Genomic DNA, 57,671 nt, shown 5'->3' with positions numbered 1-57,671 from the left:
GTACTCATTTATAAAATTGAAATAAATCAGCTTTTCCACCGCTTCTGTAACAGCAGGAACATTTCTATGATTCATATAGCACCTCAATAATTGTTTTATAAGGCATATAATAACTTATAGCAAACAAAATTACAATAATTGTTTGCTATTATTTTTTTATTCAATATAAAAGTTAGATAGTATTGACATTTTCGTTCGGACGTTTATTATATTAAATATAAAGCGCTTTCTTTTAATGGTAATATAATGATAATAAAGGAGTTAATTATGGAAAAAAAATACATTTTGAATAGACTTTTAACCGCTTTATTAGTAGTCATAGTATCTGTATTCATAAATTTCTTTGTAATCCGCTTGGCTCCTGGTGATCCAATCACAATCTTAGCAGGCACAGAAAATCCTAATCCTGAAATGATTGCCGCTTTAAAGTCCCAATATGGTCTTGATCAGCCAATCTTAAAGCAATTTCTTTTATTTCTAGGAAATTTACTCAAGGGTGATTTAGGTTTTTCATATGTATCTAATTTACCTGTTATCGAAATTATTGGTCAACGAGTATTTCCCACTTTAATATTAAGCATGGTCTCTTTAATCATATCTATTATTTTAGGAATCTATCTTGGTCTAAAATGTGGATCTAATAAAGGGTCATTGCTAGATAAGATATTTACTCCTTTAACTTATGTGTTTGATTCTATGCCTAGTTTCTGGTTGGGTATGATGATGATTTTGATTTTCGCTTCATTATTAGGTTGGTTACCAACATCTGGTATGTATAATCTGAGAATGAGAGGAGACGGATTCGATAAATTCATTGATTTATGCAAGCACCTGATATTACCTGTATCTACCCTAGTATTGATTACTTTTCCGTATTTTTTTAGAATTACAAGAACTTCTGTAATTCAGACTATGAATGAGGATTTCATTGACACTTTCATTGCAACTGGTATGAATCGTAAAAAAATATTTAGGCGATATGTACTGAAAAATTCAATGCTTCCAACGGTGACTGCTATAGGGATGAGTTTTGCATTCGTGTTATCTGGCTCTACCTTAATTGAAACTGTTTTCTCATGGCCAGGAATGGGACGCTTGTTATTAACCTCTATACAGGGTAGAGATTATCAGGTTCTAACAGGAATTTATTTGATAGTTTCTATATCAGTGGCACTAATGATGTTATTTATGGATATTGTATATATGATAATAGACCCTAGAATTTCTTATGAGTAGGTGTGAATATGTTTAGTAGAATTGCAAAAGAAAAGGGTTTTTGTATAGGTTTGGTTTTGATGATCTTTCTAATTATTATTGCTCTCTTTGCAAATTTTCTGGCACCATATGCTCCAAAACAGCTAACAGATGATTTATTAGTTGCTCCAGGAAATCAAGGGCATTATTTTGGAACAGATTCTTTAGGGGGAGACGTATTTTCGAACATCATTTATGGAACTCGAACTTCACTAACAATTGGGTTGGTCGCATCTTTAATTTCTGCTGTAATTGGGGTTGCAGTAGGCGCCGTAGCTGGTTATTTTGGGGGGGAATGGGATCGAGTTATTAGTGAATTCATTAATATCTTCGTGATGACACCAGCATTCTTTCTTATCTTAATAATCGTAGCATTCTTTGGATCTTCAATGACAAATGTCATGATAGTCATCGGGTTTACATCTTGGGTTGGAAATGCAAGAATTATGCGTGCTCAGGCTATGTCAATAAAGGAGAGAACTTTTGTTAAGTCAGCTTACATATTAGGTGAAAAGCATCGCAATATTTTATTGTCGCATATCATCCCTAATGCGATCTATCCCATCATTGCCAATACTATAATGAATATTTCAGGAGCGATCTTATTAGAAGCTAGCTTATCATTTTTAGGTTTAGGTGATCCCAATGTGGTTTCGTGGGGTCAAATGATTTCTCAAGGAAGTGCATATATGCCTAGGTCATGGTGGGTCTCAACATTTCCAGGAATTGCTATCGTAATTACTGTATTGAGTCTTCAGTTAATTGGAGATGGAATTAATAAGATTTTAACTCCAAAGACACCTAAGGGTTAATAGATAGACAAGATGTATGGAGGATTCTATGAGTTATTTTCAAGTAAGAGATTTAAACATTTATTATCGTACAAATAATGGATTATTTCATGCTGTTAAAAATATGAATTTTACAATTGATAAGAAGGATTCAGTGGGAATAGTTGGGGAATCTGGGTCAGGAAAATCTACTTTTGCATTATCTGTTCTACAGCTGCTTCCCAAAAGATCCGCTAAGATTACGGGGCAAATTTTATATAATAATCAAAATTTATTAGAGTGTAACCAAAGAGAGATCAATAAGATACGTTGGAATCAAATAGCATTTGTGTTTCAAAAGTCAATGTCAGCACTAAGTCCCACACATAAGATCGGGCAACAAATGAAAGATATATATACAGTACACAATAAGAAGAAAAAAGTATCTGAAATAAAAGAGCACTGTTTAAAAGTATTAGAACGTGTCGACTTGCCTAGCAGAGTTTATGAACAGTATCCTCATGAACTTTCAGGTGGAATGATGCAGCGTGTTTCTATTGCATTGGCTGTTTTGAATAGTCCGGAAATAGTCTTCTTTGATGAAGCAACTACTGCGCTTGATGTAGTTGTTCAGAATAAGGTATTAGAAATGATTATGGATTTGGAAGACGAGTATAATTTAACACGATTTATGATTACTCATGATATTTCGACAGTAGCTTCAACATGTAATAAAATTATTGTTATGAAAGATGGCCAGATAATTGAAATGGGTGATGTAAATCAAGTCTTATTAAGTCCCAAAGAAGAATATACAAAGAAACTTATTAATTCTTATATAAATATTGCTTAAGTGAGGTGAAAAAATGGGAGACCTAGTAGTTAGTGGTATCAGTAAACATTATAAGAATAAGAATCCAAATGTGGAGGGAAAGCTTTTCAAGGCATTAGACCAAGTTTCCTTTACATTAGAAGAAGGACAAGTCTTAGGTGTAATAGGGCAGTCAGGGTCTGGGAAATCGACATTAGGCAAGATTATAGTGGGACTTGAGGATGCTTCCGAAGGTCAGATCTACTTTGATGGGGAGCTAATTCAGGAACTGAGAAGAAAGGACCGACTAAAATTTCATAAGACAATACAAATTGTTTTCCAAAATCCTTATGAAACATTTGATTATCGTCATACTATTTTGCGCATTATGTCTGAACCATTAAAAATTCATCATATCGGAAATAGCGATGCGGATAGAAAAAATATGGTCATCAGAATTCTTGAAGAAGGGGGCATAACTCCAGCTGTTGATTACTTAGGAAGATATCCTCATCAATTATCTGGAGGGCAACTTCAACGAATTTCAATCCTAAGAGCTATGTCTTTAGAACCAGATATTTTGATTGCTGATGAGCCGGTATCTATGTTAGATGTTTCTATTCGTGGCGAAATCATTAAGATGCTGACTAAACTTATAAAGAAGAAGAAGAAATCGTTGATATTTATTAGTCATGATATAGCTACTACACAATTTCTTTCAGATCAGTTAATTGTTATGAATAAAGGAAAAGTGGTTGAGCAAGGTTTAACTAATCAAGTAATTTATAGTCCACAAGAAGAATATACAAAATTATTAATTTCAAGTATAGGATCAATTGATCCGAGAAAGGGCATTCGAGCCAGAAGAGAAAAAGAGTTATTGGAGGTTATCAAATGATAGAAATGGTAGAAGAAATTTTAACAACGATTCCTGATTATAAAGAATTCTTAACTGTTGAAGAAATGGATGAAAATACACTTCGTTTAGCTGAGGAGTATCCTGATATTGTTAAGGTAAAGATTGCGGGACATTCTCGAAATGGCCACCCAATCTACTTATTGACAATAGGTTCTGGTAAATATGATGCGATGCTTTATGGGTGTCCACATCCGAATGAACCAATAGGAGCTATGATGTTAGAATTTCTTTCAAATGAACTAGCAACAAACGCTGACCTTCGTATATCTAGTGATTATACTTGGCATATTATAAAGTGTATCGATGTTGATGGTACCAAATTAAATGAAGGGTGGTTTAAAGGAGAATTAACTCTAACGCGGTATGCTCGAGACTTTTTCCGACCTGCTGCATATGAGCAAGTGGAATGGACTTATCCTTTTGAGTACAAGGATTATAAGTTTGATTCTCCACTACCTGAAACAAAGATACTAATGAATCTGATTGATGAAATAAAGCCAGATTTTGTTTATGGATTACATAATGCTGGGTTTGGTGGGACATACTGGTATATTAATAATGAGTTACCGGACTTGTGGGAGGATTTCTATAATGCTTCAAGCAGACAAGGCCTCCCGCTTCATTTAGGGGAGCCAGAGGTTTCATTTATTAAGCCTTACGCCCCAGCTATTTTTCCGTTCATTTCATCAAAAGATACGTATGACCACTATGAAAAGTATGGTGACGAATCCCCAGCACAGATGATGGCGAATTCTGGAGGTTCAACTGAATCATATATTGCAGATTCTGGGTTAAACAGTTATTTTTTAGTTACTGAATTGCCGTATTTCTATGATGAAAGAATTGATAGTGAGAAGGAGATGAATATTACAAGAAAAGAATCAATATTAAGTGGTATTGAAATATCACAGACGGTAAATAGTCTTATTGGAGATAAAATGGATGTGATAGATAGTTGTATATCAGATGAAAATCCATTTTACAAAATGGTGAAGCAGGAGCAAATGTATTCAAAGAAAGGATTGAGCGCTGAGATAAATTACATAAATGATAATGAGGAATATAATCAACCTTGCAAAGAATCAGAATATTTAGATAGTAATATTATTAGAAGATTTTATACACTCCTTAGTTTGTCTCTTGCAATTCGAAGTTGTGAGTACGAAATAAGAAAGGGGAACTCGAATGAAATAATTAAAGATGTCTTAAAAGATCTATTAGATTATTTTTCAATCAAGGCTGCGGAATGCGAAAAATTAATCAATTACAATGTTATTCCTATAAAGAAGTTAATATCTGTACAACTTGAATGTGGCTTATTACTTATGAATAAAATAAGGGAAAGAGTGGAAAAATAAGATGAAAAAGAAAATTTCTAATTTATTCAGTTGGTTGTTTATTGCTCTTCTAATTTTAACTAACGGAACCACAAAAGTGAATGCAGAAGACAAATTTGTGTTTATTGCATCTGGTGCTGAGCCCAATACATTTAATACCACGATGCGTATGGATGATGCTGCTTATGTTTATGATCAAAATATTTTTAGCCGACTAGTCAAGTTAAATATTAATAATGAGTATATTCCAGATTTAGCTAAAGAATGGGAATACAGTGATGATAATAAAACAATTACTTTTAAATTGCACGAAAATGTAGAGTGGCACGATGGACAGCCATTTTCATCTGAGGATGTAAAGTGGACTTACGATACATTAATAACTGAGAAGTGGCCCAAGAGTGACACTTTTGTTAATGTAGAATCAATTGAGGCCCCAGATGAAAATACAGTGGTCTTTAAGATGAAACAAGCTGATGCTTCATTCTTAAGTAAATTATCTTGGTATGGAACTTTTATATTACCTAAGCACCTTTATGAGGGAACAGATTATGCTAATAACCCTGCTAATATGCACCCAATAGGGACGGGACCTTTTAAATTTGTCTCCTATGAAAATGGAGTCTCTCTAATTTTAGAAAAAAATGAAAAATATTTTGGGCATGTACCAGAAATTGATGAGTTGATCTTCAAAATCAGTTCAGACCCTAAGACAGCATATCAATCATTAATCAACGGAGAGATTGACTATCTTGGTGGCTTATCACCTTCTGAAGCTAACTCTTTAGATGAAAACCCTGACTATCGAGTATTTGAATATCTTGGAATAAACCGAGCATATATTACCGGAAACTTACAAGACGAAAAGTTCAAAGATGGCGTTATAATGAAAGCGATTGCGTTGGCGATAGATCAACAGTCAATTTTTGATAGAGTATCAAATAATATTGGTCAAGTTGCAACGACTTTTATTTCGCCAAAATTTGCGGATTATGTTAATGAAGAAGTTGGTCTACCAAAAACAAATGTAGATGAAGCGATTAAATTATTTGAGGAATCTGGTTATGAAAAGAACGAAAATGGCCACTATGTGGAGCTTCAATTAGATTCATTTGAAGATGGAAATTTCAGTGATATTTGTACTGTGATAAAAGCTAACTTAGAAAAAGCAGGAATTGGTATAAATATTAATATGATGGAATTTTCTGCATGGCAAACAAAGGTGGCTGAAGATAAGAATTTTGACTTAACACTATTAGCAGGATACCAAGGTCCTGATGTATCAGGAATTGAAGGACGTATCTCCATCAATGGATTCAACAATCTTGCTGGATATACTAATGAAGAAGTTGAGAACCTTCTTAAGGAAGGGGTAAAGGAGGTAGACCCTGAAAAACGCATTCCTTTGTACAATAAGGTTCAGGAAATAATGGCACAAGATCTTCCTATTATTCCTATATTGGATTATGGCTACAAGATTCCATTACATAATAATTTTGAGGGGTTCCCTGAAGAAAGACCGGACGAAGCCGGTATGAATGAATTCACTTTTATTAAGAGAGTAAATTAAAGATTTCTCTCAATTCTTGTTATTCAATTTCCTTACAAGTCTTCAAAGTAATTCTAAGTAAAAATTGTATTATAAATTTTAATACTAGGACTTAAATGTTAGTTAAATTACTACTTTATGCAACATTTGAGTCCTAATTGTATTAGTTTATATATGAAGCACTTGTGATAGGTGTTTCTTAAGTGTATAGAAAATTATTCGAATATTTACTATATAATTATTACTGTTTGAAAGGACAGAGCTGTTTCTAGGGAGGGGTTAGAGTACAATATAGTATTTCCTCATTTTTCTTATAGTGAGCACTCAAATGAAACAGTATAAGTTTTGTGATGCAACTATATTTCATACCAGTCCATTACCGTGAGGAGTACAATGGGAAGATTTGAAAGAATTGTTAGGTTAATAGCTTATTAATCACTTATTATCTAATTGTCAAGGTATCTTTCAACTTGAATGAATGTTGAATATTCTCTATTTCATAAATTGAATTCAAATATATCTGGATTCAACTACTTCTTGTAATTTATAAAGTTTGAAGGAATTTTCTTCGACCAACCCTATAAATAATAAGGACGAATCTTACTCCTAGGAACTATTTTGAAATACTATACGTAGGAGATGAAGAAGTGAGAGAAAATATTGAATCATTACCCATGATATCTACCCCTATACCCCATATCTTCCATCGAGTATCAGGCTGATGTATAACTGGACGAACATTACGATCATTTGCCAATAATAAAGCGGAGTGCTCTTCTGCATCCAACACATAATAACGCAATCCAATTTGATCTTTTTCTTCGTTATACACTAACACTAACTGTCCATCAGATGCTTCATTATATTTTCTGAATAAGACAGGTTCTCCTGGCTTTATATCAGGATAAAGATCATTGCAAGGGCATTTTAGAACAATATATTCGTATCTATCATTTTCATCAAATAGTAAGTCTATATAATCTTCAATTACCCATTTGTTGGCTGAATAATCAGTTGCAAATGGGATTTTTCTTATTTCTTGGCGGATTTTATAATCAACTTAGCCACCATAAAAAATAAAAAAGCCATGTAAATTCATGTTATATTTTAGCTACCACACAAAAATATAAGGAGAATGATTTTACATGACGCAAACACACTCTACCACATCTGGTCGGAAATCAAAACACTTATCGTTCAAAGAACGTAGCCAAATTGAGCTTTTGAAAGAACAAGGGCATTCTAATCGCGCGATTGCTCGCATACTCAAACGCGCGCCACAGACAATCCATAACGAAATTAAACGCGGTACAATTAAACAAATCCGACAACAAAAGCAAAACGGCAAGGTTTATAAATGGTACTATTCTAAGTATGTCGCTGAAGTCGGCCAAGAAAATTATGAGCATCAGCGTCAAAATTGTGGGCGCAAACCTCTCTGGTCCTACTCAAGTGACTTTATCGATTGGGCCGATCAGCGGATGTTAGAAGATAAATGGTCGCCTGATGTCGTCGTCCACCGAGCCAAAGAAGTCCTTGATATCGACCCTCGACTCATTCCTTGTACCACCACCCTCTATTATTGGATTGATTGTCAGATTATGAAGACGCGAAATATTGATTTACTTGAAAAACTTCGTCGTAATACCAAAGAGAGAGTACCGAAGACCCGCCCCCATAAGAAAGTCTTGGGAACTTCCATCGACGAGCGCCCTGAGGAAATCAATGAGCGGAATACTTTTGGCCACTGGGAAATTGATACGGTCATTGGCAAGAAAGGTAAAGATGAACCTGTCTTGTTAACCTTAGCTGAACGATTCAGTCGATTTGAAGTCATTCTAAAGATAAAGAATAAGACTGCACAAGCGGTGGAGGTCGCCCTAAGAAAGTTACAAGGACTCGCAGGCGATCATTTATCGTTACTCTTCAAGAGTATGACTGCTGATAATGGCTTAGAGTTTGCGATGTTAAGTCAAGCGGTGGCTGAACAAATAGCGGTCTACTTTGCCCATCCTTATGCTTCTTGGGAAAGAGGGACCAGTGAAAATCAACATGGATTCATTCGACGCTTCTTACCCAAAGAAACATCAATGAAAGATATAACAGAAGCGGATTGTCTCCGAATCCAACAATGGATGAACAACTATCCGCGCAAAATTTTAGACTATGGGCCCCCTTATGAAGTCTTTGTACGCTGTCTACATAAAGAAAGACGATCTCTAGCACTCGTTCCGGCTTGACAACGAGCCTCCCTCGGCATGGTTTTCGTGTTAGGGGGTTGACTCATAACCTGTGAGCCAAACTACCATGCCTCAGCTCATTGTCAAGCCGTCACTAAAAGAATGGAAGAACTTTAGATAGAACGTTAACCAGGTGGCTAACTTATACTTGAAATTTACGATTCGTAAAGAACTAAAAAAGATTCAAATTATTTATATTGATATTTCCCCCCTACATCGAATTATCCGCCAACTCTTTCCTAATGCCTCCATTATTATTGATTGCTTCCACATCGTTCAATCACTCAATCTCGAATTAAATCGATATCGTATCCATTGGATGTATAAAGTAAAATACCAAGATCGGTGGCTCTACAATAAACTCAAGCGGTATTGGAAACTGTTTTTAAAGAAGGAGACAGACCTTGACCACACACATTACAGGCGATTTACCCTCTTTGATTCTCTAACGAATACTGGCCATATCGTCGATTATCTCTTAGATCAAAATCAAGTCTTTAAAGAAACTGATCGGATAGGTCAAAACCTTCGTTATGCCTAGAAAAGTTGGATTACGATTAGTTTATGGTTAATCTTCATCACGCACCTAATCAACAACTCAATCCTCAATTGAGAACCTTTAGGAAATTCCAGCCTTATATTTCCAACACCTTTGACCATCCGACCATTACCAATGGCCCAATCGAAGGGATTAATAATAAAATTAAAGTCCTTAAACGCAATGCCTACGGCTACCGTAAGTATACCCATTTCAAGAACCGCATTCTTTTAATATCTCGACTGTATGTGTCAGGAAGAAAAGAAAAAGAGACCAAGCAACAACTTGTTGCTTAGTCTACTTTCAATACCATCAACCCTATTTGAGATAGAGCTCTAATTTAGTATTAGATCTAATTTAATGGGTCAACTTTAACGATAGAACACTTCACGGATTAACTTTTTTTATGAAATTTTTACTCGTTGGCAAGAGACTGCTTAAACTCTAATGCTGGGATTATATCATCTACCGTAACGAGTCTTATACCACAATCGTAAGCATATTTTACAGAATCTTTCGAGTTGGGACAGCAGGTCCATACAAACAAGTTTTCATTCTCGAATTTTTGAACAATTTTTCTGTCCAATTCTGACTCGAAGATGCAAATAGCATCCATAGATTCATAAACATTTTCATAATCTCCCACATTTTTCAAGTGATTATACATAAATCCTTGCGTAAATATACCTTGAGAATATAAGAAGTGGATAATTTCAAAATCAAACGAGGTAATGACGCTTCGCTCGAGTAGATTAGTTGGTTCAAGAATTTTTAATAGTTCTTTTGCTAATTCTAGACCGCGTTCCTGTGGCTTAATTTCAATATTTAGAAATAAATCAGGATATTCACTCACAAACTCAATGAATTCTTCCAACGTTGGAATCACTTCATTTGAAGGTGCTCCTGCAGGATCATTAAGATTTAAAGATTTGAGATCTGATAGAGTTAGATCGGATACACACCCTTCAGAATTCGTTACACGATTCACAGTATCATCATGAATTATAACAATTTGCCTATCTTTACTGTATCTTAAATCTACTTCAATCATATCCACGCCATGTATAATTGCTTTTTCAAAGGCAAGCAATGAATTCTCTGGAAATTCAGATCTATAACCTCGATGTGCCGCGACAATAAAATCTTGAGAAATTAATTTTTCTTTCAGCATCATATTAATTAGTAGCTCAGGATAGTATTTGAGTTATTCTTAAATTCTTCTAAAGTCTGATCAATATCTTCGTTATCGTACATTATAGCCTCAATTGCTGAGAAGAATTCGTGCATCACTTCTGGCCATTTAGGGCTCTTATTAGTATCTTCTGCATATTCTAACTGCTCAAAAGCGGTTCTTCTCATCGGTTCTTTTTCCCATTGTTCTTGAATAGTGTCAGATTCGGCAATACTGTATGTGAAAGGTAAGTATCCTGATTCAGCTATAAAACTTTCCGCTGCGACAGGATCATTAACTAAGAAGTCAATAAATGTCATTGCCCCTTCAATGTTTCCGTTATTTAATAAGGCAATATTCGCTCCACCTGTTGGAGTGGAAATTTTCTCGTTCTGTGGTAAAAATGCAGTTGTATAATCAAACTCTAAATTCTCAATAAAGCTTCCAATACTTCCAGTTGAACTATAGATTAATCCTACTTTTCCACTGAAAAACATTTGAACGACATCTTCTGCTGATGATGAACCTGGATAGTATAAAGCCCCTGTGGATTGAAGATCTTTAAGGAATGAGAATACGGTATGTCCTACTCCGTTGTCAACGAAATCGATAGCAGATCCATCTTCATTAAAGAAACGACCGTTAGACTGCGTAATCATGGCGATTGGGAACCATGTATCATATGGCATAGTTAATCCATAGCGTTGGATCTCATCACCTTCTTTGATAACCAAAGCATTCGCAACTTCTTTCAATTCTTCCCAAGTTTTTGGGATTTCTAATCCATTCTCTTCGAGCATAGATTTATTCACATGCATAATTGGGGTAGAGCGGTTGAACGGCAAAGATACTAATCCGTCATTAAAATATGAATGACCCAATAAACCTGGTACGAAATCGTCAATATTTATATTGTATTGTTCTAAATATGGTGTCAGATCAACTAAAGTAGCAGATTCAGCAAATTGTTGAACATAAGCTCTTTCAATCATGGATATATCTGGTTGAGTATTAGAAGCAATGGCTTGTTGTAATTTCTGCACGGTTTCGTCGTAATTACCTTGATAAGTAGCCACGACTTCATACTTATCTTGAGTCTTATTAAACTCTTTTACGATATTCTGGATTAATTCTTCGTTTCTTCCACCGAGAGAATACCAGAAGTTAATCGTTTCTCTTTCTTGTGCATGAGTCAATTTGGCTGGTAACAATGAGATAAAGAGGGCAGCTGTGATCACTAATAGTAAAATCTCTTTTAATTTCTTCATTTTATAATATTTCCTTTCTATGGTTGAATTACTTAGTGCCAGAGTATCCGAATGATTTAAGAATAAATTTCGACGTAAAGATATAGACAATGATGATTGGAACTACAAGAATCACATTACCCGCCATAATAATATGCCAATTATTCACCCCCTCTGATTCTCTTAATAGCTGAATTCCGATCGGTAGCGTTCTTAAGTCATCACTATTCGTCATAACTAGCGGCCAGAAATAATCATTCCATCTTCCGACAAAAGTGAATAAGATGGTTGTAAATATTGCAGGCTTAATCATAGGAACAGCAATTTTCAACATTGTTTTGAAATCATTCGAATGATCCAATAATGCTGCATCGAAAATTTCATCCGGTAATTGCATGAATGCTTGCCTTAGAAGGAAAATACCAAATGTATTACTTGCAAATGGAATGATTTGGGGCCAAAAAGTTTCAATCAAATTTAACTTTGCGAAATTTAGGTATATAGGAATAAATGTAATTTGGGCTGGAACCATAAAAGAAATGAGAATGAATGCGAAGAAGAAATTTTTGCCAAAAAAATTATATCTTGCAAATGCATATGCGGCAGGAATCATTATAATCAACTGTAAAACTATCACGCTACCCGTAACAAGAATGGAGTTTTTCAAATATTTTATGATTGGTATGGATGTCCACGCCTGAACATAATTTACCCATTGAGGTTGTTCAGGAAGTATCGTTGGTGGAAGAGTCATTGCTTCTTGTAGTGTCTGTAAGGATATGAGAATCATCCATATAAAAGGGGCAGTAAATAATAAGAATACAATTACTTTTAGAAATGAGAAGATTTTTTCTTTAATCATTGTTGACTCCTCTCTATCTGTAATGAACATATTTCTCAGTTATTTTGAAATAAACTGAAGTAAATATAGCAATGATAGCCATCATTATTATCCCAACAACTGCAGCATATCCGATATTCGTGGTTCGATAATTATAAATATAATAAACCAGAGTCGTAGTAGATCCATTTGGACCGCCATTCGTCATAATATTTACTGTTTCGAAAACTTTAAACGAAGCGATAGTTATATTAATGATTAATAAGAATATCTGCGGAGATATCATCGGAATTGTAATGTTAGTTAAGGTTCTAAATTTACTTGATCTATCGAGTAAAGCAGCCTCATATATACTCTTGTCTATAGATTGCATAGCACCAGCAAGAATGACAGCATTATACCCTACACTCTGCCATGCACCAACGAATTCTACGGTTTGAAGAGCAGTATCGGAACTCTGAAGAAAGGTTGAGGTTGGAAGTCCAACTGATTTCAGCAAAAAATTAATAACACCGCTAGTTGGATTCAGCAACATCATCCAGATCATTGAAATAGATACTACCGATATGACACTTGGTGTATATATACCTGCTAAGGTCAATCGATTCATCTTAGTACCTTTACGAAGCCAATAGGCGAATAATATTGCTCCGACAAGATTTAGTACTAGTGTTACTGCCGTGAAATGGAGGGTGTTATAAGTTGCATCCCAAAAATCCTTCCTACGGAAAACATTCGCATAATTATCGAATCCTATATATTTACTTATTGAAGGATTCATGAGATTGTAATTGAATAAGCTAAACTCAAATAATTGAATAAGAGGTAGGATTGTAAAAAGAAATATCAATATCATTGCCGGTGCAATCATGACATATGGTTTTGCTTTATCCCACAACGGTTTTCCCCTCCTTAATTAGTGAACGAATATTTTCCGGATGTTGCATCTGTGGATTAAATATATTATTAGCATCAAAATACTTAACTTTGGAATTTGGAATAAAGATATCGATGATGTCATCGGTTTCTATGTTTCTATTTGCGGTTGATAAATATACTCTTGTATCTTTATTTATTTCGAGTAAATAATTCGTAACTGCCCCTAGCATTTCCTTGTGAATAACGCGTAGAGAATCTATTGAAAGACCGTCATTTAACTGAGAAGAATTTATTTGAACATCCTCTGGTCTAAACCCAATAACTAAATCATTATGAATTTTGATTAAATTCATTGGTGGAATTCCTAAAAAGTTCGCAACAAATGTATTGTTTGGATGATCATACACTTTCATTGGATGTCCAACCTGCATAATTTTTCCGTGGGACATCAATACTAGCTGATCAGCTAATGCCATAGCTTCCGCTTGATCGTGAGTTACGTAGATAAAAGTAGTGCCTAGAGTCTTATGAATTTTATCGATTTGGTATCGCATCTCCGCTCTTAATTTTGCATCTAAATTGGATAACGGTTCATCCATCAAGAAAACCTTTGGCTTCTTGACAATAGCTCTTGCTAGCGCCACTCTTTGTCTTTGTCCTCCAGATAGTTCTCCAGGTTTCCTGTTGAGGAGGTCTTCTAACTCCACGATCTTAGATACTGTTTGAACTAAATCATCTCTTTCGGATTTCTTCATACCGATATTTTTTAACCCATACTCGATATTATTACGAACTGTCATAGTCGGATATAACGCATAATTCTGAAACACCATTGCTACATCCCGTTTGTTTGCTGGCTTATTCGTAATATCGACATCATCTAATTTTATTGTTCCAGAAGTGACTTTCTCGAAACCAGCTAACATTCTTAGCAGGGTTGTCTTTCCACATCCTGAGGGTCCGAGCAATACAGAGAAAGACCCATCAGGAATTTCTAATGATAAATCTGGAATTACATTTACATTCCCGAAATTTTTTACTATAGAATCGAAATAAATTTTTCCCATAATCTCCCTCAACTTTCTAAATGATATTTAACTGACTAGGAATAGAATACAATGTAGAATCAAATGATGAATCTGTAATAAGATAATTGACATCCTTTATGTCGCATACTTTGTATGAAGTTTTCTTGTCAAATTTAGATGTATCTGCCATTACATACACCTGCTCTGCATTACGAACCATCCCTCTTTTGGATAAAGCAACTTTTAAATCTGATTGATAGACACCCTGTAAGAAGTCCACTGCCATTACTCCTAAAAATGCTTTATTCGCATAAAGGTTATTATAGAAAGATTCATTCAGACTCCCTCCTGTCATATAACGATATTCTTTAGTGATCTTTCCACTGGCAAACAAGATATTAAGAGTTTCTGAATATTTCAGAATATCATAAATATGAAAATCATTGATAACTACAGTAATATTCTTGTTAATAATTAGTTTAGCCAATTCTAAGGTAGTAGTTCCAGAATCCAAGAAAATAAAATCCCCGTCATCAATCAAGTTTGCTGCTTTTGAAGCAATCTCTTCTTTCTGTAGCGTATTGAGTGTACTCCGATAATTATATAGGGACTCAATATTTCTATAAATCTTTGATATCACACCACCATGTGTTCTTTTGATTGGATACTTTTTTTCTAATTCTTCCAAGTCTCTTCGAATAGTCATCTCATGGACATTGAACATTTGAGATAGTGATTGAATAGTAACTTCTTGATGACGAATAACATAATCTAACATTTCTTTTTGACGTACGTTTTTATCCATTTATTTCTCCCATTGAGTCATTTGACAAAGTTAATTATAAACATCTATTGTTTATTTAAGGTAAATTATTTGTAAAGTTAATGTTAATTTTCACATACCGTGGTTTCTAGGAAGTTTTTCCTTATTTATTTTTATATTTTTTGTATATGCTCTTCTTATTACACTTAATACAATCCGCAAAGTTCAAATCTTAAAGTAGTAATGTTTATAAAAATTTACATTCAGATAACTCCAACACTGCCTCCCACCTGTAATATGTACTTTCTTTACTAGGTAAACCAGTAAGGAGGTTTTTAAATGAAGTACAGTTACGAGGGTTCTATATTTTTTAGGGTTGATGGAAGAAAAATTCTTCCTTCAACCCTATCTGAAATAGAGCCATATTAAGAGAAAACAGCCTGTCATCTCTCAACCTAGAGAGAGCAGGCTGTTTTTTTATTTCAGGGAGGTTAGGCCATTTATGAATGTTCCCTATGCAATCTCATGGATCCATTTCCGGCTGTAGACCCGGTAGACCCCGATGAATAATTTGACCACTTCTTCCATCCCGGCCAGAACGACCACCCACTGGATGGGGAGCTGGAAGACGACGGCCCCGATAAAGGCCAGTGGAACGCCGACCAGCCAGACACTGCCGGTCTCGAGGAAGAGGGAGAAGGTGGTATCCCCGCCGCCTCTGAGAACACCTACGACGAGGACAGAGTTAAAGGCTTTGAACATGAAGAGAATCCCCATGTAAACCAGTAAGATCTCACATAAGAGACGGACTTCGGGTGAGAGACTACCGAATAAGGATAGGGTCAGATCAGGGGTTAGACACATAAAGAGTCCAATCGCCACACTGAAGAGGGTGCCCAGTTTTAAGAAGCGGATGGCATAAGGATAGACCATCTGCAGGAGTCCTTGGCCAATCGTCTTGCCAATGATAATGGTACAAGAGTTTGATAGGCCACGGATTAAGACGAAGGCAAGGTTCTGAATGGCGACGACAATTTGAACGGCAGCGGTCGCATCGGTTCCCACCTTGGCATAAGCGACACTATAAAGGACTTGGCCCAGCCCCCATAAGGTCTCGTTCACAATGACAGGGAAGGTAACCTTCATGAACTTGGTAATGAAGCCATTGCCAAAGTTCATCATATCTCGGATTGGGCCTCTTAAAGGACTCGAATAGCGGGTCATGGAATAGAGAATAATCCCTGATTCAGCAAACCGCGCAATAATCGTACCCACAGCGGCTCCAACCACCCCTAATTCAGGCATGCCGAACTTACCGAAGATAAAGGCATAGTTAAAGAAGGCATTACAAATGAATCCAATAATGGACCCTACCAGGGGAGCACGTGGGTTCCCTGTGCTTCGTTGGGAGATTCCGCAGGCGAAAGAGAAGCCAGTGAGGATATAAGACCAGCAGACAACTCGCAAGTATTTGGCCCCTTCATTGATTACGATCGGATCATCAATGAGCAGGCGGATTAACCGCTCGGGCATGGTGAAGGCTAAGAGGGTAAAGACGGCCCCGGTCACCATACAGATAATGGCGGATAGGGCATTGACCCGGCGCATATTCTCATAGTCTCGACGGCCATAGTATTGGGAGATCATCACTGAAGAACCCGTTCCGGTCCCAAAGCAAATCATCATAAAGAAAAAGAAGACTTGGTTAGCCAAGCCGACCCCCGCAATGGTACTGGCTCCCAGCGTTGAAATCATCATGGTATCCAAGGTGTTTAGGCTGGAGACAATTAAGTTCTGCAAGGCAATCGGAATCGCAATCGCCAGCATCTCTTTATAAAAATCATTCTTAGTGTTCATATAATCACCCCTTCTTTACATACCTTTTCATTATACCGATTTATCTTCAGCTTTAAAGCCTTTTGAATGTAAAGTTTCAGTTTTAAGCCAAAGAAAAAGAGGGATATCCCTCAATAAGAAGCATTCCCAATACTTAATTAAAAGGAGCCACTTTTCCAGATTCGATCTACTGGGCAATGCTTAGACGGTGAACCGTAAGGTGTTAGGACACGCTAGGCGGCTCGTTCTCATGCCTTTCATTAACCATAAAAAATGATTTTTTGTTTATTCTCGATCTTGTTCAACCATTGTCCTCAAATGATGAAGAATCTTTCTTATTTCAGGTTAAAGTGATTTCTTCTCCCAATCGGTCCCTTAATTGACTTAATGATTTGGCTAATCATTGAGACTCTCTTCTTATCATGATCCGGGATCAACAAAGTGACCGCATCCTATGAATAGACGGCTGACCGTCCTTCCAGTTGAAGGCTTAAGCTTTGGAATAGTTAATGTGGCCATGATGGGGATCAAAGTCAACTAATTGATAGCCCTCAGCTGTAAAGGACTTGAAAGTAGCCTCACTAAAATCTTCCTGCTGGAGCAGGTGGTTAGCTAAGCTCCCGCGTAACTTCTTGGCCGTGGCTGAAGGGGCCTTCTTCTCTTGGTCAAGATCTTGGTAGAAGCGAATTGTGATCAGGTCCATTTGGTCCGGATCCAGGAGACTAGCGAATTCTTGTGAGGCCAGATTATAAACCCTTTCGCCTTGTAGGGCTTTTTGATAAGCAGGTTGCCAGAGAGATTTTAAGGTGCGGTCTGCCACCTTTAGTCGGGTGTTGAAGTCCAGCCGGTAGGGATTAATGGCGGTTCGAGGGGACAGGACACCGTAGAAAGCGGATAGGATTCGCAAGTGGTCTTGGGCATAATCCAGTGAAATCGCCGACCAATCGATTTGCCGGAAGGCCAGCCCCTGATAAGTCAAATAGGCAGCCTTAGCAGTAGGGGCTTCTACTGCTTGAATATCGGCTTGAATGGTCTGGGCCAAATCACTTGAGACCTTAAAGCATTGCGCAATTTCCTCTAGGGACAGGTCTGACAAAGCCTGGCGGATGGTCTGACTAAGGGGAGTGAGGGTAGGTGGAAGATGACCTGGTTGGCGGTTCATCTCTTTACTTGGGGACAGGATAATGACGGGCATGAGGACCTCCTTGATGAAAGAGTGGGCGAAGGCGAGAAAGAGGGACTTATTAGGCCTTGCTTGTCCATTCGATGGTTTGCAGGCTGGGGAAGTGAAGCTCAAATTGACCAATAATAAAGGATGAAACAAGCGTCGTTAAGAAAGAATAGATTAAACGGTTAGGCTCAAGGTAAGTGAGGGATAGCAATAGGACAACACCATCACTCAAGAGGTAGGCCTTGGCAATCGACCAACCCGCTTGATCGGCAATCACCATGGCCAAAGCATCGTCACCACCTGCGGCACAGCTCTGGCTAATGCAGAGGCCACAGCCCACCCCAATCAGAATCCCTCCTAGAAGACTGGCTAAGAGGGGGGCCTCCACCAAACTCGGCAGAATGGGACCGACCCAGATCATCAATCGGTAGCAGAGGGCGAAGATTAGAGAGGTTTGGATCGCACGGAAGAGGAAGTCCTTGCCTAATAACTTGAAACCGATGGCATAGCAAGTGAGGTCCGCTAGGAAACTCATGACCGAAGGGTCTAGATTAAAGAGCTTATAAACTAGCATCACGAAGCCTAGGACCCCTCCTTCGGTGATCCGGGCAGGCAGATGGATATTGACAATGCCAAAGGTCATAATCAGGCAACCTAAGGCAATCATGAGCGTTTCTTCTTTGGTTAATAATTGTTTCTTCAGCAAACGGCTGAGCATATGCGCACTCCTTTTATTTTTGTTTGTTCGAAGTTCAAGACAAGCAAAAAAAGACTGCTTGTGTCCTGGAAATCCTCGAACGGCAATCTTAAGATGGTGGTGATGCTTTTTTTGTTTGCTGAATTTTTGCGGTGAAACTCTGAGCTTCTTAGCAGTCTTTGCAGCCTCTATCAACCCCACATCAGGCGTTAACCAGGCTCTGAATCAACTGATTAGGCATCAGATAAACCGACAGGTACAAGACCGGTGACCATCGTTAATCGATCTTCTTCTATTATAGATAAAATCAATAAAAAAACAAATAGAAGGCCTGAAACGGCCCGTTAAGCTACTTAAGAGGATCCGCTTGAAACGGCTCAATAAAACAGATCCGGCAAGATAAGCGGGGCATCCTCGCCTTCATAATATGGTATAATCGGACCAAGACAAGTAAGACGGGTAAGGAGGAAGAACCATGACCAAGTTGATGCTACTATGGAGTCTATTAACGATGCAAGCCGTCCCCTTAGCTGATCAGGAGGGGTTACCGGACTATTATCAGCCAGTCATCGGATCCTATGAGACCTTTCACCAGCAATTCCAAGAACCCTTGGAGGAGGAAGAGCCCTTTGTGGATGCGCGTGAAATTGACCGGGTCCGCAAGGGCGATCTGCGCTATGCCTTATATGATCTGGATGATAATGAGATTCCTGAGCTATTGATTGCTGACCAAGAAGTCTTTCGGATTTTGACCTTTAAGGAGGGTGAAGTGATCAACCTAGCTGGTTACCGCCAAGAAGCCCCCTTAGTCGACCAAGTCAGTTTACAGATCTACCAAGAGGGTCAGGTCTTAATCGACCAACACTACAGCGAAGAGGCAGATCAAATAGGGCTCTATCAAATGAACGCTCAAGGGGACCAGCTGGACCGGGTCTTAGGGCTGGCCTATGATGCCGATCAAGTGGATTCAGTTGGCCAGGACATGGAGACGAAAGCCCCCATGACGCTCAAGGAATTCCAAGACGAAGTCGCTGACCAGGCAGGAGACCCCTTGGATCTGGCTGACCTAGACTGGTACCCCATTGAAGTACAAGATCCACAAGCTCTTAAAGACAGAGAGCTGGAAGACTGGACGACCGCTCAAGACGAAGCCTTAGCGGACTTGATCACGAACTGGTCCAGTAAGCTGGGGCAAAGCTACCAGGCAGCCACACCCGCTAACAATGTGCCCTTCTATGGACCCGGCGTCCCCCAAGAAAACTTCGACCTGGTCTTAGAGGGTCAAGTCCGGTCTGCTTCCTATCGAGGACAAGCCCATGAGGGAGACCTGCGGATCCTAGCTGTCTATACAGACCTACGTGACACACACAATCCGGACCCTCAGCGTCACCTCTACTTATTTGTCCTAGACCAAGGGGAGCCTGGGGTCCTAGTAACCACTAAGGGCCCGAATGACCAAGGTCTCTTAACCTTCCAACCAGCAGAAGACCCAGACCTTCAGCAGGGCTTCAAGGCCATCTATCAAAAGTAAGACCCAGTCTTTCGTCCAAAAAAGACCAGCCATCGTGCTCGATCCTTATTCGATCGCGGGGAAGCTGGTCTTCTTTATTTTATGGATGACTAGAAGGCCTTAAGCAGGGCTTGTAATTTGCCCATATTGAAGCCACAGAAGGGCTGGAGACCGGGAGCTTCAACGACTGGCAGGGATTGGAAGCCTAAGGATTGGATGTGGGCCAAGGCCTCCTGATCTTCCAAGACATTCACTTCTTGGTAAGGGACTTGATGGTCGCTTAAGAAGCGTTTTGTGAAGGAACATTGGCTGCAATTATCTTTGGAATAGATGGTGAGTGTGGACATAAAATACCTCCTAGAATTGATAATCATCATCGCTCATGGCCTCTACTTGTCCCATCAGGTAGCCTGATCCGACTTGGGAGAAGAAGTCATGGTTGGTGGTGTCTGTTGATAAGCCGTTCATGACAATCGGGTTAACATTTTCTGCCGTGCCATCTTCGTAATAAGGGGGGAAGCCAAGATTCTGCAGGGCCTTGTTGGCATTGTAGCGCATGAAGACCTTAACTTCATCGCTCCAACCAACGGGGTCGTAGATGGCTTCCGCAAAGGTCACTTCATTTGCCATTAGATCCTCGAGCAGTTGATACATCCACATCATGGTCTCGTATTGTGCCTCTTGGTCGAGCTCATGGTAGGCAAGCTGGAACTTATAACCTAAGTAGGTGCCATGGACGGATTCATCGCGGATAATCAGTTTGATGACTTCAGCCACGTTCTCTAATTTGGCGTTACCCAGATACCAGAGTGGGGTAAAGAAACCACTATAGAAGAGGAAGGTCTCCAGGAAGACCGAGGCAATTTTCTTCTGAAGAGGGTTGCCTGTTTGGTAGATTTGGTTGATGACCTTGGCCTTGTATTGGAGTTGGTCGTTGGTATTCCCCCAGTCAAAAATTTCGTCAATCTGATGGCGGTCATTGAGCGAGATGAAGATTGTGGAATAGGACTTTGCGTGAACACTTTCCATAAAGAGGATGTTATTTAAGATGGCCTCCTCCTGTTGGGTTCGGATATCGTCGCGCATGACATTGGCGCCTTCTTCGGATTGCAGGGTATCCAAGAGGGTCAAGCCGACAAAGGCCTTGTTGACCACGTCGCGTTCTGTTTCACTTAATTGACGCCAGTCGGCCAAGTCATTGGAGACTGGAATGCGGGTGTCTAGCCAGAATTGGCTGGTCAACTTCTCCCAGGTCTCTTTATCGAGCTGGTCTTCGATCTGGTTCCAGTCGATGGCCTGGTAGTAGGTGACATTTTTGGTCGGGCGGTTCGGGTGTTTAATTTGGTTAAAGTAGGATTTAGTCATAGGGACTCCTTTCTAAATGACACAGGATTGGCAATGGTTACTGCTCGAGCGTTCTTGATCCCCCGTATAGGTTCGAACATAGTAGAGGGATTTGATGCCCTTGCGGAAGGCATGGTGCCGCAATAAGTTCAGGTCACGGGTCGTCATCTTGGTTGTGCGCCCTTCTTTCCATTCATAGAGGCCTTGAGGAAGATCGGAGGCCATGAAGAGTGTCAAGGACATTCCTTGGTCGACATGCTTTTGAGCAGCTGCGTAGGTATCAATGATCTTGCGCTGGTCGATCTCAAAGGCCGGTGTATAGTAGGGGAAGGTCTCGTTACTTAAGCCAGCGGCTGGATAGAAGACTGCGCCTACTTGCCCTTCTTGCCGGTGTTCTATGCGGTGAACAATCGGATGGATAGAGGCGGAGGTCTCATTGATATAAGAAATCGACCCTGTAGGGGCAACCGCCATAAGGTAGGCGTGGTAGAGGCCATCCTTTTGAATGGACGCATTTAAGGTTTGCCAGTCTTCAACCGTCGGAATGGGAATCTCCTTGAAGATGGCTTGAACTTTGTCCGACTGGATGGTGATTTCACCTGGGTCGATGTAGCGGTCCTTAAGGTAGGAACCATCGGCATAGGCGGATTCAGCAAAGCCATAGAAGGAAGTCTGGGTCTCTTTGGCCATCTGGTTGGAAGCCTTGAGGGCATAGTAACGAACACAGCGGAAGTAAAGATCTGTAAACTCTAGGGCTTCGGGTGACCCATAATGGATCTGGTAGTGAGCCAAGGCGGTGTGAAGCCCCATAGCCCCTAATCCGACGGAATGATAGCGGTCATTGGCCAAGGCGACACTGGGCACGGCTTGAATATGACTCATTCTAGAGACTTGGGTTAAGGCCCTGATAGCAGTGGCGATGGAGTCTTCAAAGTTCGGACTCTCGAGCATCTTTAAGATGTTGGTGGAGGCCAGATTACAGGAAACATCACAGCCGACTTCTTGATAAGAGAGATCTTCGTTATATTGGGAGGGAACTTGGACTTGGAAGATCTCAGAGCAGAGGTTGGACATGACGATGCGTCCGGCAATGGGGTTTTGGCGGTTGACGGTGTCGCTGTTGATAATATAGGGATAACCAGACTCTTGTTGCAGCTTAGAGATCTCCTGTTCCAATTCACGAGCATTCACCCGATACTTGCGAATGCGGTCGTTGGCCACCATCTTATGGTATTCAGCTGTGAGGTCGACATAGCTAAAGGGCATCTGGTATTCCCGCTCAACATCATAGGGACTGAAGAGGTACATGGGTTGGTTGGATTGGAGTAGGTGGTAGAATTGATCAGGGATCACCACCCCTAATGATAGGGTCTTAACGCGAATCTTCTCGTCGGCATTCTCTTTCTTGGTCGAAAGAAAAGCATAGATATCGGGATGGAAGATGGAGAGATAGGTGACACCCGCACCTTGACGGGCACCCAGCTGGTTGGCATAGGAGAAGGCATCTTCGAACAATTTCATGACGGGAACGACACCTGAAGCGGCATTCTCAATGCCCTTGATGGGGGCGCCAGCTTCGCGTAAGTTGGATAAGTTGATGCCGACACCGCCGCCACGTTTGGAGAGTTGCAGGGCCGAATTGAGACTGCGACCGATCGCCTCCATGTTATCCTGGACATCTAATAAGAAGCAGGAGACCATTTCGCCCCGTGCTTTCTTACCCGCGTTGAGGAAGGTTGGAGTTGCCATTTGTAAGCGCTGGTGAATATGTTCATCGGCAATCTTCCAAGCTAAGTCTTCGTCCCCTTGAGCCAGGTAGAGGGCCATTAAGGCAATTCGATCCTCATACCGTTCCAAGTAGCGCTGGTTGTCCCGCGTCTTCATGGCATAGGAAGTATAGAATTTGAAGGCCCCCATAAAGCTCTTAAAGCGGAACTTCTGGTCATAGAGATGCTGGAAGAGCCGTTTAATAAAGGCCTTGGAGTAGGCATCGAGATAGTCGGCTTCAATATAGCCTTCTTCGATGAGGTAATTCAGCTTCTCATCTAAGTTATGGAAGAAGACCGTATTGGGATTCACATGCTCCAAGAAGTAAGCTCGGACAGCCTGCTTATCCTTATCCAGTGGGATTTGGCCGTTGATGGGAATGTTCAATTGGTTATTCAATTCAAAATAAGATACTGCGTTGGGTTTGGTTACTACTTCACGTTCTGACATCGTGCATTATGCTCCTTTACTAATTGGTTGACATCATAGTCACTGCCTTGGAATTCAAAGAGGTGGAGGAGGGGCAAATCGAATTCACTGGCCAGATTCTTAGCGGTATAACAGAATAAGTCCATGAAGTTGCGATTGCCAGCCCCGAAGATGCCGCGACAGTATTCCCAGTTATCAGCTTCCTTGAGGAAGTCGTTGAGAATGGCTGTGGTGGAGGGATCGTAGGTCGGGGCCACCAGAATAAAGGGTTGGTCCACCTGTATCTGGTCATAATTGAGATCGGTTAATTCGCAAGCCTCAATGCCTGACTTCTGGACAAAGACCCGAGTATTCCCGATCACGGATTGATAATAGATCATAGCTTGTCCTTTCATTGTGGTTAAATTGGATTCTTCCCAAAAAAAAGATCCCTAAAGAAGGCAGAGTCCTTCCCTAGGGATCTTAATATTTTGCCTCGAAATATTAAGGGAGCATTGAATGAGAACAAAAGACCTGACTTCGTCGATTGACTTCACAGTGGCGGGACCGTTCCAGATTCACACTGGATTCCATTCTCCTCATTCCTATTCAATTGTTGGATGAATCTGTCATTATTCTAGCAAAGTGATGGGCAAGATTCAAGGAGTAAAACACAAGATGTTGGGTTGAGTTAGATGAGGACCACTATATATAGCGGAAATGAGCGTGATTATATTTTATAGCAGGCCATACGAATGTGTAAAATCACTGGGGACCGCCCTCCAAAGCGCAGCTTTTCCGGGCTAGTCCCACTAGGCATTGCCTAGCGAATCGAGCCCGGAAAGGCCTTGTCTTGGAGGGTGGTCCCCTTTAATTAAGCATTGGCACTGCCTTCTTTATAACGTTTTTATTATTTTCCTTTGACCAAGCGATAAAAAAATTCAAGTGCCGACTTGTCGCGCTTGAAAAAAAGGCCTATAATGAAACCAAGGAAATGAAGTGCTTCCTTTCGTTGACGATAAACCGCCGTGTTGGCTGATGACTTCTGTAGGCTTATTTAGCTTGCAGGAGTCTTTTTTGATAATTGAGGAGGAGATCAGATGTTGTGGGGAATGGGATGGGTGCTCTTGTTGGGCTGGATTAGCGGACGTATGATGGAAAGGTGCCATCTACCAAGACTGGTTGGCTATTTAATCATCGGGATTCTGCTAGGGCCTGCGGTCTTGAATGGTTTGGACGGACAGTTGCTTTCCCTGGCGGGCGATATCCGTCAGATGGCCTTGATGGTGATCTTAATCAAGGCCGGCCTAACGCTGAATATCAAGGACCTCAAGCAAGTGGGGCGGCCCGCTATTCTGATGTGTTTTGTGCCGGCTCTCTTTGAAATTATTAGTATTGGTCTCTTGGCGGGTTACTTCCTGCCCTTAAATTATGCCGAGTCCTTCTTGCTGGCTTCGGTCTTAGCAGCCGTATCTCCCGCCGTCTTAGTGCCCCGTATGGCCCAGATGATGGATCAAGGATTAGGGGTGGATCAAGGGATTCCCCAGATGGTCTTAGCAGGCGGGACAGCCGATGACATTCTGATCTTTGTCCTCTTTGCTGGCTTCATGCAGGTCAACCAGGGCGGATCTTTTGACTTAAGCCAGCTGGGGACGATTCCCATGACGGTTCTCACCGGAGTGGGGTTGGGAATCGCAGTCGGTTGGGTGGTCAAGCGCTTGGTCGACCGGTTCGATCTTCAAGCTATCAACTTTTTTATCCTTTCTTTAGCGACTTCCTTAGTGATGATGGGGCTGGAGCCTGTCTTGGAAGGCAAGCTGCCTTATTCAGGGGTCTTAGCTGTTCTGGCTGCTCACTTGACCTTGCGTCAACTCCTTCCGGACCAGTCGCAGAAGTTAGCGGGATCCTTTACCAAGGTCTGGAGAGTAGCCGAGATCTTTCTCTTTGCTTTCCTAGGAACAGCGGTTGATCCGCGCTTGGCCCTCCAAGCAGGTTGGGGAGTCCTCGTTGTGATTATCTTGGGGCTTGTGGGTCGCATGATGGGGGTTCGAGTCTCTTTATTGGGGACATCCTTTGATCCGCAAGAACGAGCCTTTATCATGGGAAGCTATCTGCCCAAGGCGACGGTTCAAGCCTCCCTAGGTGGTCTCCCCTTAATGGCAGGATTCACCTGCGGGGACCTCATTCTAGTCGCTGCCACCGTGGCCATCCTCTTAACGGCTCCGCTGGGGGCGGTCTTTATCGATTATTTTGGGCCACGTTGGTTAAAGGAATCTAGGCGAGGTAAAGGATTGGATTCTTGAGTGTTAGAAAATCACTTATTAGACAAAAAAAGTCCCGACCGTTAGTTGAGCACTAACGGTCGGGACTTTAACTTATTGAGCGACCCAGTGGCCTGGACTTACTTCTTGTAGGACTTGTTGACTTAATTCTGTCTCATCTGCATGGAAGTGAATCCGTTGCCGCTGGCGTTCATAGTCTGGATCTGGCAGTGGGACGGCCGATAAGAGAGATTGGGTATAGGGGTGGAGCGGATTTTGGTAGAGTTCTTCTGCTGGTGCGAGTTCCAGGATCCGTCCGTGGTACATCATGGCAATCCGATCACTAAAGTACTTGACCATGGACAAGTCATGGGCAATGAAGAGATAGGTCAGGTCCCGTTCGGCTTGCAGCTCCTCTAAGAGGTTGATGATCTGGGCTTGGATGGAGACATCTAAGGCTGAGATCGGTTCATCGGCTACGATAAACTTTGGCTCAACAGCCAAGGCCCGGGCAATCCCGATTCTTTGCCGTTGACCACCCGAGAATTCATGTGGATAGCGACTGGCGTGGTCTTGATTCAATCCCACTACTTGGAGCAGGTCCAAGACTTTAGCCTGGCGTTCTTCCGCCGATTGGGCCAAACCATGAATATCAATCCCTTCGGCAATAATATCCTTGACCTTCATGCGGGGATTTAAAGAAGCATACGGGTCTTGAAAAATCATTTGGACATCTTTACTGAAGGCGAGGCGGTCGGCTTTTGATTGACGGTCCTTTTGAGTGATGCCCTGGTAATACACTTCGCCTCCTGTTGGTTGGAAGAGGTTGACAATGGCCCGTCCAATGGTAGATTTACCGGAGCCGGATTCACCGACCAGGCCAAAGGTTTCACCAGCATAGATGTCAAAAGAGACATCATCAATGGCCTTCACTTCCCGGGGACTGCCTGGGTTAAAGATTTGCTTTAAGTTTTTAATTTGTAAGAGTGGTTGTTGCGTCATGATACGCCCTCCTCTCGCAGGTTGAATGGTGGATTTCCCCTTTTTCGAGCTTCGCCTGGTAGTGGGCATAGCGCTTTTGGATGGGTTCGGGGAGGTCTAGCTTGGGTGCTAAGGGGTGGAGCAACCAGGTGGCTGCATAATGCCCTGGATTGACCTTGAAGAAGGGGGGCTGGTCTTGGAAGTCAATGGCTAGGGCGTAGTCTGACCGGACCGCAAAGGCATCCCCTTTTGGAGGATTGAGCAGGTCGGGGGGTGTCCCTGGGATGGCATAGAGCTTGTCTTGGCTCTCCAGTGTTGGCATGGCCGATAAGAGACCCCAGGTATAAGGGTGTTGGGGGTGGTAGTAAATATCATCAACACCACCCACTTCCACCAGGCGACCGGCATACATGACCGCAATCCGGTCAGCGACATTGGCGACGACACCCAAGTCATGGGTGATAAAGATAATGGCCATGTCTTTTTCTTTTTGGATTTTCTTGAGCAGCTCAATAATTTGCGCCTGGATCGTGACATCTAGGGCGGTAGTCGGCTCATCCGCAATGAGGACTTTAGGATCTCCTGCTAAGGCAATGGCGATCACGACCCGTTGACGTTGGCCCCCTGAGAATTGATGGGGGTATTGTTTTAAGCGTTCTTTGGCCTTGGGAATCCCGCATAGGGTAAGGAGGTCAATGGCCTCGGCTTGTGCCTTTCTCGCATCCATGCCGCGCTTTTTGGTGAGAACTTCCATAATCTGCCGACCAATGGTTAGCGTTGGATTCAGGGCAGTCATGGGATCCTGGAAGATCATCGCAATCTCACTGCCTCGTAACTTCTGCAGGTCCTTTTCCTTGAGGGCTAGAATATCTCGTCCTTGGTAGCGGATTTCACCGGCTTCGTGGATGGCATTTTGCGCTAAGAGGCCCATCATGGCGCGGGTGGTCACTGACTTGCCGGATCCAGACTCGCCGACAATAGCGAGCGTCTCTCCTGGATAGAGGTCCAAATTAATTCCACGGATGGCGTGGACCTTCCCCGCATAGGTTCGAAAGGAGATTTGTAAGTTATCGACTTGAATAATTGGGGATTGCATGGACTCACCTACTCTTTCATCTTGGGATCGAAGGCATCTCTTAGACCATCGGCTAAGAGGTTAAAGGACAGCATAATGAGTGAAATGGTCACGGCAGGATACCACATTAAGTGGGGTAAGAAACGGAAAGTCTTATACCCATCATTCAAGAGGGTTCCCAAGGAAGCATTAGGAGCAGGAATTCCGATCCCAATGAAACTCAAGAAGGCTTCAAAGAAGATGGCAGAGGGAATCGCAAACATCATCTGGACGACAATAATGCCTAACATATTCGGTAAGATATGCCGGGTCATAATCTTAAAGGTCGACTGGCCGAGGACTTGAGCGGCTAGGACGTATTCTTGTTGCTTAATCCGCATGGTCTGGGCACGAACCACCCGTGACATGGAGATCCAAGAGGTTAAAGAAATCGTTATAATAATGGATAACAAGCCGGGTTCTAAGACCAAGAGCATCAGAACCACAATGACGAGGTTGGGGACGCCTGAGATCACTTCTAAGACTCGTTGCATGAAGGTATCGACCTTGCCGCCCGACCAACCGGAGATCAGGCCATAAGTAAGGCCTAAGACCACATTGATCACCACAGCCACACAGGCTACCAACAGAGAGATCCGCGTCCCATATAAGATCCGCGAGAGCAGATCGCGTCCTAAACCGTCGGTCCCTAGATAGTAGTAAGTGCCCGCTGGGACTTGTGCTTGTTCATAAGCATCAAAGAGGACGCCACCACGATTTCTGGCTTGACCATTGAACCAAGACCAGCCTTCTAAGCCAGGAATCTTGGGTGGTAAGTTTGCTTGGGCAGGATTTTGGGCAAAGGGGGAGTGGGGGGCTAGGACGGGAGCTAATAGGGTCAGAATAATAATCAAGATGACAAAGAATAAGGAAATCATGGCGCCCTTATTCTTCTTCAGCCGCCGCCAGGAATCCTGGAAGAAGTTCAAGGAAGGGGCTGCAATGGCTTCTTGTTCGCTTTGATCTTCAATTTGCTTGAATTCAAAGAGGCATGGGTCGAGGTCTTTTGATGCATCCTTTGCATCGGCTGCGACTTGACTTGGCTGAGACATTTAGACACTTCCTTTCACTTGGCGCATTCTCGGATCAATCAAGCCGTAGAGAATGTCAACGATAAGAATGATAATCAGTAACATTAAGGAATACATGATCGTAATTCCCATAATCGTGGGATAGTCATTCACTAGGATGGATTTGGTGAATTGTTCACCGATTCCAGGAATGGAGAAGATCTGCTCAATAACGAGTGATCCGGTCATTAAAGCGGCAGTCATGGGTCCCACGATCGTTAAGAGGGGAATAATCGCATTTCTTAAGGCATGCTTAAAGAGCACATAGGTCTTAGAGAAGCCTTTAGCCGTCGCTAATTCCATATAGTCTGAACTCAAGACTTCGATCATTTCCGTTCGAACAAAGCGCGCGGCTTCGGCCATGGGAGAGATGGCCAGGGCGAGACTGGGGAGGATCGTCGATAGATAGCCATCGCGCCAGAAGGCAATGGGTAAGATACTTAACCAGACGGCGAAGACATATTGCAAGATGACCGCAAAGACAAAGTTCGGTACGGAGCGACCCCCGATGGCGAAGATCGAGGTAAAGGTATCTATCCATGAATTCTGCTTGACCGCAGCCAGCATCCCTAAGAGAGTCCCGATCAAGACACCAAAGACCATGGCTTGCAGACCCAAGAAGATGGAAGGACCCGCCCGGTCTGCAATAATCTGCGTCACAGGCATATTATTATATTGGAAGGAAACACCCAAGTCCCCCTTAAGGACATTGGCCAGATAATTGAAATATTGCACGTAGAGGGGCTGATCGAGACCATATTTCTCATTTAAGAGGTCCAATTGCGTTTGGGTGAGTAAGTCTTGGTTGGCAAAAGGCGTCCCTGGAAGAAATTGCATGAGAAAGAAGGTCACCGTAATGATGATAAAGAGCGTTATCACCATATAAAAGAATCGTCGAAGTAAATAATTAAAGTAGGACCGCATGATCACCGCACCTTTCTAATGTTTATATTATAACGTTTTTTATTGGGTTCGTCTGTAAGTATCCCTTCATCTTGAGTCGATGCGGTTCATCATTTGCGACTACTTGAAAGTTAAGGTCTTAAAGTCCACACCGGTATCGTTAGGAATAATATCGATATGTTCGATTTCTGGTGAGACGAGCAGGTTATCGTTGGGCTGGATGAAGGGGACAAAGATCTGACGGTCCAGCAGGTAGTTCTCTGCCTCATAGATCTTAGCCAGACGTGCCTCATAATCCCCCGCTAATTCACCATTAATGGCTTCTACTAAGGCGTCAAATTCAGGATCCTTAAATTGGGCATGGTTGTGGGTAGCATCGGAGACGAAGTTGACCAGGAAGTCAGCAGCGTCCCCAGTAGCAATTGAGAAGCCACCAATAGCAATATCAAAGTCAAAGGACATCATTTCTTCGAACCGTGTCTTAGCAGGCAGGGGACGAATGTTGATGTTAAAGCCAGGTAAATTCTCTTGGACTTGTCCTTGGATATATTCAGCTAAGGTCTTAGTCGTTTCGGAGTCGGTAATTAAGAGGTCCAAGGTCACACTATCCGTTCCTAAGTCTTCCTTTGCCTTCTCCCAGTGTTCACGGGCTAAATCCACATCAAAGGTTGAGTAGTCTTTTTGTTTATTGGTATAATCCTCACCTGTTTCCGGGTTGAAGACCGCATTTTGTGGCACGAGTCCTTTAACGGTCGAAGCACCTCCAGAGGCAACGTTTTGGGTCAGGGTCTCACGGTCAATCGCGAGAGAGAAGGCCTTACGTAGATCTTCATTCTGTAAGGGTTCAGATGAAGAGATCCCAAATTCGATATATGAATGCGACAGACCAGGGAAGGAGACTAAATCAGGACTACCTTGGTATTGGGCGAGCAAGTTACCAGAGACGGGTGCGATATCAATTTGGCCTGCTTCATAAAGGCTGACCGCGGTATTCGGATCCTTAACAACGGAGACTTGAACCCGGTCTAATTGAATGTCATCCGCCCCATAATAATGAGGGTTCTTAACGAGCGTCCATTCGAGGGCTGTTGAGTTCCAATTCTCAATAATGAAGGCCCCGTTCCCTAGAACGGCATCTGATTGAATCCCGTAATCTTCGCCCGCCGCTTCGATGAAGGCTTGGTTTTGGGGGAAGAAGTTGGTATCAGAGACAATATTCAAGAAGTTAGTGGCAGGCCGTCTCAGGGTCACTTCTAAGTGGTAATCGTCGAGTGCCTTCACCCCTAAATCTTCGACTGGACATTCACCTCGGCCAATTTCAATCGCATTCTCAAGTAGGTCAAGGGTATAGGCATTGGCTGAGCCGGTCTCAGGGTCGACTGCTCGGCGCCAGGCATAGACATAATCATGAGCGGTGACAGCTTCACCATTCGCCCACTTGGCATCTTGGCGCAATTCGAAGGTATAAGTCAAGCCGTCTTCTGAGACTTCAGGCAGGTCAACCGCTCCGGCAGGAACGATCTTTCCTTCAGGACTGTAACGCAGTAACCCTTCAGCAATATAAGAAAGGCCAATATCCGAAACGGTATCGTAAGCTAAGGCTGAATCAAGCGTTGGAATCTCAGCCGAGGTGACCCAATTTAAGACGGTCTCTTCCTGGGCTTGAACGGTTGTAAGCTCACTATCATAAGAAAGGAGTGGTTGTGGTTGCGCGATCGGTGCTGACAAGAGTGCCAGTAAGGCAGTTGCAGTAAGCGCTGAACGTAAGGTTATTTTTTTTGACATCAGATTTCCTCCTAAAATTTCTTTCGACTAGGGGAGGAAAATAAAAAAATCTTCCATCCCCATCTAATCAAGATTAGATAAAGGATGGAAGTCGAATTCCATGGTACCACCTTTTTTTAGAATATTATCACTAATATTCCCTCTGGGAGTACTTTCACCACTTGGGGCTAGTCAGACTCCGCCTCTATAACGGGAGAACCCGCACTCAACTTACCGAGGCTCATCGAGTGAATGCTCCAAGACCATTTTCGCTTGGCTTCCAGGCTCACTCTCACCGACCGTGGGCTCTCTGTATCAAGAAGGGACAAGTTACTTATCTTTTCATCACATTGTTTATTATTCGGTTAATTGAGAATCATTGTAAATGAAAATCTGAAAGACGTCAACCCTTAAATTTCACTCTTTTAGTTTGCTGTAATATAGGTGGTTCTTAGGTTGATCGTCCGACCGAAGGGAAGAACTTCAAAGCCTTGGACTTGAGGGGCTAAGAGGTAGGAGTTGGCCGCCTGGTAGAGGGCAGAGCCATAGGCATCTTGACCAATCATAATTGCTTCAGCTTGGATGAGGGCTTGACGTCTTTGCTCAGGGTCATTGGCTAGGTCGAAACGCGCTTCTTCCACTAATTTGTCGACTTCAGCGTTGGAATATTGGCCAAAGTTGATCCCACCATCGGTTGCATACTGTTCGACGAAGTTCATGGCATCTTGATAATCGGGTGCCCAAGTTCCATAGAAGAAGTCAAAGTCTAAAGCTCGTTGGAATTCAAGTCGGTTTTGCAAGGGGACAGACCGGATGGTGATGGTTAAGCCAGGAAGGTTCGTCGCTAGCTGAGCTTGAATATATTCGGCGGTCTTTCTGGATAGGTCGGCATCCGAGATTAAGAGTTCCAGTTCTAACTGGTCAACCCCTAATTCTTTCTTAGCTTGTTCCCAATCAGCCAGTGCTGCTTCAGGGTTATAAGGGAGCAGGTCGCCAGCTTGTTCACGGAAATCTTCGCCCGCTTCATTGACATCAAATCCTGCAGGGACTAAGCCATTTAATGGGGTAGACCCATCTTGGATAACACTCTTGGCATAGGTATCCTTGTCGATGGCTTGGGTAATGGCACGTCTGAGACTCGCATTATTGGTCGGTTCTTTGGTTGCATTAAATTGGATATGACCGATGGTCGCCTTAGGTTCTTGGTGGAAGAACTCAACTCCTTGATATTGGCTTACAAATTGATCATTTAGGATGGCATAGTCTAATTCACCGGCATCAAACAGGTCTGCTCCGGTTCCAGTCTCTTTAACGACAGAAACACTCACTTCGTCGAGGTAGACATGCTCTTGGTCCCAATAATTAGGGTTCTTAACGAGTTGCCATTCTAATTCAGTCCCGGTCCAATTCTGGAGTAAGAAAGGACCGTTCATAGCTAAGGTGTCAACAGAAGTGGCATAGGCATCCCCATGCTCTTCGACCATTTTAGGATTGACCGGCATGAAGCGTGAGCCCGTCAAGAGCTTAGGCAGATAAGGCGCAGGGTATTCTAATTCAATCACTAGGGTATGGTCATCGCTAGCAGTTACTCCTAATTCTTCTAAGTCTTTTTCGCCATTCCGGATGGCTGCTGCGTTCTTGAAGACTTCGACGGAAGAAGAGGTGTTGGCATTATTAGGATCGACAAGACGTTGGTAGGTGTAGACATAGTCTTGTGCGGTAATCGGGTCACCGTTCGACCAGGTGAGGCCTTGGCGTAAGGTGAAGGTATAAGTCAGACCATCTTCAGAGATGGCGACATCTTCTGCTTGCCCCAATTCCACTTCTGATCCAGTGGATACCCGGTAGAGTCCTTCGAAGATCTGACCGATCATATCTGAAGAAGGGGTATCATTGTAGAGCATAGAGTCGAGGGTGGCTAACTCACCAATGGTCATAATGGAAAGGCGTTGGTCAACAGAGGGATCGATTTGAACGTCTTGTGCCTGACCTTGAAGCGGCGCGCCCATGAAGTTTAGCCCAATCAAGCTGGTTAAGAGAATTTTGCTTATTTTTTTAAACATTTGAACACTCCTTTTGGAAACAATCAAACACTGATTAGAATGATCTCATTATAACGAATAGACAGGGTTAAAAGCAAGAAATAAGGCTTGGAAGACAAATCACTTCCAAGCCTAGAGGGGTTTAATGATTAGAGGCCGCACCGCAATTGGGCATTACAGTTGGTACACGTGTTGCACCCTCCCATATCTTCTACAATGCCTTTACGGCAGATAGGGCAGGTATCGCCTACTTCAGACCCGTAGACGACATCATCGGTATGGCCACTCTGCGCCAAGTGGTCCTTCTCAGCCAATTCCACTAATTGACGTAGTTCATCAGCTTCTTCAACGACTCGGATTTCTTGGTCTTCGACTTCGAAGAGGGCAATGTTTTGGTCTTGTTCATTCTCCTCTGCCTTGAGGGTTAAGACTTGAGAGTCGCGTGATCCATCGACATAGACAGTTCCGCCCTTGGCACCTCCTGTATAGAGGCGTTCATAGATTTTCTCAACTTGTTGCACCGTGTAGCCCTTTGGAGCATTAACAGTTTTAGAAATCGAGGAATCGACCCAACGTTGGATGGTTGTTTGAACATCCACGTGTTCTTCAGGTTCCAGTTCCATGGCCGAAACAAAGATCTCAGGTAAGTGGTCTGCATCGGCTTCTGGGTGTTGGGCCAGGTAGTCTTGGACAATCCCTGCATTGACTTCGATGAACTTACCGAGACGACCTGACCGGTAATATTTGAAGGCAAAGTAGGGTTCCAGTCCGGTCGCGACACCAACCATGGTACCGGTTGAGCCAGTTGGCGCAACGGTTAAGAGGTGGGAGTTGCGGATTCCATGCTCTAAGACCCCTTGACGGATATGGTCTGGCATCTTCTGCATATAACCTGTTTGGACGAATTTCTCTCTCAGCTCTTGGGTGGCTTGGTCATCCGCTCCAACTAGGAAGGGGAAGCTGCCCTTCTCTTTGGCTAATTCGATCGAGGTCTCATAAGCGGTGATGGCAATGGTTTCAAAGACTTGATCAATGACCGCATTGCCTTCAGCTGATCCGTAACGGTGGTTGGTGTAGATCAGCAGGTCTGCTAAGCCCATTACCCCGAGGCCAATCCGGCGCTCACCGAGGGCTTGTTTACGGTTGGCTTCTAAGAAGTAAGGGGTCGCATCAATGACATTATCTTGAAGTCGGACACCGGTGCGTACGGTCTCTTTGAGCTTGTCAAAGTTGACGGTTTGGTCTTCTTGGTTGGCCATGTTGGCGAGATTGATGGCTGCCAGGTTGCAGACAGAATAAGGGGCAAGTGGCTGCTCACCACATGGATTGGTTGCGACCACTTTTTGACCGTAGGCGGTCGCGTTGGTATCTTGGTTGGCATTATCGATAAAGAAGATACCAGGTTCAGCTGAATAAGTGGCACAGATATTAATCAGCTTCCATAATTCGCGGGCTGGGATGGTGCGGTAGGTGCGCACAGAATAACCTAGCGCCTCCCATTCACGCACATCTCCGACTTGATGCCACTGGGTGTTATAAGCCTCCATGTCCGCTTCATTATAATGTTCCACATCAGGAAAGCGTAATTCCCAATCGCCATCAGCTTGAACGGCCTGCATAAAGTCGTCTGTAATGGTCACGGAGATGTTGGCCCCTGTCAGGAAGTCTTCCTTGTGGACGGTATAATGGCCGCCATCACGTAACATGGCCTTGGAGTGGGCAATAATATCCGCATTGAAGCCGGACTCTTCATTAGCCTGGGCGATAATCGCTTCATGCATGGTCTGTTCATTCAAGCTAAGAGGGACAAATTTTAGCTTTTCATGGGCAAGCTGCTTGATCTGGTCATCCTTGGTCTGTTCAATTAAGTAGCGAAGAATCCGTGGGTTTTGCATCTTAGAGATAATGAATTCAATAATATCAGGATGCCAGTCAGCCAACATAATCATTTGAGCGCCCCGTCTGGATCCACCTTGTTCAACCAAATGGGTTAATTGCGCAATATCATTCAGCCAAGAGACGGACCCGGATGATTTACCATTGACCCCACGTGCTAATGTGTTGCGGGGACGGAGGGTGGAACCATTGGTTCCAACACCACCTCCACGCGACATGATCTCCATGACTTCCTTACGATGCTCCGCAATCCCTTCTCTTGAATCGGGGATATAGGGCATCACATAACAGTTGAAATAGGTGACATCTGTTTGGGAACCTGCTCCATAAAGGACCCGGCCGGCTGGGACAAAGTTCATCTGTGAGAGCTGGTGGTAGAAGGCATCGAAACTTTCTTGAACCTTGGCAGGATCGGATTCGATTTCAGCCAGCCCACGCGCATTCCGATGGGCAATCTGTTCATAATAGATTTCTAAGGGCTTATCCAGGCTATCAATTGACCGTGTGACTAGTCCAGTTTCCTTCTCTTGGTCACTTTCTAGAGGGCCGCGGTACTCTTCTTCAATCAGGATCGTGGCTTGGTGCTGATCCCAATCGATGGTTTGCACAATACCAATCCCTCTAGCAGGATAGGAGGGATCTTGTTTCACTGTTAAGACGACAAGGTCACCAGGAGCCAGAGTGATCTTAGCCGTATCCTTGAAGGCATACCGGTCTAACATGACCATCCGCGAAACACCTGCATGGGTAATCTTCATCTCATCGGTGATCGGGGTCACTTGGGGGAATTGTTTGATAGCTTCATTCAAGCCCGCCTGGTTCCAAGTAATAACAGGGGAGGTTGGGGTTGGGGTCGACATGGGTGGGGTCATCCTCTCTGATTATTTAGTAGCGTTATTAGGTCCATTCAACCACAAGATATAGGAACAAAACGAGGAGCAGAACCCCATATCTTGTGTTTAGGACACTTCACTTAAGATAGTATAATGATTTTATCCATAAAAAACAAACATTTTTTTAAATAAAAAAGATAAGTTTCATACTAATTTGTACACATCAAGCTTTAGAACATTTTAAGAAAATATGGGCCGACTTTCCAGACCAGGATCCTAGCATTTTTTAACTGAAGAAGGCCGCCTCTGCCTTTAATTATCGACGGGATCAAGTCACCTATAAGACCCTACAGTTAACTCTCTTGATAATGTCGAGTAGACCCAGCCTGGAGAAATTAGGTCAAGGAAGACAGTCAGAGTGGACGAGCACTTGTCCAGTCGGACCTTAGACTAATTTTGACCAAATGACTTGTCGAAGGGGTCCTTTTTGGTTATAATAGTCAAAGAAAGTCAATGTTAATTTAACGAATGGAGGTGGTGCGTGTGTCGCAGCGGAATATGTCGGATATCATTGAAGCCTACTTGAAGAGCTTCTTGCAGAATACCCATTATTTAGAGATTCGGCGCAGTGATATTGCCGATCACTTTGATTGTGTTCCTTCGCAGATTAATTATGTGATCAACACGCGCTTTACTCAAGAACATGGTTATTTTGTTGAGAGTAAGCGTGGGGGCGGGGGTTATATCCGCATCCTGAAAGTGGAGTTAGCCAATGATGCAGCCGAAGTGGATTCCATGTTGGACTTAATCGGGGATAAATTATCCTATCGAAATGGTGTCGCCATCATTGAAACGCTGGTTGATAAGGAGATTATTACTGCCAGAGAAGGGCGGTTGATCCTCTCTGTGATTGAGAAGTCGGTCTTACATAGTCTCTCCAACCAAGACCAAATGGCGCGCGCCCTATTATTATCGACCTTTCTTCAAGAACTCAAATATGAACTGAAAGCAGAAAACAATTAAGAGGTGATGGAATGTTTGAAGAGTTATTTACTGAAAGTGCCCGCCAAGCCATGCTCTATGCGGCGGAACATGCCTACTATTTAAGACACCAAGCCGTTGGCACGGAACATATTCTCTTAGGTCTCGCCAGAGAAGAACGTGGGATTGCGGGAACGATTTTACGTGAATTTGGGGCGGATTATTCTGAACTCCTCCATGAATTGGAAATCATTCATGGCAAAGTGAGCCAGCCCCGCACGCAGGGGGAAGCCATTATTCCTTATTCTCCTCGGGCCAAGAAGGTGATCATGAATGCCTCGACGGATGCCAAGCGACTGGGGGCAGCCAGAGTGGGAACGGAACACCTGTTATTGGCCTTAATTAAAGAAGAAATCTTAGCGACGGTTCTCTTAAAGAACTTGTCCATTGATTTGGGCCAACTGCGCCAGGCGATCTTTGAAGAAATGGGGGTCAGTCCTCAGAAGAAGTCGGACCAACAGAACCGCCGGCAAGCCAAGGCAAACAAGAATCAAGCCTCCGATTCCCCCACCCCGACCCTGGACAGTGTCTCCAGAGACTTAACCCAACTAGCCCGCGATAATCAGTTGGACCCTGTGATTGGCCGTGAAGAAGAGATTCGGCGCATGATCCAGATTATTTCACGCCGGACCAAGAACAATCCGGTCTTGGTGGGCGAACCCGGGGTTGGCAAGACCGCGATTGCCGAAGGACTTGCCCAAGCCATGGTTTCAGGCAAGGTGCCGAAGGAATTGATGACCAAGCGGTTGATGATGCTGGATACGGCGGCCCTAGTGGCAGGAACCAAGTACCGCGGTGAATTTGAAGAGCGGATGAAGAAGATTATTGAAGAGATCGCCCAGGAGGGTCAAGTCATCCTCTTTATTGATGAACTTCATACCTTGATGGGGGCTGGGGGAGCCGAAGGTGCGATTGATGCGGCCAATATCCTGAAGCCGGCCCTTGCCCGCGGTGAGATCCAAACGATTGGTGCTACGACCTTTGACGAATACCAAAAGCATATTGAGAAGGATGCCGCCTTGGAGCGCCGCTTCTCCAAGGTGGTGATTGATGAACCTACACCTGCTGAATCGATTGAGATTATCACCGGCTTACGGTCTAAATATGAAGACCACCACCAGGTCGAGATCACGGATGAGGCGATTGAAGCTGCTGTTAAATTAAGTGCCCGTTATTTGACGGAACGCAAGTTGCCAGACAAGGCAGTGGACCTCATTGATGAAGCAGCTGCCAAGGTCCGGATTGAACGCGGACAAGATCCTTACAATATTCAAGAATTAGAAGTCCAATTAAAGGCGATCAGTAAGCGGAAGGAGCAGGCCATCCTGGAGCGGAATTTTGACTTAGCAGCAGACTTGCGCGAAGAAGAAGTCAAGGTCGAAGAAGCCATCCAAAAAACCGCGAATAAGAAGAAAAAGACGGACCAAGACCAAGTGGTTGAACGGCCATGCGTGACCAGTGAAGAAGTCAGTGAAGTGATTGCCATGGCAACCGGTGTGCCTATCCACCAGATGAATCTAACAGAATCGAAGCGGTTGGTTCACCTAGAAGAGGAATTACATGAACGAGTGATCGGCCAGGATGCAGCCGTTTCATCGGTGGCCCGTGCCATCCGACGGGCTCGGTCTGGCCTCAAGAGTCCCCAACGTCCGATCGGTTCCTTCTTATTCTTAGGGCCTACCGGGGTTGGTAAGACTGAATTGGCTAAGACGCTGGCAGATTCCATGTTTGGCTCACAAGAGAATATGATCCGAATTGATATGTCCGAATACATGGAGAAGCACTCCATCTCCCGGATGATCGGGTCCCCTCCCGGCTATGTCGGTTATGATGAGGCAGGCCAACTCACTGAGAAAGTGAGACAGAAGCCCTATTCAGTCATTCTATTAGATGAGATTGAAAAGGCCCATCCCGATGTCTTTAACCTATTACTCCAAGTCTTTGATGATGGTCAGTTGACGGACGGCAAGGGACGACAGGTCGACTTCCGCAATACGATCATTATTATGACCTCCAACTTGGGGGCAACCGCGCTACGTGATGACAAATCAGTTGGCTTTGGGGCGGTGGATTATAGTCATGACTTCAAGGCCATGGAAGCACGGATTATGGAAGAGTTGAAGCGGGCCTTTCGACCAGAATTCTTGAACCGGATCGATGAGACGATTGTCTTCAAGTCCTTGACCAAGGACCAGATTCGTGAGATTGTCAAGCTCCATACTGCTGTGATCATTAGTCGCTTAGCCGATATGGAAATTAAGGCCAGAATTACAGAAACAGCTGTGGACATCATTGCCGAAAGTGGCTTTGATCCAGAATATGGCGCGCGTCCGATCCGACGTGCCATCCAGAAGCAGATTGAGGATGAACTCAGTGAGATGTTGCTCGATGGGTCGATTGAATTAGGCGACCAGATTACCATTGGTGGCCGGTCTGGATCGATTAATATTAACAACCGGTCCAAGGCCTAGACAGACCTCAAGCATATTATTATTAATCACCTAGCATTGGTGGTATAATGAAGGTGTTCAATTAGATAATGATTAACCTGATTCCAGATTAGAGGAGGAAGTCAAATGAGTAAAAACAATCAAGGTCTTGGAAAGTTCTTATTAGGAACTGCTGCTGTCGCAGCTGTTGCCGGTCTTGCTATTTATGCGATGGTGGATGAAGATACTCGTCACCATGTTCAAGGTGTTGTCAACCGTGAAAAAGCCAAAGCTTATGTTAAGCATAAGTTGAATGGTAGCGATCGGTTAGTAGCCATTGTTGATGAACTTTCAGATGCTGAAATTAACAGCTTAATGAAGTTTGCTAACTCTTCAAATCAAGTCACTTCTAAAGTCAGCGATGGTTTCAATGAAATCATGAAGTTGGCCAAAGATGCTGCCAACGCAGCTGGCGATAAAGTGCAAGACTTATTAGACTAAGGGTAAGCCCAAGGAACTCCCTGAATCAGGGAGTTCCTTTTTTTGATGGCGTGGAAAGAGAGGTGAGGTCCGTGATTCAAGTTGACCAATTGAGTGATGAAGAACGTAGGGACCATGAGGGCTGGATGCGGGAGGCCCTCTTGGAAGCTCGAAAGGCCGCCCAATTAGGTGAAGTCCCGATCGGGGCAGTGATCGTACGAGACCAGCAGATTATTGGCCGCGGTCATAATGTCCGCGAAATGGCCCATCTGGCCACTGGCCATGCGGAGATTCAAGCCATTCAAGCCGCCAACCAAACCCTGGGTGCCTGGCGGCTCGAAGGGGCCCGGCTCTATGTGACCTTAGAGCCGTGCCCGATGTGTGCTGGTGCTGTGGTCATGGCTCGGTTGGACCAGGTCATTTATGCCGCACCAGATCCCAAGGGGGGATGTGCAGGCTCTCTGATGAATTTACTGGCAGAAGACCGGTTTAACCACCAACCGCAAGTGGTTCAGGGGGTCTTAGCCCAGGAGAGTGGGCGATTAATGCGGGACTTCTTTCAGGGCTTGCGTCAGCGCAATAAGGCGCGCCGCCAAGCCAAGTCGGACGATCTATCAACAGGCGGCTGTTAATAAGTCGGGTTTATCCACAGACTTATCAACAGGATTATTGAACATGTTATGATTTTACGGAATAATGGGTAATAACTTTCTAAAAGCAGGACGTAACGAATGAATAAAATCACTGGGGACCGCCCTCCAAAGCCAAGTTTTTCCGGGCTAGGCTCACTAGGCATTGCCTAAACGGTAAACCGGTAATAAATAAAAGCAGGCAGTTCCAATGCTTAACTAAAGGGGATCGCCCTCCAAAGCGATGCTTTTCCGGGCTCGATCCGCTAGGCATTGCCTAAACGGTAAACCGTAAGGCAATGCACGCTACGCGGATCGTCCACTTTCCTTTGATTAAGCATTGGAACTGCCTTCCTTTTATTATTGATCGTTCTGAAAACTATAAAAATAAAGGTAACTTTATATATTAGTTAACCTATTAGAATCAATCATAATTAAGTATTGCCCAAAAATGACGAAGTCTATTTATTTCAGGTAAAGGGATGAGATCGAGTAAATAGGTCATTGAATAAGTAAGTTATGTGAATAATAATCAAGCATTTTTTATAATGAAGCTGAGTAAATAAACTTCATGAGGTCTATCTTTCACTCTTCCTCTTCAAGAATGATATTTAAGTCAAAAAAATACAGAGTACTATATTGATTTAAATGATAAGAAGCAGATCGTCACCTTTTAATCTTTATTACAGCTTGAATATAGACTAGAGCGCAGACCTTTACAAACCAGACCAGCCATGGTAGAATAAATTAAGGCAATGATGGAGTCACGAACCGAGTCAGGACCGGAAGGTAGCAGCTATAAGTGACGAAGTCATGTGCCGTTTTTTTATGGTCAACAATCTCTATTCTAGAGCGATTCAGGGATGAAAAGATCCAAAAAGCAGCAAAAAAGTAGCAGAATTATATTGAAATTTTGGCGATTGCTTCCTTGAGCTCACTATTCATTTGCTCCGAGAAATGCGCATAGACTTTTAACATTTGCGTGTCAGACCAACCGACATGTTCAGCTATCAGCTTAGAAGGTACATTATTTTCAATCATACGAGTGATAAAAGTATGTCTATAAATGTGTGTAGTTAACGTTTTGCCATCTTCAAACTCATGAAGTATTTTAATGATGGCGGGCAAATTTAAAGGTTCACCATTCTTTCTAAAGAACAGCAAATTATTATCTCAAATTCCATAAACCATTCGAAGAATGTTTCTTCGTTGGTTTATTTTTTTATCAATCGTAAATTTCAAGTATAAAAACTACTATTTATTCACCTAACATAAAAAATTAAAGTAGCTCTCAAAAACTGAAAGCTACTTTAAATAAACATTTGCTTTTCAACTTATAACGGCTAACTACCCAGAATACTCTGAAGAGTACCACCGAATAAAGGTAAGTAAGTAAGCACACATATTACAGCCGTAACAATACTAGCTATTTTATAAGACTTCTTTTTATGTTCATCCCTTTCCTTATACCAAAGAAAGAGGAAGATACCTAATAATATAGGAGCCAATACTAAAAATATTTTAAAATTAGTAAAAGGACTCATTTAAAATCACCTCTTAAGGAATATCATAAGTAGTAACTAAATTCTTGTCTGAAATAGTAGCTTTTAACCTACTACTAGTTCCAGCAGGGAAGCCTCTCCAAAAAAGACTTATTTTAGCAGGTAAAGTAGCTTGAGAAGAATTAAATGTAAGATCACCCGATTCAATCGCATAGAAAAATCCGTTATGCCAAGCATCATAAGCGTTAACTATTTTCCCTTTTCAATTTTTATATAGGGATTAATCAACTAATCCCTATATAAAGGGTATCAAACCTCCAAAAATATAACAAAAGATTAGCACTAAAATTATTTACAACAAGAACAATTGCTCGTACGGTTAGCCATTACCATTCGTTATTCCAGACATTACAAAAATGATGGATATAATTAAATAGACATTTTATTATTCCAAGAAAATTTAGCAAAGATGCGAGAGAACATATTTTCTATTTTACGATTGAAAAAGTCGAATCTATCTATAGTCATTACGAGTAAAGGTAGCAAAAAATATAACTTCTTATACTCTTGTGTGTAATTAGAAGTTCTGCAAAAGCTGCAATAAAGCTAAATAGACACTATTGTATATACGCGTAAAAGTCTGATAATGAGTCATGTGCTGTTTTTTTTATGGTTCAAAATTCTATTCTGATGGAATTTATTGATAGAAGTATCCCAAGAGTAACAGATATTAGCCCTTTAATAGGAAGGCAGGCCTCTTTTTGAGGCCTTTTTATTTTGACCCATTTAGCTTTTCAATCCGATTGGATGCTGTCAGCATTTAAGCCGGTTGCTTGTGTACTTTTACATAAAATTTACTTTGGATTTACACTAAATTAACAATGGCTTGCTATATTAGGACTATCGATCAGGATAAAGAAAGGTCGAAATGAAGGAGGATATCAAATGAAAAAAACACTCAAGCATTTAATGATGGGTCTTCTATCAGTTGTGATGGTATTGGCTGGATTGGCTCCCTTTGGCCAAACGGCTCATGCTCAAGAACCCATTAAGTTAACTTTCTGGCATGGTATGGGAGGGTCAACAGGTGAAGCCCTTCAAAAATTAGTCGACCAATTCAACGAATCCCAAGATGAAATCGTCGTTGAAGCGCAATACCAAGGATCTTACGATGAGACCTTAACCAAGTTACGTTCTTCTGCTTCAGGTTCTGAAGTAGGGGCAGATGTGGTCCAAGTCTTTGAACAAGGCCTACAATTCATGACGGATTCTGGCTTAACAACACCAATTCAAGACTATGTGGATGCTGATAATTTTGACCTTTCTGAGTTTGAACCTAATTTATTAGCTTATTACACCATTAATGATTCTTTACAATCCATGCCTTTCAACTCTTCAACTCCAATTATGTACTATAACAAGGACATCTTTGACAAGGCAGGCATCACTGAAATTCCAACCAACATGCGTGAAATTTTTGAAATTGCACCAACCCTAGTTGAGAAGGGTGGCGCAACCATGGCTATGTCAACAACGATTTATGGTTGGTACATTGAACAATGGATGAACAAGGGTGCCTTTGACATCTTCGACAATGGAAATGGCCGCGATCAAGCAGCAACCAAGGTTGCCTTTGATGAGAATGGCGGAATGGCTAAGATCCTCCAAATGTGGAAAGACGGTGTGGACAGTGGCGCAATGCCAAATGTTGGCCGTGAAGGCGGAAGCCCTGAATTCGTTGCAGGTCAATCTGCTATTACAATTGGTTCAACTGCCAGCCTTCGTCAAATCTTAACCGAAGTGGATAACCGTTTCGAAGTGGGAACAGCTTATTATCCAGGGATCGATGAAGAAGACCAAGATGGCGTTTCGATCGGTGGGGCTTCGCTTTACATCATTGATTCCGGTGACCAAGCCCGTCAAGACGCTGCATGGAAATTCATCCAATTCCTTGTTTCAGCACCTTCTCAAGCTCAATGGAATGCGGATACAGGTTACTTCCCTGTGACAACTGCTGCGCATGAAGAAGAGACCTTCAAGAAAAACTTAGAAGAGTTCCCTCAATTCCAAACAGCGATTGACCAATTACATGATGCAACCCCTGAATCACAAGGTGCCGTTTCAGCCGTCAATCAAGAAGCACGTCAAATCTTTGAAGCAGAGCTTGAAAATCTCTTAAATGGTAACAAGGATGTTCAAACAGCTGTGGCAGATATGGCAAGTCAAGTGAATAAAGCCCTAGAAGATTACAACGCTGCGAACAACTAATCAATGCCTTGCGAATGCGACTTTAAGAGCTGGGTTGTAAGCATTTAGCTTACCCCCCAGCTCATTTTTATGAGATAGGAGATGACTATTTTGACAACGCCAGGTAGGAATGTCGTGGTGGTTAAGGAAGAGAAGACCTTGGCGAAGAAGGTCCAACCTTTTATCTACTTATTACCCGCGCTTTTAATTTTGGCCTGCTTTATGTTTTGGCCGTTTATCCAGACCATTTATCGGTCTCTTTTTCTAACGGACCGAATGGGAGCCAATGCCAGCTTTTTGGGCTGGGGAAACTACGCGGAATTGTTTACGAGTGCCAGTTTCTGGAATTCAGTTCTGGTCAGTTTGAAATTTGTCTTGATTGTGGTGGTCACGGGGGTCTTGATTGGATTTACAACGGCCTTACTCTGCCAAAAGACCTTTCCCGGTATTAAGTTCTTCTCAGCGTCCTATGCCATGCCGATGGCAATTGCTTCAGCCGGGATGGCCATGATCTTTCAAGTGATGTTGAATCCTACAGTGGGGGTCATTAATAAGATCTTTGGCATGACCACGTCATGGCTAACCAATCCAGACCTGGCACTGTTTGCGGTGGCCTTTCTAACGGGCTGGTTGAATTCCGGTATGAACTTCCTCTACTTCTCATCAGGCTTAGCCAGTATTGAGGATAGTTTATATGAAGCGGCTTCCATTGATGGGGCCAATAATTGGCACCAATTCACCAACATCACCCTGCCTTCCTTGAAGCCCACCCTCTTCTTCGTAGTGGTCACCAATGTTATTAATGCCTTCCAAAGCTTCGGGCAGATTAACATCTTAACCAAGGGAGGCCCTGGCCAATCCACCAACGTGATTGTCTACGATGTCTATCGGAATGCCTTTATGAATTATCGCTATGGCTTTGCCTCGGCTGAATCGGTCGTCTTATTTGTGATTGTGATGATCTTAACGATCCTGATGTTTATGACTAGAAGGGAGCGAAAGGTATGACCCAACGACAACTGAGTCCCATTGAGAAGAAGTATATCCGGCAAGCACGCTGGGGACGGGTGGCCTTAATTGGCTTAAACCTCTTGGCCTGGGTCTTTATTATGTTCCCTTTGATCTATGCCTTTTTGATGGCAGTCAAGCCTTCGGGTGAATTATACAATCCCGATTCTGTCCTCTTTCCTCAGCATCCAACCCTGGATAACTTTGTGGATGTCTTTAAGATTGCCCCCATCGGGACCTACATCCGCAATTCCATGATTGTCGCGATCTCCGTTACCCTCTTGCAGATTGCCACGTCTCTCCTGGCAGGGTTTGCCTTCCGCTTCTTGAATTTCAAGGGCAAGGGGATCTTATACGCCTTAATCCTTTCCACTATGATGATCCCAGGCGAAGCCGTGATCATTTCACAATTCTTAATGGTTTCAAAGTGGGGCTGGACCGATACCCTTTATGTCTTGATCATTCCTTATATGGTCTCCGCATTTAACATCTTCTTGTGTGTCCAATCTCTTGAGAATTTCCCCTATGAGGTCTATGAATCCGCTAAGATTGACGGCTGTTCGGATAGTCGCTTTGTCTTTACCATCTTGATGCCCCTAATTAAGCCGACTCTTGGGGCCATGGCGGTTCAATCCTTCTTATCAGGCTGGAATATGTATATGTGGCCCCTCTTGGTGACCAATAATGACAAAGCGCGGACGGTTCAGATCGGGATTTCCATGCTCAATAGTGTGGATTCGCAATCGCTGGTTCTCATGGTAGCGGGTGTGGTCCTCTGTATGATTCCGAGTCTCTTAATCTTTATTGTGGGTCAGCGCAATATGGTCAAGGGCTTAACAGCTGGTGCGGTCAAAGGATAATTGAAGGAGGAAAGTCAATGGCAAAGTTACGCTTAATCGACGTCGCTAAAATTTATGAAGATGGCTATAAGGCTGTCAAGAATATTAACTTAGAAATTGAAGACCAGGAGTTTATTGTTTTTGTCGGGCCATCAGGCTGTGGGAAGTCGACCACCTTGCGAATGATCGCGGGATTGGAGACCATTTCAGAAGGGGAGTTGTGGATCGGGGATACATTGGTCAATAATATCCCAGCTAAGGACCGAGATATTGCCATGGTCTTTCAGTCCTATGCCCTCTATCCCCATATGAATGTCCGGGATAATATGGCCTTTGCCCTCAAGATGCAGGGCTTTAAGAAGAAGGAGCGCTATCGTCGGGTGGAACAAGTGGCTCAGGTTCTCCAATTGACCCCCCTTTTGGATAAGAAGCCAGGGGCCTTATCCGGTGGTCAGCGTCAGCGGGTAGCACTTGGCCGGGCCATGGTGCGCAGCCCCAAGGTCTTTCTTCTGGATGAACCCCTTTCCAACTTGGATGCCAAGTTGCGGGTCTCCATGCGGGCAGAAATTACTCAACTCCACCGGGAGCTGGGTACAACCTTCATCTATGTGACCCATGACCAGACAGAAGCCATGACCATGGGGACCAAGATTGCGGTGATGAGTGAAGGGAATATTGAACAATTTGATACACCGGCCAACCTCTACTATAATCCAGCCAACAAATTTGTGGCCGAATTTATAGGATCGCCCATGATGAACCTCTTTAATGGGCACTTGGTTCAGGATGGGGATGGACCAGCGGTTCAGATTAATGACCAACGCTTCCCCTTAGACGAAAGCAACCGGGCCAACTTAAAGGTCGACCCAGTAGGGCAAGCGATTTACGTCGGTATCCGGCCGGAAGACTTGCATTATACCGATAGTCTCTCTACCCCCAGCACCGTTCAGGTAACCGCTAAGAATGTGGAACAAGTGGGATCGGATACCTATGTCTATTTTGACTTCAAGGCGTGTGAGAGAGAATCGGTTGCGCGGTTTAATCCGGCGCGACCGGTTCGAATTGGTGAACAAGTCTACATTCATCTGAATATGGAGAAGATTATGCTTTTTGACAAAGAAACAGAACAATCCATTCTCAACCGGATTGTTGGAGAGGACTTTAGTAAATAATGACAGCGATTATTGCCCACCGCGGATATTCCGCTTATTATCCTGAGAATACCCTCTTAGCTTTTGACAAGGCGGCAGACTTTGATATTTGGGGGATCGAGTTAGATGTTCACTTAACCAAGGACCAAGAGGTGGTGATCATTCATGATGAACGGATTGACCGGACCTCTAATGGCCAAGGCTATGTGAAAGATAAGACCCTCAAGGAATTGAAAACCTTCGCCTTCTATGGGGACTTTCCCCAGACACAGGTTAGCCATCCAGAAGCCATTAAGATCCTCACCTTAAGAGAATTCTTCGAATGGTTCAAGCCCTTGTCCATTAAGGTTAATATTGAATTAAAGACCAATATCTTCCGCTACCAGGGGATCAATGAACGCGTTTGGGGGTTGATCCAAGAATTTAATCTGGCCGACCGGGTCTTGATCTCATCCTTTAACCATCACAGTGTGGTGGACTTTATGAGTCTCGCCAAGGGTTCCGCGGTCGAATTCGCCTTCCTAACAGGGGCCTGCCTCTTAGAACCAGGAAGCTACTGCCAGCAGTATGGTGTGGGCCACTACCATCCCTACTTTGTCAGTCTAGAACCAGCAGACTTAATCAACTGTCAAGACCAAGCCATTCAGGTCAATCCCTATACCGTCAATGACCCAGAATTGATCCAGCAGGTTGCGGCAATGGGGGTTGATGCGATTATTACGAATTATGTCGAGCGGGCCCTCGATTTGGTCTAGGACTCGTGACCGCCGCTTAGGCTAGAGCGCCATCTTGGGGTGGCGGTCGACGATCTCCCTATTCGCCGCCAAGGTCGCCTGTCCCTTAGGCGTTAGGACATAGCGTCTTTGGTCATAGAGATCGGCTAGGTCGCCTTCTGGATAATGGGCGAGAACGGCTTGGATCAGGTCTGACTTGTTGAGCTTGGAGTAACCCTTGACCCCCTTAGCTTTGAGCCAGGCTTTAAGCTGGGGGCTAGTGACCAGGTCCAAGGACTCGGTGGCGGATTGAATGCGGACATAACCAGCTTGGACCAACTTGTCAATGTCTTGACCATTAATACCATAATCGTATTCGAAATACTTGCTGATCCAGGTGTCCGAGGTATAGGTACCTAGACTCACTCGCCACAAGAGGATGATATGGCCAGGTAACAGGCCTTCTGGAGTGCGGATCATCTGCCGCTTAGCGACTGGCCGGCTCTTACCCAAGTTGAGGTCTTCTAACCAAGCTGGTAAGTCACGATCCGGCGAGATGTAGGGGACCTCAGCATGGGCTTGGTAGAGGCCCTGGACCCGGTCTAGGAGAAGATTATTATTTGTCGAATTAGACTTTGACATCATGAGCCTCCTTGTTGATTGTTGGATGTATTATACCATCTCACTCTGTCAGGATCGAATCAAGTGTAAGAAAAGACCAGCCTTTGAATGGACTCAGGGGCTGGTCTTATTGGTATGGAATAGAAAAGGGAGATAGAACCTTTAATGAGACCGGCGATGATTTAGCCGCCATAATCAGCTGCTAAGATGGCCCACTGATTCGGGTATTGTGCGGACAATTGTGAACGAACCTGGTCGAGGTTGAGGTCGCTCGGCAGGTGGGTGAGGATCACTTGGTCCACTTCCGCTTCATGGGCCAGATGGATGGCCTCTTGTGGCGACATATGGCCCTGACCGCTCGAATGGAGACTTCCTTCAAAATTCGTCGCTTCGCAGAGTAAAACCTGGCACCCTTTAATGACTTGGCTTAGCTGGGAGAAGTAGGCTGTATCCCCAGTATAAGCTATTGTCTCATCCTCGAATTGCATCTTCATACCATAGCAGAGGATGGTATGGTGGACTGGGAAAGGCTCAAATTGAATCCCAGCCAATTCAAAAGGTGCTTGTTCATTGATTAAGTGGATATCGAGGATAGAGGGATCGAGCAGGGGATGAAGATAGCTAGGAATCGGTGGTGCATAGAGGGGTAGAGGATCTTGAACAATTCCTTGCTTCATCAGAACCTTCCAGGCGTGCTGATAATGGAGCAGGTCGGCCGCGTGGTCGTGATGCCAGTGTGAGAGGACCAATCCTTGAAGCGTTTCATAGTGATGTTGAGCGGTATAACTCGCGGCACTCCCAGACCCCATATCCAGGATGACATTGCCTAAGGGGCCTTGAAGGAGGTAGCTAGAACTCCCTGAACCTAAGTTGGGGAAGCCTGCCCAGTATCCGAGGATGGTCAACTTAAGCATTTAGATCCCTCCTTGACCCTGAGGTACGATCGCCACCCTTGTTCCAAGGGGGAATTTTTGAGTGTAGGGGAGGCTGGCTTGGATGGTTTGATGGGCTAATTGGATGGTGTAATGGTAGTGTTGGCCTTGAAATTGTCGAGTCTCAATCCGACCAATGAGTCCTTGAGAATCATTGGATTCAACTGGTAATAACTGAATGGATTCGGGCCGGACGAGGTAGTAATTTTGATCCTTAAGGGACTGTGGCGTATCATGATCGGACCAATAACAGTCCGTCCCTTCCACTTGAAAGAGATGGTTCTCCCAGCGTCCCTTGAAGAGATTGGCTTTACTGACAAATTCACTAACAAATTGGCTGGCGGGCTGGTAGTAAATCGTTTCAGGGCTGGCAATCTGCTCAACGGTTCCTTGGTTCATGACCATAATGCGATCGGCCATCGCTAAGGCTTCCCCCTGGTCATGTGTCACATAAACAATCGCGGCTTGCGTTTGTTGGTGTAGGCGTTGGATTTCACTGCGCATCTCAATTCGTAGCTCTGCATCCAGTGCACTCAAGGGTTCATCCATCAATAATAATTTGGGTTCTGTCACAAGCGCCCGCGCCAAGGCCACGCGTTGCTTTTGACCCCCTGATAATTGATGAGGATAATGATCTTGTTTATCTTCTAAATCGACCATGGCCAGTACTTCTTGAATGCGTTCTTTAGGGTTTTTACGATACTTTTCAGGGACAAAGTGGTGATGCTTTAAGGGGAAGAGGAGGTGCTGACTGACCGTCAGGTGTGGCCACAGGGCAAAATTTTGAAAGACCATGCTAATGTTGCGTTGGTTGACGGGAATGCGCTGCTGGCTCGTTGACACGACGCGCCCCTCTTCGATAATTTGTCCACTGGTTGGAAGGTCAAATCCAGCGATCAGTCGAAGCAAAGTGGTCTTGCCACAGCCAGATGGTCCCAGGATGGCGATAAATTCATTGTCATGGATGGTCAGGTTGATCTCTTTCAAGGCTTGATAGTCTTGGTAGTTTTTTGTTAATTGATTGATTTGAATACTCATTGGATCCACCTCTTTCGTCTCAGGATACCTGCTAACAGGAAGACGACTAAATAAGCTAGGAAAATCAAACCGACAATCAGGCTAGAAAAAGCCGTCGCATTCAATGTGTAGCCCGCTTGTTGATAACTTAGTACTTGAACCCCGATGGTCTTCGCTTGGGAAGAATAGAGGAGGGAGGAGAGGGTTAATTCAGTCAGGGACTGCAAGAAGACTAAGAGGGTTCCATTAAAGACAACAGGAAGAATCAAGGGAATAAGGAGGGTGCGCCATTTGGTCCAACCCGTCATCCCAGCGACTTGCCCCGCTTCTTCGACCGACCGATCGATTTGATTAAAAGCGGTCACCCCACTGCGAACTTGGATAATCATAAAGCGCGATACATATGCCAGATAAAGGATCCAAACAGAACCATAGATACCTGGATTCCAACCAGGCAGGGGTTGCATCCAATTGAAAATCATGGCCAAGGCAAAAACCGTACCCGGTAAAGCATAAGGGGCAGTCATCATAGCTTCCAGGTACCGGGTCAAACGATTGTTTTCCCGGGTCCTTTTGTAGGCAAAGAGGGTTCCTAGGATAAGGATAATCAGCGCGGAAATCCCAGCTAGCTTCAAACTAGTCAGGATGGCTCCTTGGGTTTGGGGGTTGGATAGAATGAATTGGTAGTTTTTGAAGCTGAGGTTATCCCAAGTGAATGGAAGGCCGACTGCCTTGACTAAGGGAGAGCAGACCAGTGAGATTAAGGGCATGATGCTTGTTGTTACCAAGAAGAGGGCTACGATGGCTTCGATGAGCCAGCGCCTTCGACCTAGAGAATAGCGCGGTCTAGAATCGAGCTGATGGGTTTCGATGACTTGTGATTTGCGGGTGATGAGCCATTGAATCCCCATCACTACCAAAGCGATCAGTGTTAAAAGAACCGATAAAACAGCTGAGCGATTAAAAGCAGTGGGTCCAAAGCCAATCACCTGTTGGTAAATATAAGTGGTTAAAACGGTTATATGAGCGGGTGTCCCTAAGAAAGCAGGAATCCCAAAGTTATCTAAACAATTCAAAAAAGCGATAAATATCCCCCCCATAATCCCCGGTAATGCCATAGGCAAGGTAATCTTTGAAAAGACTCGCCACAAGGAAGCACCACTGGAGCGAGCGGCTAATTCTGCATCTCTTGGAATCCTTCTAAAAGCATTGACTGTAAAGAGATAAACCAAGGGGTAGGTCGTCAAACCCATCACAAAAATGATCCCACCGAGACTGTAGAGGTTGATCTTAATTGGTTCGACTAGCAGAGCGGATAGGAGCTGGGAGACCAGCCCTTTTGGACGGAAGAATTGAACCCAAGCCAAGGAAGCAACGTAAGATGGGATCACAAGCGGTAAGAAGGTTAAGAGTTGGATGACGGACTTAAATCGAATGTCTGTATAGGCGACGATCCAGGCTAGGGTGATCCCGATCAAGGAGGCTAAGATGAGGGAACCGAAGACAAGGTGGAGGGTGTTGCCAAGGACCTCCCATGTTCTTGGATCACTTAGGATGGTTTGATAGTGCGTTAAGGACAAGTGCCCCTCTTCTTGGATGCTCATCCAGAATAGACGTAAGATTGGCAAGGCAAAGAAGAGAACCACTAATAATAGTAGGATAAAGTTCTTTAAAGATTTTTTAAGAAGCGTTGAGGGAATCCTAGTCAATGAGGACCCCTCAACGCGCGGTTCAGTTGGAATTTTCAAGGGTTACCCCCCTAGGTTATTCGGCGAAGAGTTTGTCGAAGGCTTCTTTATCCGCTTCGCGATTCTCAAATAATTCTTTCATATCGGCAGAGAGCACGGCATCAATTTCATCAACGGACCGTAGACCTTCAGGCGCCTCGATCCCTTGACGGATGGGGGCATAGCCTAACTCTGCTTGGAGCGTTTGTCCCGCTTCAGACAAGAGGAAGTCCACAAAAGCTTTCGCAATTTCTTCTTCTTCCGTTGCCGCCATAATACCGATTGGTTCAGTGATGACAGGAACTCCTTCCTTAGGATAAGCGAAGGCAACAGGAGCGCCATCCTTGGCAGCTCTTTGGACCAGGTAGTCGACAATCATACCAAATGACCGCTCGCCACTAGCGACAGACTCGAGCACCCCACCATTACCTTTCGTGACCATCGGCTGATTGGTTTGGATTTGTTGGTAGAAATCCCAGCCAAAGGCTTCATTACGAGTCAAGACACCCAGATTATAGGCAGCAGCTCCTGAGTAGAGAGGACTTGGCATCGCAAAGGCATCTTTGCTAGCTTCATCAGTAAAGAGATTCCATGAATCTGGTGCTTCGGTGATGGCATCTGTATTATAAATAATACCAGTCGCCAGTGTCTTAGTCCCTGTGTAGTAATCATCAACATATTGAGAATCAATCGCTTCCGTCTCCGGCGAACGGTATTCTAAAAGCAAGTCGCGTGATTTAAAGCCTTCAAAGGTAACTGCATCAGCAAGTAGGACCACATCGGCTAAGACCTGACCTGCTTCTTCCTCAGCATTGATTTTGCTGACGACTTCCTCTGTTCCAGACCGGTAAATATTAATTGTCACATCAGGGTAGAGCTTATTAAATTCTTCGACTAACTTCGCCGCATCTTCGTCTGGTTGTGACGTATAGAATTCAATCGTACCACTTAGAGCATCTTCCGCATGACTGGGACTAGGTGCTGTCATGGCAAGAGCAGAAAGTCCAAGCCCCACTAAGAGTGTTCGTTTAATTAAATGTTTCAAGGTGTCAACATCCTTTCTGATTTGATCATTCGATAAGGTGTCAAGAATCTTATGACCCTTCCTGAATTGTAACAAGGCAAGGTAAATTCTAAGTAAAAACGATGTAAAGAAAATGTAAAGATGCAGGGTCACACAAAAATCTATCTATGGAAAACAAGGTGGGAAAATAGATCGAATTATGACCATTGTTGGTCCGCCAAAAGGGAGGGAGAGTCATTAAAAGTTGAGGAAGTAATTTTCTGTTATTTAACTAAATCTTATATTAAATTAAGCTTGTCTCTTTAAGAGAGAAAGGTTTGTTATTAGATGTTTCTATTCAGGGAATATAAAAATACAAGTAAAGAAATCAATTCAATTTAACATTTATAATGAACTATTTGTACAATGTGTGATAGTCGTTTTCTATCAGAAAGTTATACAGCTATATTTTCCTATTGAATTTAACGAAAATAGTTTTAAAATATGAAAAGGGATTATAGGTTGCCCTAAAAAACCTAAATTATTGGATAGGAGAACAAATAATGAAAAAAACACAGAATATGAAGCTAAATAAAATTTTATTTCGTTTAGTGTCTTTCTTCATGGTAATTGCAACCATGGTTCCTATGCTGACTATTAAGCAAGTCTTCGGTCAAGACGTAGAAAATACAAATTTGCCGCACAATTTCACTGTTCGTAAAGTTGATCAAGATGGAAAACCATTAAAAGGTGCTATTTTTGAATTTAAAGATGCACAAGGAAATCTTATTGACGGTATCCCAAGAGAGGGAGAAGACGGGGTTATTGATTACCCAATAACAACCGGTGGAAAGCATACCTTAAAGGAAAAAAAGGCTCCCAAAGGATATGTGGCGGATACTAAAGAGTATACCATTCCGATTGGCGTTCCTTTCACTGTTCCACAAAAAGGTGGAAGGAATGTTTCAGACAAGGTTGTATTATTAAATTCGTCTTCTCGAATTTTAAATCCATCAAAGAGGAAGGGTGCAAGTCAGAATGTTATTTATCCAAACGAAGCAGTAGGGTTAGAATTAGCATATGAGTTAGGCTTTGTTGATGATTTACCTGATGACATCAAAGCTGGGGATTATTTTACGGTTAAGTTAAGTGATAATTATGATCCTACTGGTATTTCACCGATACAAGTATTAACAGACAAAATATCATTAGCAAATAATTTGGGAGTTATTGCGGAAGCTACATATGATCCGACAAACAAAACGATTAAATATACTTTTACAGATTATGTTGATACTTTTAAAGTATTATCTGGTACGACATCTATTGGGGGATATGTTGACCGATCAGTAATAACTACAAGTAAAAAAGGAGAAGTTTTTGGGTATACTATCGGTGATTCTTCTTTAGGTATGACTTATAAAACTGAACCGATTGATATTGATTATCGGGAGAAGGAAGCACATCAAGTTGCAAATCAGGGAACCTTGCCATTCCAGACACCACCAAATCTTAAAGGATTTCCTTCGGTAGGATCGCTTGTTGTAAGTTCAGATTTAAATAAGAACACCTTCCGACAAATTATCTATGTCAATCCATTAGAAGGGAATCAACAAACTACAACTAATACCACATTGACTTTTTCAAATCGAGGAAATCAAAACTCCATTACCAATGCAGCTGGTGCTAATATTAAAATATATAAAGTACCAACTGCAAGTCGCAAATATATGCCATATAGTTATGCCTATAATCAAAAAACCTTCGATGAGGGTATCGAAAGTGGTGAGGTTCTAGATTTCTCAGAAAAGTTTGATATTGATAGAGTTCAAAGGACGACGGAATCTAGTTTAGATAAATTTACGATAAACTTTGGAACGGTTGATCCAAGAGACTCTTACGTAATTGTTGTGGATGGTAAATTTATTAATCTAGATGAGACGAATGATAATCCACAATATCTATCTCAAGTATTTTATGATTTTGATGATATTAAAGTAAATAAAGATCAAAATGGACTTCAACGTCCGGATGTTGAAAGTATTATAAGAAATAATGCTGTAAATTATACACCCTCCTCAGCTTCAGGAGATGGCGAATCCGGTATTACGATTGTTAATAATGAAGGAATCGATATTTTTGCACAAAAAGAGTGGTCTAATGTAAGTGATGCTGAAGACAAAACAATTATTTTAAAATTATTTGCTAATGGAGATGAAAAACAATCAATTATATTAAACGGTAGTACCGATAGTTACACTTCAAACGAAGGCGAATACTATCCATGGCGTGCTGGATTTTGGAATCTGCCTCCTTACGATGAGAATGGAGACTTAATAAAATATTCAGTTAAAGAGTACTCTGTTAAAAATGGAAAAGAAGTTGAGGGATTAGAAGGGTTCAAAACAACTTATAGTTCAGAAGAACTGACTGCAGAAAGCTCAAATAAATTTATTACAGTAACAAATACAAAAGAAGACGAAAAAGTTACTGTATTATCAGAAAAAGTATGGCAAAAAGATGGTAAACCAACTGAGAAGAATGCCAAACCAACAGAGGATACTCCAGATGTCTACTTCCAATTAATGAATGGTGATAGTAAAGCTGAAGTTCCGGAAGGACAATCAAACCCTGTTCAATATACAGGTAAAACAGTAAGTTGGGAAAATCTACCAATAGTCGGTGCTGACGGAAACGACATTCAGTATACCGTCAAAGAGGTTGATAAAGGCGGTAATGATTGGAAAGCTCCAGGCTATACTGTAAGTGAACCAACCGTTCAAGACGCCGTGGCTAATGATCCAGACACTGAAGAAGATGAAACACAACCGAAAACATTTACCTTCACTAATAATTATGAAACGACTTCAGTAAAAGTAACTAAAACATGGAAAGATGTTCCGGAAGGTGCAACAAAACCAGATGTTTACTTCCAATTAATGAATGGCGAAGAATTAGTTGGTGAACGTAAACAATTACCGTCTGACTCAACGAAAGTAGAGTGGACTAATCTACCAAAAGTTGAATTAGATTCAGAGGGTAATGGAGAAAAAATTCAGTATACGGTCAAAGAAGTAGATAAAGACGGTATTGATTGGAAAGCAGATAATTATACTGCTGGAAAAGTTACTGCTGTCGAAGGCTCAACAAATGAGTTTACTGTAGAGAATACCTATACCGCAAGTCCAGGTGAAGCGACCATCACCGCAACCAAAGTCTTAACAGGACGTGATTTAGCGGATGGTGAGTTCGAGTTCGTCTTAACCGAAACCACAGAAGGTGTCGAAAAACCCCATACTGAAACGGTGACCAACGTTGGAGGTAACATTACCTTCGCCCCAATTAGCTATGAAAAAGCTGGTACTTACACCTATACAATCACTGAAAC

The 57,671-nt window shown here is 43.0% G+C and carries 51 protein-coding genes, 1 other RNA gene, 2 riboswitches and 1 other annotated feature (1 of these 55 cut by a window edge); of the genes, 23 read left to right on the top strand and 29 right to left on the bottom strand.

Going from position 1 to position 57,671, the window contains the following annotated elements:
* Positions 1-75, bottom strand: the 5' portion of a protein-coding gene (locus HMPREF9708_RS03310) for a GntR family transcriptional regulator (protein ID WP_006308680.1). 642 nt of this gene lie to the left of the window's left edge; 75 of the gene's 717 nt are visible here — the first part of the coding sequence; its start codon is at positions 73-75; its stop codon lies off the left edge, out of view.
* Positions 76-267: 192 nt separating this feature from the next.
* Between HMPREF9708_RS03310 and HMPREF9708_RS03305 the strand changes: the two genes are divergently transcribed.
* The 6 genes from HMPREF9708_RS03305 to HMPREF9708_RS03280 are packed head-to-tail and all read left to right on the top strand — an operon-like array spanning position 268 to position 6,661.
* Complete coding sequence (locus HMPREF9708_RS03305) at positions 268-1,236, top strand: ABC transporter permease (protein ID WP_006308679.1); 969 nt, start codon at positions 268-270, stop codon at positions 1,234-1,236.
* 8 nt (positions 1,237-1,244) lie between these two features.
* A complete protein-coding gene (locus HMPREF9708_RS03300) occupies positions 1,245-2,066 on the top strand; it encodes an ABC transporter permease (protein ID WP_006308678.1) in 822 nt (273 codons plus the stop codon).
* A gap of 28 nt (positions 2,067-2,094) precedes the next feature.
* Positions 2,095-2,877 carry an ABC transporter ATP-binding protein gene (locus tag HMPREF9708_RS03295; RefSeq protein ID WP_006308677.1) on the top strand — a complete coding sequence of 261 codons (783 nt, stop codon included), beginning with the start codon at positions 2,095-2,097 and terminating at the stop codon, positions 2,875-2,877.
* Positions 2,878-2,890: 13 nt separating this feature from the next.
* Positions 2,891-3,733, top strand: coding sequence for an ABC transporter ATP-binding protein (locus tag HMPREF9708_RS03290; RefSeq protein ID WP_006308676.1), 843 nt, complete (start codon positions 2,891-2,893; stop codon positions 3,731-3,733).
* Positions 3,730-5,112, top strand: coding sequence for a M14 family zinc carboxypeptidase (locus tag HMPREF9708_RS03285; protein ID WP_006308675.1), 1,383 nt, complete (start codon positions 3,730-3,732; stop codon positions 5,110-5,112). Before HMPREF9708_RS03290 ends, HMPREF9708_RS03285 begins: the two co-directional genes overlap by 4 nt.
* 1 nt (position 5,113) lies before the next feature.
* Positions 5,114-6,661 (top strand): ABC transporter substrate-binding protein, encoded by a 1,548-nt coding sequence (locus HMPREF9708_RS03280; protein WP_006308674.1) that lies wholly within the window; start codon positions 5,114-5,116, stop codon positions 6,659-6,661.
* A 592-nt stretch (positions 6,662-7,253) separates the two neighbouring features.
* Here the strand turns inward: HMPREF9708_RS03280 and HMPREF9708_RS08390 are convergent.
* Positions 7,254-7,478: a hypothetical protein gene (locus HMPREF9708_RS08390; protein ID WP_232215540.1), complete on the bottom strand. Its 225-nt coding sequence runs from the start codon at positions 7,476-7,478 to the stop codon at positions 7,254-7,256.
* Positions 7,479-7,785: 307 nt separating this feature from the next.
* Here HMPREF9708_RS08390 and HMPREF9708_RS03275 point away from each other — a divergent pair, with 307 nt between their 5' ends.
* The 3 genes from HMPREF9708_RS03275 (at position 7,786) to HMPREF9708_RS08585 (ending at position 9,714) form a co-directional block, all read left to right on the top strand.
* Positions 7,786-8,880, top strand: a complete 1,095-nt coding sequence (locus tag HMPREF9708_RS03275; RefSeq protein WP_006308673.1) for an IS30 family transposase — start codon at positions 7,786-7,788, stop codon at positions 8,878-8,880.
* A gap of 133 nt (positions 8,881-9,013) precedes the next feature.
* The gene (locus HMPREF9708_RS08590; RefSeq protein WP_269534833.1) at positions 9,014-9,421 is read left to right on the top strand and encodes a transposase; all 408 of its coding nucleotides are present in this window, start codon (positions 9,014-9,016) and stop codon (positions 9,419-9,421) included.
* A 23-nt stretch (positions 9,422-9,444) separates the two neighbouring features.
* Positions 9,445-9,714 (top strand): transposase, encoded by a 270-nt coding sequence (locus HMPREF9708_RS08585; RefSeq protein WP_006308671.1) that lies wholly within the window; start codon positions 9,445-9,447, stop codon positions 9,712-9,714.
* A gap of 119 nt (positions 9,715-9,833) precedes the next feature.
* Here the strand turns inward: HMPREF9708_RS08585 and HMPREF9708_RS03265 are convergent, their stop codons facing one another.
* The 9 genes from HMPREF9708_RS03265 to HMPREF9708_RS03225 all read right to left on the bottom strand — a co-directional run bounded on the left by HMPREF9708_RS03265 (position 9,834) and on the right by HMPREF9708_RS03225 (position 19,072).
* Positions 9,834-10,592, bottom strand: a complete 759-nt coding sequence (locus HMPREF9708_RS03265; RefSeq protein WP_006308670.1) for a glycerophosphodiester phosphodiesterase — start codon at positions 10,590-10,592, stop codon at positions 9,834-9,836.
* 5 nt (positions 10,593-10,597) lie between these two features.
* Positions 10,598-11,857 (bottom strand): ABC transporter substrate-binding protein, encoded by a 1,260-nt coding sequence (locus HMPREF9708_RS03260; RefSeq protein ID WP_006308669.1) that lies wholly within the window; start codon positions 11,855-11,857, stop codon positions 10,598-10,600.
* Positions 11,858-11,885: 28 nt separating this feature from the next.
* A complete protein-coding gene (locus HMPREF9708_RS03255; RefSeq protein WP_006308668.1) occupies positions 11,886-12,698 on the bottom strand; it encodes a carbohydrate ABC transporter permease in 813 nt (270 codons plus the stop codon).
* A 13-nt stretch (positions 12,699-12,711) separates the two neighbouring features.
* Complete coding sequence (locus HMPREF9708_RS03250) at positions 12,712-13,575, bottom strand: carbohydrate ABC transporter permease (RefSeq protein ID WP_006308667.1); 864 nt, start codon at positions 13,573-13,575, stop codon at positions 12,712-12,714.
* Complete coding sequence (locus HMPREF9708_RS03245) at positions 13,565-14,623, bottom strand: ABC transporter ATP-binding protein (RefSeq protein WP_006308666.1); 1,059 nt, start codon at positions 14,621-14,623, stop codon at positions 13,565-13,567. Before HMPREF9708_RS03245 ends, HMPREF9708_RS03250 begins: the two co-directional genes overlap by 11 nt.
* A 16-nt stretch (positions 14,624-14,639) precedes the next feature.
* Positions 14,640-15,389 (bottom strand): DeoR/GlpR family DNA-binding transcription regulator, encoded by a 750-nt coding sequence (locus tag HMPREF9708_RS03240; protein ID WP_006308665.1) that lies wholly within the window; start codon positions 15,387-15,389, stop codon positions 14,640-14,642.
* 471 nt (positions 15,390-15,860) lie between these two features.
* Positions 15,861-17,204 (bottom strand): MATE family efflux transporter, encoded by a 1,344-nt coding sequence (locus tag HMPREF9708_RS03235; RefSeq protein WP_006308664.1) that lies wholly within the window; start codon positions 17,202-17,204, stop codon positions 15,861-15,863.
* Between the two features lie 469 nt (positions 17,205-17,673).
* Positions 17,674-18,378: a YaaA family protein gene (locus HMPREF9708_RS03230; protein WP_006308663.1), complete on the bottom strand. Its 705-nt coding sequence runs from the start codon at positions 18,376-18,378 to the stop codon at positions 17,674-17,676.
* A gap of 49 nt (positions 18,379-18,427) precedes the next feature.
* The gene (locus tag HMPREF9708_RS03225) at positions 18,428-19,072 is read right to left on the bottom strand and encodes a YitT family protein (RefSeq protein WP_006308662.1); all 645 of its coding nucleotides are present in this window, start codon (positions 19,070-19,072) and stop codon (positions 18,428-18,430) included.
* A gap of 454 nt (positions 19,073-19,526) precedes the next feature.
* On the opposite strand from HMPREF9708_RS03225, the gene HMPREF9708_RS03220 reads away from it, so the two are divergent.
* Positions 19,527-20,582 carry a DUF4767 domain-containing protein gene (locus HMPREF9708_RS03220; protein ID WP_006308661.1) on the top strand — a complete coding sequence of 352 codons (1,056 nt, stop codon included), beginning with the start codon at positions 19,527-19,529 and terminating at the stop codon, positions 20,580-20,582.
* A gap of 89 nt (positions 20,583-20,671) precedes the next feature.
* Here HMPREF9708_RS03220 and HMPREF9708_RS03215 read toward each other — a convergent pair whose 3' ends face one another.
* The 4 genes from HMPREF9708_RS03215 to nrdI are packed head-to-tail and all read right to left on the bottom strand — an operon-like array spanning position 20,672 to position 24,481.
* The gene (locus HMPREF9708_RS03215; protein WP_006308660.1) at positions 20,672-20,908 is read right to left on the bottom strand and encodes a glutaredoxin domain-containing protein; all 237 of its coding nucleotides are present in this window, start codon (positions 20,906-20,908) and stop codon (positions 20,672-20,674) included.
* A gap of 10 nt (positions 20,909-20,918) precedes the next feature.
* A complete protein-coding gene (gene nrdF, locus HMPREF9708_RS03210; RefSeq protein ID WP_006308659.1) occupies positions 20,919-21,926 on the bottom strand; it encodes a class 1b ribonucleoside-diphosphate reductase subunit beta in 1,008 nt (335 codons plus the stop codon).
* Between the two features lie 12 nt (positions 21,927-21,938).
* Entirely contained in the window at positions 21,939-24,122 is a 2,184-nt protein-coding gene (nrdE, locus tag HMPREF9708_RS03205; protein WP_006308658.1) for a class 1b ribonucleoside-diphosphate reductase subunit alpha, read from the bottom strand.
* Positions 24,104-24,481: a class Ib ribonucleoside-diphosphate reductase assembly flavoprotein NrdI gene (gene nrdI, locus HMPREF9708_RS03200; RefSeq protein ID WP_006308657.1), complete on the bottom strand. Its 378-nt coding sequence runs from the start codon at positions 24,479-24,481 to the stop codon at positions 24,104-24,106. Before nrdI ends, nrdE begins: the two co-directional genes overlap by 19 nt.
* A 75-nt stretch (positions 24,482-24,556) precedes the next feature.
* A riboswitch (adenosylcobalamin (AdoCbl) riboswitch) is annotated at positions 24,557-24,699 on the bottom strand.
* A gap of 362 nt (positions 24,700-25,061) precedes the next feature.
* Positions 25,062-25,135, top strand: a riboswitch (Fluoride riboswitch).
* Positions 25,136-25,180: 45 nt separating this feature from the next.
* Between nrdI and HMPREF9708_RS03195 the strand changes: the two genes are divergently transcribed.
* Positions 25,181-26,383 carry a cation:proton antiporter gene (locus tag HMPREF9708_RS03195; protein ID WP_006308656.1) on the top strand — a complete coding sequence of 401 codons (1,203 nt, stop codon included), beginning with the start codon at positions 25,181-25,183 and terminating at the stop codon, positions 26,381-26,383.
* 72 nt (positions 26,384-26,455) lie between these two features.
* On the opposite strand, the gene HMPREF9708_RS03190 is transcribed toward HMPREF9708_RS03195, so the two are convergent.
* The 7 genes from HMPREF9708_RS03190 to HMPREF9708_RS03160 all read right to left on the bottom strand — a co-directional run bounded on the left by HMPREF9708_RS03190 (position 26,456) and on the right by HMPREF9708_RS03160 (position 36,971).
* Positions 26,456-27,343, bottom strand: a complete 888-nt coding sequence (locus tag HMPREF9708_RS03190) for an ABC transporter ATP-binding protein (protein WP_006308655.1) — start codon at positions 27,341-27,343, stop codon at positions 26,456-26,458.
* Entirely contained in the window at positions 27,315-28,418 is a 1,104-nt protein-coding gene (locus HMPREF9708_RS03185) for an ABC transporter ATP-binding protein (protein WP_006308654.1), read from the bottom strand. The genes HMPREF9708_RS03190 and HMPREF9708_RS03185 overlap by 29 nt, the downstream gene beginning before the upstream one ends.
* Positions 28,419-28,426: 8 nt before the next feature.
* Positions 28,427-29,488: an oligopeptide ABC transporter permease gene (gene opp3C, locus HMPREF9708_RS03180; RefSeq protein ID WP_006308653.1), complete on the bottom strand. Its 1,062-nt coding sequence runs from the start codon at positions 29,486-29,488 to the stop codon at positions 28,427-28,429.
* Positions 29,489-30,430 carry an ABC transporter permease gene (locus HMPREF9708_RS03175; RefSeq protein ID WP_006308652.1) on the bottom strand — a complete coding sequence of 314 codons (942 nt, stop codon included), beginning with the start codon at positions 30,428-30,430 and terminating at the stop codon, positions 29,489-29,491. It abuts the gene before it with no gap.
* 99 nt (positions 30,431-30,529) lie between these two features.
* Positions 30,530-32,194, bottom strand: coding sequence for a peptide ABC transporter substrate-binding protein (locus tag HMPREF9708_RS03170; protein ID WP_006308651.1), 1,665 nt, complete (start codon positions 32,192-32,194; stop codon positions 30,530-30,532).
* Between the two features lie 77 nt (positions 32,195-32,271).
* Positions 32,272-32,528 (bottom strand) — a binding site (T-box leader).
* 70 nt (positions 32,529-32,598) lie between these two features.
* A complete protein-coding gene (locus tag HMPREF9708_RS03165) occupies positions 32,599-34,236 on the bottom strand; it encodes a peptide ABC transporter substrate-binding protein (RefSeq protein WP_006308650.1) in 1,638 nt (545 codons plus the stop codon).
* Between the two features lie 128 nt (positions 34,237-34,364).
* A complete protein-coding gene (locus HMPREF9708_RS03160) occupies positions 34,365-36,971 on the bottom strand; it encodes a vitamin B12-dependent ribonucleotide reductase (RefSeq protein ID WP_006308649.1) in 2,607 nt (868 codons plus the stop codon).
* Positions 36,972-37,487: 516 nt separating this feature from the next.
* Here HMPREF9708_RS03160 and HMPREF9708_RS03155 point away from each other — a divergent pair.
* The 5 genes from HMPREF9708_RS03155 to ffs all read left to right on the top strand — a co-directional run bounded on the left by HMPREF9708_RS03155 (position 37,488) and on the right by ffs (position 42,359).
* Positions 37,488-37,967 carry a CtsR family transcriptional regulator gene (locus tag HMPREF9708_RS03155; protein ID WP_006308648.1) on the top strand — a complete coding sequence of 160 codons (480 nt, stop codon included), beginning with the start codon at positions 37,488-37,490 and terminating at the stop codon, positions 37,965-37,967.
* Between the two features lie 11 nt (positions 37,968-37,978).
* Complete coding sequence (locus HMPREF9708_RS03150) at positions 37,979-40,456, top strand: ATP-dependent Clp protease ATP-binding subunit (protein WP_006308647.1); 2,478 nt, start codon at positions 37,979-37,981, stop codon at positions 40,454-40,456.
* Positions 40,457-40,561: 105 nt separating this feature from the next.
* Positions 40,562-40,915, top strand: a complete 354-nt coding sequence (locus HMPREF9708_RS03145; protein WP_006308646.1) for a hypothetical protein — start codon at positions 40,562-40,564, stop codon at positions 40,913-40,915.
* A 71-nt stretch (positions 40,916-40,986) separates the two neighbouring features.
* Positions 40,987-41,526 carry a tRNA adenosine(34) deaminase TadA gene (gene tadA / locus HMPREF9708_RS03140; RefSeq protein ID WP_006308645.1) on the top strand — a complete coding sequence of 180 codons (540 nt, stop codon included), beginning with the start codon at positions 40,987-40,989 and terminating at the stop codon, positions 41,524-41,526.
* Between the two features lie 736 nt (positions 41,527-42,262).
* Positions 42,263-42,359, top strand: an RNA gene (ffs, locus tag HMPREF9708_RS08105) — signal recognition particle sRNA small type.
* Positions 42,360-42,423: 64 nt separating this feature from the next.
* Here ffs and HMPREF9708_RS03135 read toward each other — a convergent pair.
* Together HMPREF9708_RS03135 and HMPREF9708_RS08675 are read right to left on the bottom strand one after the other, a co-directional pair.
* Complete coding sequence (locus HMPREF9708_RS03135; RefSeq protein WP_040447747.1) at positions 42,424-42,687, bottom strand: tyrosine-type recombinase/integrase; 264 nt, start codon at positions 42,685-42,687, stop codon at positions 42,424-42,426.
* Positions 42,688-43,080: 393 nt separating this feature from the next.
* A complete protein-coding gene (locus tag HMPREF9708_RS08675) occupies positions 43,081-43,278 on the bottom strand; it encodes a DUF5626 family protein (protein ID WP_198004251.1) in 198 nt (65 codons plus the stop codon).
* Between the two features lie 191 nt (positions 43,279-43,469).
* On the opposite strand from HMPREF9708_RS08675, the gene HMPREF9708_RS08670 reads away from it, so the two are divergent.
* From HMPREF9708_RS08670 to HMPREF9708_RS03105, 6 genes are all read left to right on the top strand, one after another.
* A complete protein-coding gene (locus HMPREF9708_RS08670; protein ID WP_408610322.1) occupies positions 43,470-43,562 on the top strand; it encodes a hypothetical protein in 93 nt (30 codons plus the stop codon).
* A gap of 408 nt (positions 43,563-43,970) precedes the next feature.
* Positions 43,971-45,293: an ABC transporter substrate-binding protein gene (locus tag HMPREF9708_RS03125; RefSeq protein ID WP_006308643.1), complete on the top strand. Its 1,323-nt coding sequence runs from the start codon at positions 43,971-43,973 to the stop codon at positions 45,291-45,293.
* Positions 45,294-45,374: 81 nt separating this feature from the next.
* Positions 45,375-46,280 carry a carbohydrate ABC transporter permease gene (locus HMPREF9708_RS03120; protein ID WP_083826846.1) on the top strand — a complete coding sequence of 302 codons (906 nt, stop codon included), beginning with the start codon at positions 45,375-45,377 and terminating at the stop codon, positions 46,278-46,280.
* Positions 46,277-47,140 (top strand): carbohydrate ABC transporter permease, encoded by an 864-nt coding sequence (locus tag HMPREF9708_RS03115; RefSeq protein WP_006308641.1) that lies wholly within the window; start codon positions 46,277-46,279, stop codon positions 47,138-47,140. The genes HMPREF9708_RS03120 and HMPREF9708_RS03115 overlap by 4 nt, the downstream gene beginning before the upstream one ends.
* Before the next feature lie 17 nt (positions 47,141-47,157).
* A complete protein-coding gene (locus tag HMPREF9708_RS03110) occupies positions 47,158-48,291 on the top strand; it encodes an ABC transporter ATP-binding protein (RefSeq protein ID WP_006308640.1) in 1,134 nt (377 codons plus the stop codon).
* On the top strand, positions 48,291-49,025 hold the full coding sequence (locus tag HMPREF9708_RS03105) for a glycerophosphodiester phosphodiesterase (RefSeq protein ID WP_006308639.1): 735 nt from the start codon (positions 48,291-48,293) through the stop codon (positions 49,023-49,025). Before HMPREF9708_RS03110 ends, HMPREF9708_RS03105 begins: the two co-directional genes overlap by 1 nt.
* A 21-nt stretch (positions 49,026-49,046) precedes the next feature.
* On the opposite strand, the gene HMPREF9708_RS03100 is transcribed toward HMPREF9708_RS03105, so the two are convergent.
* The 5 genes from HMPREF9708_RS03100 to HMPREF9708_RS03080 form a co-directional block, all read right to left on the bottom strand.
* Positions 49,047-49,625: a hypothetical protein gene (locus HMPREF9708_RS03100; protein WP_006308638.1), complete on the bottom strand. Its 579-nt coding sequence runs from the start codon at positions 49,623-49,625 to the stop codon at positions 49,047-49,049.
* Between the two features lie 161 nt (positions 49,626-49,786).
* Positions 49,787-50,518 carry an MBL fold metallo-hydrolase gene (locus HMPREF9708_RS03095; protein ID WP_006308637.1) on the bottom strand — a complete coding sequence of 244 codons (732 nt, stop codon included), beginning with the start codon at positions 50,516-50,518 and terminating at the stop codon, positions 49,787-49,789.
* Positions 50,519-51,574 carry an ABC transporter ATP-binding protein gene (locus HMPREF9708_RS03090; protein ID WP_006308636.1) on the bottom strand — a complete coding sequence of 352 codons (1,056 nt, stop codon included), beginning with the start codon at positions 51,572-51,574 and terminating at the stop codon, positions 50,519-50,521.
* Positions 51,571-53,301: an ABC transporter permease gene (locus HMPREF9708_RS03085; protein ID WP_006308635.1), complete on the bottom strand. Its 1,731-nt coding sequence runs from the start codon at positions 53,299-53,301 to the stop codon at positions 51,571-51,573. The genes HMPREF9708_RS03090 and HMPREF9708_RS03085 overlap by 4 nt, the downstream gene beginning before the upstream one ends.
* Positions 53,302-53,317: 16 nt before the next feature.
* Complete coding sequence (locus tag HMPREF9708_RS03080; RefSeq protein WP_006308634.1) at positions 53,318-54,325, bottom strand: ABC transporter substrate-binding protein; 1,008 nt, start codon at positions 54,323-54,325, stop codon at positions 53,318-53,320.
* 521 nt (positions 54,326-54,846) lie between these two features.
* Between HMPREF9708_RS03080 and HMPREF9708_RS08380 the strand changes: the two genes are divergently transcribed.
* Positions 54,847-57,671, top strand: a 2,825-nt coding sequence (locus HMPREF9708_RS08380) for an Ig-like domain-containing protein (protein WP_006308633.1), incomplete at its 3' end; no start/stop codon positions are given.

The sequence above is a fragment of the Facklamia languida CCUG 37842 genome, assembly GCF_000245795.1.
Lineage (GTDB): Bacteria > Bacillota > Bacilli > Lactobacillales > Aerococcaceae > Facklamia > Facklamia languida.
Note: the sequence above shows the minus strand (reverse complement) of the source record. Positions and strands in the feature narration are given on the sequence as shown.

Excerpts from the sequence above, each read along its gene's own strand:
- HMPREF9708_RS03305 (WP_006308679.1), top strand. The coding sequence starts at position 268 with ATGGAAAAAAAATACATTTTGAATAGACTTTTAACCGCTTTATTAGTA.
- HMPREF9708_RS03300 (WP_006308678.1), top strand. The coding sequence starts at position 1,245 with ATGTTTAGTAGAATTGCAAAAGAAAAGGGTTTTTGTATAGGTTTGGTT.
- HMPREF9708_RS03295 (WP_006308677.1), top strand. The coding sequence starts at position 2,095 with ATGAGTTATTTTCAAGTAAGAGATTTAAACATTTATTATCGTACAAAT.
- HMPREF9708_RS03290 (WP_006308676.1), top strand. The coding sequence starts at position 2,891 with ATGGGAGACCTAGTAGTTAGTGGTATCAGTAAACATTATAAGAATAAG.
- HMPREF9708_RS03285 (WP_006308675.1), top strand. The coding sequence starts at position 3,730 with ATGATAGAAATGGTAGAAGAAATTTTAACAACGATTCCTGATTATAAA.
- HMPREF9708_RS03280 (WP_006308674.1), top strand. The coding sequence starts at position 5,114 with ATGAAAAAGAAAATTTCTAATTTATTCAGTTGGTTGTTTATTGCTCTT.
- HMPREF9708_RS03275 (WP_006308673.1), top strand. The coding sequence starts at position 7,786 with ATGACGCAAACACACTCTACCACATCTGGTCGGAAATCAAAACACTTA.
- HMPREF9708_RS08585 (WP_006308671.1), top strand. The coding sequence starts at position 9,445 with ATGGTTAATCTTCATCACGCACCTAATCAACAACTCAATCCTCAATTG.
- HMPREF9708_RS03265 (WP_006308670.1), bottom strand. The coding sequence starts at position 10,592 with ATGATGCTGAAAGAAAAATTAATTTCTCAAGATTTTATTGTCGCGGCA.
- HMPREF9708_RS03260 (WP_006308669.1), bottom strand. The coding sequence starts at position 11,857 with ATGAAGAAATTAAAAGAGATTTTACTATTAGTGATCACAGCTGCCCTC.
- HMPREF9708_RS03255 (WP_006308668.1), bottom strand. The coding sequence starts at position 12,698 with ATGATTAAAGAAAAAATCTTCTCATTTCTAAAAGTAATTGTATTCTTA.
- HMPREF9708_RS03245 (WP_006308666.1), bottom strand. The coding sequence starts at position 14,623 with ATGGGAAAAATTTATTTCGATTCTATAGTAAAAAATTTCGGGAATGTA.
- HMPREF9708_RS03240 (WP_006308665.1), bottom strand. The coding sequence starts at position 15,389 with ATGGATAAAAACGTACGTCAAAAAGAAATGTTAGATTATGTTATTCGT.
- HMPREF9708_RS03235 (WP_006308664.1), bottom strand. The coding sequence starts at position 17,204 with ATGAACACTAAGAATGATTTTTATAAAGAGATGCTGGCGATTGCGATT.
- HMPREF9708_RS03230 (WP_006308663.1), bottom strand. The coding sequence starts at position 18,378 with ATGCCCGTCATTATCCTGTCCCCAAGTAAAGAGATGAACCGCCAACCA.
- HMPREF9708_RS03225 (WP_006308662.1), bottom strand. The coding sequence starts at position 19,072 with ATGCTCAGCCGTTTGCTGAAGAAACAATTATTAACCAAAGAAGAAACG.
- HMPREF9708_RS03220 (WP_006308661.1), top strand. The coding sequence starts at position 19,527 with ATGACCAAGTTGATGCTACTATGGAGTCTATTAACGATGCAAGCCGTC.
- HMPREF9708_RS03215 (WP_006308660.1), bottom strand. The coding sequence starts at position 20,908 with ATGTCCACACTCACCATCTATTCCAAAGATAATTGCAGCCAATGTTCC.
- nrdF (WP_006308659.1), bottom strand. The coding sequence starts at position 21,926 with ATGACTAAATCCTACTTTAACCAAATTAAACACCCGAACCGCCCGACC.
- nrdE (WP_006308658.1), bottom strand. The coding sequence starts at position 24,122 with ATGTCAGAACGTGAAGTAGTAACCAAACCCAACGCAGTATCTTATTTT.
- nrdI (WP_006308657.1), bottom strand. The coding sequence starts at position 24,481 with ATGATCTATTATCAATCCGTGATCGGGAATACTCGGGTCTTTGTCCAG.
- HMPREF9708_RS03195 (WP_006308656.1), top strand. The coding sequence starts at position 25,181 with ATGTTGTGGGGAATGGGATGGGTGCTCTTGTTGGGCTGGATTAGCGGA.
- HMPREF9708_RS03190 (WP_006308655.1), bottom strand. The coding sequence starts at position 27,343 with ATGACGCAACAACCACTCTTACAAATTAAAAACTTAAAGCAAATCTTT.
- HMPREF9708_RS03185 (WP_006308654.1), bottom strand. The coding sequence starts at position 28,418 with ATGCAATCCCCAATTATTCAAGTCGATAACTTACAAATCTCCTTTCGA.
- opp3C (WP_006308653.1), bottom strand. The coding sequence starts at position 29,488 with ATGTCTCAGCCAAGTCAAGTCGCAGCCGATGCAAAGGATGCATCAAAA.
- HMPREF9708_RS03175 (WP_006308652.1), bottom strand. The coding sequence starts at position 30,430 with ATGCGGTCCTACTTTAATTATTTACTTCGACGATTCTTTTATATGGTG.
- HMPREF9708_RS03170 (WP_006308651.1), bottom strand. The coding sequence starts at position 32,194 with ATGTCAAAAAAAATAACCTTACGTTCAGCGCTTACTGCAACTGCCTTA.
- HMPREF9708_RS03165 (WP_006308650.1), bottom strand. The coding sequence starts at position 34,236 with ATGTTTAAAAAAATAAGCAAAATTCTCTTAACCAGCTTGATTGGGCTA.
- HMPREF9708_RS03160 (WP_006308649.1), bottom strand. The coding sequence starts at position 36,971 with ATGTCGACCCCAACCCCAACCTCCCCTGTTATTACTTGGAACCAGGCG.
- HMPREF9708_RS03150 (WP_006308647.1), top strand. The coding sequence starts at position 37,979 with ATGTTTGAAGAGTTATTTACTGAAAGTGCCCGCCAAGCCATGCTCTAT.
- HMPREF9708_RS03145 (WP_006308646.1), top strand. The coding sequence starts at position 40,562 with ATGAGTAAAAACAATCAAGGTCTTGGAAAGTTCTTATTAGGAACTGCT.
- HMPREF9708_RS03125 (WP_006308643.1), top strand. The coding sequence starts at position 43,971 with ATGAAAAAAACACTCAAGCATTTAATGATGGGTCTTCTATCAGTTGTG.
- HMPREF9708_RS03120 (WP_083826846.1), top strand. The coding sequence starts at position 45,375 with ATGACTATTTTGACAACGCCAGGTAGGAATGTCGTGGTGGTTAAGGAA.
- HMPREF9708_RS03115 (WP_006308641.1), top strand. The coding sequence starts at position 46,277 with ATGACCCAACGACAACTGAGTCCCATTGAGAAGAAGTATATCCGGCAA.
- HMPREF9708_RS03110 (WP_006308640.1), top strand. The coding sequence starts at position 47,158 with ATGGCAAAGTTACGCTTAATCGACGTCGCTAAAATTTATGAAGATGGC.
- HMPREF9708_RS03105 (WP_006308639.1), top strand. The coding sequence starts at position 48,291 with ATGACAGCGATTATTGCCCACCGCGGATATTCCGCTTATTATCCTGAG.
- HMPREF9708_RS03100 (WP_006308638.1), bottom strand. The coding sequence starts at position 49,625 with ATGTCAAAGTCTAATTCGACAAATAATAATCTTCTCCTAGACCGGGTC.
- HMPREF9708_RS03095 (WP_006308637.1), bottom strand. The coding sequence starts at position 50,518 with ATGCTTAAGTTGACCATCCTCGGATACTGGGCAGGCTTCCCCAACTTA.
- HMPREF9708_RS03090 (WP_006308636.1), bottom strand. The coding sequence starts at position 51,574 with ATGAGTATTCAAATCAATCAATTAACAAAAAACTACCAAGACTATCAA.